Origin of the sequence: Nonomuraea longicatena (assembly GCF_039525605.1) — a bacterium.
GTDB lineage: Bacteria > Actinomycetota > Actinomycetes > Streptosporangiales > Streptosporangiaceae > Nonomuraea > Nonomuraea longicatena.
Window position 1 is genome coordinate 245,253 of sequence record NZ_BAAAHQ010000002.1, and the last position, 48,393, is coordinate 293,645.

The 48,393-nt window shown below is 69.8% G+C and carries 49 protein-coding genes, 1 tRNA gene and 1 riboswitch (1 of these 51 cut by a window edge); of the genes, 22 read left to right on the forward strand and 28 right to left on the reverse strand.

The window, feature by feature from the left end:
- The 6 genes in view from ABD120_RS04910 to ABD120_RS04935 are tightly spaced (at most 15 nt apart) and all read left to right on the forward strand, a layout consistent with a single transcriptional unit that may run on beyond the window.
- A protein-coding gene (locus ABD120_RS04910; RefSeq protein WP_343948470.1) for an ATP-NAD kinase family protein crosses the window boundary here: on the forward strand, positions 1-108 show its final stretch. The gene continues 1,044 nt to the left of window position 1, outside the view; 108 of the gene's 1,152 nt are visible here — the last part of the coding sequence; the start codon falls outside the window, past its left edge; the stop codon is at positions 106-108.
- Positions 105-845: an SDR family NAD(P)-dependent oxidoreductase gene (locus tag ABD120_RS04915; protein WP_343948471.1), complete on the forward strand. Its 741-nt coding sequence runs from the start codon at positions 105-107 to the stop codon at positions 843-845. The genes ABD120_RS04910 and ABD120_RS04915 overlap by 4 nt, the downstream gene beginning before the upstream one ends.
- Positions 846-860: 15 nt before the next feature.
- A complete protein-coding gene (locus tag ABD120_RS04920) occupies positions 861-2,150 on the forward strand; it encodes an ABC transporter substrate-binding protein (RefSeq protein WP_343948472.1) in 1,290 nt (429 codons plus the stop codon).
- On the forward strand, positions 2,150-3,073 hold the full coding sequence (locus ABD120_RS04925) for a carbohydrate ABC transporter permease (RefSeq protein WP_343948473.1): 924 nt from the start codon (positions 2,150-2,152) through the stop codon (positions 3,071-3,073). The genes ABD120_RS04920 and ABD120_RS04925 overlap by 1 nt, the downstream gene beginning before the upstream one ends.
- Before the next feature lie 8 nt (positions 3,074-3,081).
- Positions 3,082-3,903 (forward strand): carbohydrate ABC transporter permease, encoded by an 822-nt coding sequence (locus tag ABD120_RS04930; protein WP_343948474.1) that lies wholly within the window; start codon positions 3,082-3,084, stop codon positions 3,901-3,903.
- Complete coding sequence (locus ABD120_RS04935; RefSeq protein WP_343948475.1) at positions 3,903-5,420, forward strand: amylo-alpha-1,6-glucosidase; 1,518 nt, start codon at positions 3,903-3,905, stop codon at positions 5,418-5,420. Before ABD120_RS04930 ends, ABD120_RS04935 begins: the two co-directional genes overlap by 1 nt.
- Before the next feature lie 271 nt (positions 5,421-5,691).
- Here ABD120_RS04935 and ABD120_RS04940 read toward each other — a convergent pair whose 3' ends face one another.
- The 4 genes from ABD120_RS04940 to ABD120_RS04955 all read right to left on the reverse strand — a co-directional run bounded on the left by ABD120_RS04940 (position 5,692) and on the right by ABD120_RS04955 (position 10,973).
- Positions 5,692-6,351, reverse strand: coding sequence for an SRPBCC family protein (locus ABD120_RS04940; protein ID WP_343948476.1), 660 nt, complete (start codon positions 6,349-6,351; stop codon positions 5,692-5,694).
- 2 nt (positions 6,352-6,353) lie between these two features.
- Positions 6,354-7,094: a helix-turn-helix domain-containing protein gene (locus ABD120_RS04945; protein WP_343948477.1), complete on the reverse strand. Its 741-nt coding sequence runs from the start codon at positions 7,092-7,094 to the stop codon at positions 6,354-6,356.
- A gap of 737 nt (positions 7,095-7,831) precedes the next feature.
- Complete coding sequence (locus ABD120_RS04950) at positions 7,832-9,172, reverse strand: serine hydrolase (RefSeq protein WP_343948478.1); 1,341 nt, start codon at positions 9,170-9,172, stop codon at positions 7,832-7,834.
- A gap of 229 nt (positions 9,173-9,401) precedes the next feature.
- The gene (locus tag ABD120_RS04955; RefSeq protein WP_343948479.1) at positions 9,402-10,973 is read right to left on the reverse strand and encodes a serine hydrolase; all 1,572 of its coding nucleotides are present in this window, start codon (positions 10,971-10,973) and stop codon (positions 9,402-9,404) included.
- A gap of 108 nt (positions 10,974-11,081) precedes the next feature.
- On the opposite strand from ABD120_RS04955, the gene ABD120_RS04960 reads away from it, so the two are divergent.
- A complete protein-coding gene (locus tag ABD120_RS04960; protein ID WP_343948480.1) occupies positions 11,082-13,304 on the forward strand; it encodes a sensor histidine kinase in 2,223 nt (740 codons plus the stop codon).
- A complete protein-coding gene (locus tag ABD120_RS04965) occupies positions 13,297-13,965 on the forward strand; it encodes a response regulator transcription factor (protein ID WP_343948481.1) in 669 nt (222 codons plus the stop codon). Before ABD120_RS04960 ends, ABD120_RS04965 begins: the two co-directional genes overlap by 8 nt.
- Before the next feature lie 318 nt (positions 13,966-14,283).
- Here ABD120_RS04965 and ABD120_RS04970 read toward each other — a convergent pair whose 3' ends face one another.
- The 7 genes from ABD120_RS04970 to ABD120_RS05000 form a co-directional block, all read right to left on the reverse strand.
- On the reverse strand, positions 14,284-14,874 hold the full coding sequence (locus ABD120_RS04970; RefSeq protein ID WP_343948482.1) for a superoxide dismutase family protein: 591 nt from the start codon (positions 14,872-14,874) through the stop codon (positions 14,284-14,286).
- A gap of 64 nt (positions 14,875-14,938) precedes the next feature.
- A complete protein-coding gene (locus ABD120_RS04975; RefSeq protein ID WP_343948483.1) occupies positions 14,939-15,187 on the reverse strand; it encodes a 4a-hydroxytetrahydrobiopterin dehydratase in 249 nt (82 codons plus the stop codon).
- Between the two features lie 10 nt (positions 15,188-15,197).
- A complete protein-coding gene (locus tag ABD120_RS04980; protein WP_343948484.1) occupies positions 15,198-16,046 on the reverse strand; it encodes a carbohydrate ABC transporter permease in 849 nt (282 codons plus the stop codon).
- A 25-nt stretch (positions 16,047-16,071) separates the two neighbouring features.
- Positions 16,072-17,001, reverse strand: a complete 930-nt coding sequence (locus ABD120_RS04985) for a carbohydrate ABC transporter permease (RefSeq protein ID WP_343948485.1) — start codon at positions 16,999-17,001, stop codon at positions 16,072-16,074.
- Between the two features lie 67 nt (positions 17,002-17,068).
- The gene (ngcE, locus tag ABD120_RS04990) at positions 17,069-18,511 is read right to left on the reverse strand and encodes an N-acetylglucosamine/diacetylchitobiose ABC transporter substrate-binding protein (RefSeq protein ID WP_343948486.1); all 1,443 of its coding nucleotides are present in this window, start codon (positions 18,509-18,511) and stop codon (positions 17,069-17,071) included.
- Positions 18,512-18,735: 224 nt separating this feature from the next.
- The gene (locus tag ABD120_RS04995) at positions 18,736-19,953 is read right to left on the reverse strand and encodes an aminotransferase class III-fold pyridoxal phosphate-dependent enzyme (protein ID WP_343948487.1); all 1,218 of its coding nucleotides are present in this window, start codon (positions 19,951-19,953) and stop codon (positions 18,736-18,738) included.
- On the reverse strand, positions 19,950-20,888 hold the full coding sequence (locus ABD120_RS05000; protein ID WP_343948488.1) for a carbohydrate kinase family protein: 939 nt from the start codon (positions 20,886-20,888) through the stop codon (positions 19,950-19,952). Before ABD120_RS05000 ends, ABD120_RS04995 begins: the two co-directional genes overlap by 4 nt.
- Before the next feature lie 49 nt (positions 20,889-20,937).
- Here ABD120_RS05000 and ABD120_RS05005 point away from each other — a divergent pair, with 49 nt between their 5' ends.
- Positions 20,938-21,528: a TetR/AcrR family transcriptional regulator gene (locus ABD120_RS05005; RefSeq protein ID WP_343948489.1), complete on the forward strand. Its 591-nt coding sequence runs from the start codon at positions 20,938-20,940 to the stop codon at positions 21,526-21,528.
- 49 nt (positions 21,529-21,577) lie between these two features.
- Complete coding sequence (locus ABD120_RS05010) at positions 21,578-22,222, forward strand: class II aldolase/adducin family protein (protein WP_343948490.1); 645 nt, start codon at positions 21,578-21,580, stop codon at positions 22,220-22,222.
- 33 nt (positions 22,223-22,255) lie between these two features.
- On the opposite strand, the gene ABD120_RS05015 is transcribed toward ABD120_RS05010, so the two are convergent.
- The gene (locus ABD120_RS05015; protein ID WP_343948491.1) at positions 22,256-23,824 is read right to left on the reverse strand and encodes a DUF885 domain-containing protein; all 1,569 of its coding nucleotides are present in this window, start codon (positions 23,822-23,824) and stop codon (positions 22,256-22,258) included.
- A 25-nt stretch (positions 23,825-23,849) separates the two neighbouring features.
- Between ABD120_RS05015 and ABD120_RS05020 the strand changes: the two genes are divergently transcribed.
- The 3 genes from ABD120_RS05020 (at position 23,850) to ABD120_RS05030 (ending at position 26,614) form a co-directional block, all read left to right on the forward strand.
- Positions 23,850-25,094: a DUF4032 domain-containing protein gene (locus ABD120_RS05020; RefSeq protein WP_343948492.1), complete on the forward strand. Its 1,245-nt coding sequence runs from the start codon at positions 23,850-23,852 to the stop codon at positions 25,092-25,094.
- Positions 25,095-25,222: 128 nt separating this feature from the next.
- Positions 25,223-25,558 (forward strand): roadblock/LC7 domain-containing protein, encoded by a 336-nt coding sequence (locus ABD120_RS05025; RefSeq protein ID WP_343948493.1) that lies wholly within the window; start codon positions 25,223-25,225, stop codon positions 25,556-25,558.
- A gap of 3 nt (positions 25,559-25,561) precedes the next feature.
- On the forward strand, positions 25,562-26,614 hold the full coding sequence (locus tag ABD120_RS05030; protein ID WP_343948494.1) for a hypothetical protein: 1,053 nt from the start codon (positions 25,562-25,564) through the stop codon (positions 26,612-26,614).
- A 114-nt stretch (positions 26,615-26,728) separates the two neighbouring features.
- On the opposite strand, the gene ABD120_RS05035 is transcribed toward ABD120_RS05030, so the two are convergent.
- The 7 genes from ABD120_RS05035 to ABD120_RS05065 all read right to left on the reverse strand — a co-directional run bounded on the left by ABD120_RS05035 (position 26,729) and on the right by ABD120_RS05065 (position 32,058).
- Entirely contained in the window at positions 26,729-27,547 is an 819-nt protein-coding gene (locus tag ABD120_RS05035) for a hypothetical protein (protein WP_343948495.1), read from the reverse strand.
- Between the two features lie 203 nt (positions 27,548-27,750).
- Positions 27,751-27,886, reverse strand: a riboswitch (cyclic di-AMP (ydaO/yuaA leader).
- Between the two features lie 165 nt (positions 27,887-28,051).
- Positions 28,052-28,249 (reverse strand): DUF5302 domain-containing protein, encoded by a 198-nt coding sequence (locus ABD120_RS05040; protein WP_343948496.1) that lies wholly within the window; start codon positions 28,247-28,249, stop codon positions 28,052-28,054.
- Positions 28,250-28,322: 73 nt separating this feature from the next.
- Positions 28,323-29,183, reverse strand: coding sequence for an aldo/keto reductase (locus tag ABD120_RS05045; protein WP_343948497.1), 861 nt, complete (start codon positions 29,181-29,183; stop codon positions 28,323-28,325).
- Positions 29,180-29,950, reverse strand: coding sequence for a class I SAM-dependent methyltransferase family protein (locus tag ABD120_RS05050; protein ID WP_343948498.1), 771 nt, complete (start codon positions 29,948-29,950; stop codon positions 29,180-29,182). The genes ABD120_RS05045 and ABD120_RS05050 overlap by 4 nt, the downstream gene beginning before the upstream one ends.
- Positions 29,947-30,639, reverse strand: coding sequence for a lysophospholipid acyltransferase family protein (locus ABD120_RS05055; RefSeq protein ID WP_343948499.1), 693 nt, complete (start codon positions 30,637-30,639; stop codon positions 29,947-29,949). Before ABD120_RS05055 ends, ABD120_RS05050 begins: the two co-directional genes overlap by 4 nt.
- 43 nt (positions 30,640-30,682) lie before the next feature.
- Complete coding sequence (locus ABD120_RS05060) at positions 30,683-31,489, reverse strand: phosphatidate cytidylyltransferase (protein ID WP_343948500.1); 807 nt, start codon at positions 31,487-31,489, stop codon at positions 30,683-30,685.
- Complete coding sequence (locus ABD120_RS05065; protein WP_343948501.1) at positions 31,486-32,058, reverse strand: CDP-alcohol phosphatidyltransferase family protein; 573 nt, start codon at positions 32,056-32,058, stop codon at positions 31,486-31,488. Before ABD120_RS05065 ends, ABD120_RS05060 begins: the two co-directional genes overlap by 4 nt.
- A 144-nt stretch (positions 32,059-32,202) precedes the next feature.
- On the opposite strand from ABD120_RS05065, the gene ABD120_RS05070 reads away from it, so the two are divergent.
- Positions 32,203-33,183, forward strand: coding sequence for a rod shape-determining protein (locus tag ABD120_RS05070; protein WP_343948502.1), 981 nt, complete (start codon positions 32,203-32,205; stop codon positions 33,181-33,183).
- A 43-nt stretch (positions 33,184-33,226) separates the two neighbouring features.
- On the opposite strand, the gene ABD120_RS05075 is transcribed toward ABD120_RS05070, so the two are convergent.
- The 7 genes from ABD120_RS05075 to ABD120_RS05105 form a co-directional block, all read right to left on the reverse strand.
- Positions 33,227-34,120, reverse strand: a complete 894-nt coding sequence (locus ABD120_RS05075) for a 2'-5' RNA ligase family protein (protein WP_343948503.1) — start codon at positions 34,118-34,120, stop codon at positions 33,227-33,229.
- A gap of 187 nt (positions 34,121-34,307) precedes the next feature.
- Positions 34,308-35,369: a hypothetical protein gene (locus ABD120_RS05080; protein ID WP_343948504.1), complete on the reverse strand. Its 1,062-nt coding sequence runs from the start codon at positions 35,367-35,369 to the stop codon at positions 34,308-34,310.
- A gap of 257 nt (positions 35,370-35,626) precedes the next feature.
- Positions 35,627-37,138, reverse strand: coding sequence for a glycosyl hydrolase family 18 protein (locus ABD120_RS05085; protein WP_343948505.1), 1,512 nt, complete (start codon positions 37,136-37,138; stop codon positions 35,627-35,629).
- A 161-nt stretch (positions 37,139-37,299) separates the two neighbouring features.
- Complete coding sequence (locus tag ABD120_RS05090) at positions 37,300-37,893, reverse strand: hypothetical protein (RefSeq protein ID WP_425563923.1); 594 nt, start codon at positions 37,891-37,893, stop codon at positions 37,300-37,302.
- Entirely contained in the window at positions 37,890-39,263 is a 1,374-nt protein-coding gene (locus ABD120_RS05095; protein WP_343948506.1) for a selenium-binding protein SBP56-related protein, read from the reverse strand. The genes ABD120_RS05090 and ABD120_RS05095 overlap by 4 nt, the downstream gene beginning before the upstream one ends.
- A gap of 301 nt (positions 39,264-39,564) precedes the next feature.
- Positions 39,565-39,840 (reverse strand): DUF5615 family PIN-like protein, encoded by a 276-nt coding sequence (locus tag ABD120_RS05100; RefSeq protein WP_343948507.1) that lies wholly within the window; start codon positions 39,838-39,840, stop codon positions 39,565-39,567.
- The gene (locus ABD120_RS05105; RefSeq protein ID WP_343948508.1) at positions 39,837-40,016 is read right to left on the reverse strand and encodes a DUF433 domain-containing protein; all 180 of its coding nucleotides are present in this window, start codon (positions 40,014-40,016) and stop codon (positions 39,837-39,839) included. The genes ABD120_RS05100 and ABD120_RS05105 overlap by 4 nt, the downstream gene beginning before the upstream one ends.
- A 421-nt stretch (positions 40,017-40,437) precedes the next feature.
- On the opposite strand from ABD120_RS05105, the gene ABD120_RS05110 reads away from it, so the two are divergent.
- From ABD120_RS05110 to ABD120_RS05125, 4 genes are read left to right on the forward strand one after another with little or no spacing between them, the layout of a single operon-like run.
- The gene (locus ABD120_RS05110) at positions 40,438-41,175 is read left to right on the forward strand and encodes an ABC transporter ATP-binding protein (RefSeq protein WP_343948509.1); all 738 of its coding nucleotides are present in this window, start codon (positions 40,438-40,440) and stop codon (positions 41,173-41,175) included.
- The gene (locus tag ABD120_RS05115; RefSeq protein ID WP_343948510.1) at positions 41,172-41,978 is read left to right on the forward strand and encodes an ABC transporter permease; all 807 of its coding nucleotides are present in this window, start codon (positions 41,172-41,174) and stop codon (positions 41,976-41,978) included. Before ABD120_RS05110 ends, ABD120_RS05115 begins: the two co-directional genes overlap by 4 nt.
- Before the next feature lie 30 nt (positions 41,979-42,008).
- A complete protein-coding gene (locus tag ABD120_RS05120; protein ID WP_343948511.1) occupies positions 42,009-43,136 on the forward strand; it encodes a substrate-binding domain-containing protein in 1,128 nt (375 codons plus the stop codon).
- A gap of 12 nt (positions 43,137-43,148) precedes the next feature.
- On the forward strand, positions 43,149-44,549 hold the full coding sequence (locus ABD120_RS05125) for an amidohydrolase family protein (protein WP_343948512.1): 1,401 nt from the start codon (positions 43,149-43,151) through the stop codon (positions 44,547-44,549).
- Between the two features lie 448 nt (positions 44,550-44,997).
- Here the strand turns inward: ABD120_RS05125 and ABD120_RS05130 are convergent.
- Positions 44,998-46,241, reverse strand: a protein-coding gene (locus ABD120_RS05130; RefSeq protein WP_343948513.1) for an IS3 family transposase whose coding sequence is annotated in 2 segments (ribosomal slippage) — positions 44,998-45,959 and positions 45,959-46,241 — 1,245 coding nt in all. Because the reading frame shifts where the segments join, the coding sequence is not laid out codon by codon here.
- Positions 46,242-46,405: 164 nt separating this feature from the next.
- Here ABD120_RS05130 and ABD120_RS05135 point away from each other — a divergent pair.
- The 4 genes from ABD120_RS05135 to ABD120_RS05150 all read left to right on the forward strand — a co-directional run bounded on the left by ABD120_RS05135 (position 46,406) and on the right by ABD120_RS05150 (position 48,083).
- Positions 46,406-46,771 (forward strand): hypothetical protein, encoded by a 366-nt coding sequence (locus tag ABD120_RS05135; RefSeq protein ID WP_343948514.1) that lies wholly within the window; start codon positions 46,406-46,408, stop codon positions 46,769-46,771.
- Entirely contained in the window at positions 46,768-47,022 is a 255-nt protein-coding gene (locus tag ABD120_RS05140) for a hypothetical protein (RefSeq protein ID WP_343948515.1), read from the forward strand. Before ABD120_RS05135 ends, ABD120_RS05140 begins: the two co-directional genes overlap by 4 nt.
- Positions 47,019-47,309 (forward strand): hypothetical protein, encoded by a 291-nt coding sequence (locus ABD120_RS05145; protein ID WP_343948516.1) that lies wholly within the window; start codon positions 47,019-47,021, stop codon positions 47,307-47,309. The genes ABD120_RS05140 and ABD120_RS05145 overlap by 4 nt, the downstream gene beginning before the upstream one ends.
- 405 nt (positions 47,310-47,714) lie before the next feature.
- Entirely contained in the window at positions 47,715-48,083 is a 369-nt protein-coding gene (locus tag ABD120_RS05150; RefSeq protein ID WP_343948517.1) for a tyrosine-type recombinase/integrase, read from the forward strand.
- A 31-nt stretch (positions 48,084-48,114) separates the two neighbouring features.
- On the opposite strand, the gene ABD120_RS05155 is transcribed toward ABD120_RS05150, so the two are convergent.
- Positions 48,115-48,187, reverse strand: a tRNA-Lys gene (locus tag ABD120_RS05155).
- Positions 48,188-48,393 lie beyond the last annotated feature (206 nt).

The following is a 48,393-nucleotide window of genomic DNA, read 5'->3' on the forward strand; positions in this document are numbered from 1 at the left end:
GACGAGGAGACAGACACCAAGCTCAGCGGACATGTCCGGGTAATCACCGGTTACCGCGAAAGCACGATTTATCGGATTTGTCCGGCAAGTAAGGAGTTCTCATCATGAGCACGCTCGACGGCAAGGTCGCGATCGTCACGGGCGGTGCCTCCGGCATCGGCCGCGCGACCGCGCTCCTGTTCGCCCGGGAGGGCGCGAAGGTCGTCGTCGCCGACCTCGACGGGGCCGGGGCCGAGGCCGTGGCCGAGGCGGCGGGGGGCGTCGCCGTACAGGCCGACGTGTCCGACCCCGCCGACTGCGAGCGCATCGTCAGGACCGCCACCGAGACCTACGGCGGCCTGCACGTGCTGTTCAACAACGCCGGGATCATCCGCCGCACCACCGCCCTCGACATCGACGTCGAGGAGTGGGACCGGGTGATGGCCGTCAACGTGCGCTCGGTGTTCCTGATGTGCAAGTACGCGATCCCCGCCATGTCCGGGGGCGGCTCGATCGTCAACACCGGCTCCGGCTGGGGACTGAAGGGCGGTGGCAACGCCCTGTCCTACTGCGCGTCCAAGGCGGCCGTCGTGAACATGACGCGGGCGCTGGCCATCGACCACGCCAAGGCCGGCATCCGCGTCAACTCCGTCAACCCCGGCGACACGGACACGCCGATGCTCCGCGAGGAGGCCAAGCAGCTCAACGAGGACTGGGCCGCGTTCGAGAAGGACGCCGCCGACCGTCCCATGGGCCGCTCGGGAACGCCTGACGAGATCGCCCAGGCCGTTCTCTTCCTGGCGAGCGACGCCGCCAGCTACATCACCGGATCAGCCCTCGTCGTCGACGGCGGCGGGCTCGCATAACTGGAGGTACCCCCCATGAAACGCGCGATTATCGCGATATCCCTGCTGGCAGTGGCCACGGCCGCGTGCAGCGGCGGGGGCGGCGCCCCCGGAGTGACCGGCTCCAAGGCGGAGTCCGGCGGGCCGGTGACGATCCGGTGGTCGGCCTGGGGCTCGGCCGAGGACATGAAGAACTACCAGCCGCTGGTCAAGGAGTTCGAGGCCAGGCACCCGAACATCAAGCTCAAGCTGGAGCCGGTGGCCAAGTACGAGGACTACCACCCCAAGCTGCTCACCCAGCTCACCAGCAAGACCGCGCCGGACGTCTTCTTCGTGGGCGACGACAACATCGGCAAGTTCGTCTCCGCCGGTGTCCTCACCCCGCTCAACGACAAGCTCGCGAGCGCCGAGTCCAAGAGCAAGCCGGAGGAGTTCTTCGAGGGCGTGTACGGCGGCGCCAAGAAGGACGGCCAGGTCTTCGGCGTCCCCAACGACGTCAACCCCGAGGTGCTCTGGTTCGACAAGCAGGCGCTGAAGGACGCCGGGATCACCGAGAACCCGGCCGAGCTCTACGCCTCGGGCCAGTGGACCATGGCCAAATACCTGGAGATGGGCGACAAGCTCGTCAAATCCGGCAAGTCCGGCTCGCTGTTCTGGAACTGGTACGGCACGACGTACAGCATGATCCACGGCTTCGGCGGCAAGGCGTGGGACGGCGGCAAGTTCACCGCGACCACCGACGCGAAGGCCCGTGAGGCCCTGCAGACGCTCGCCAAGGGCTACAAGGACAAGACCTTCGTCTCCATCGACACGCTCCCGGCCAGCAACGGCGGCAACACCCAGTTCCTCAAGCACAAGGCGGGCTTCTACGCCGGAGGCCGCTGGGTGATCGACATCCTCAAGAAGGGCGGCGACCGCGCGAACTACGACATCGTGCCCTTCCCCTCCCCCGACGGCAAGCCGATGTCCGGTGCCGTGGCCGCCTCCTACCTGGCGATCAACAAGGACACCCCGCACGCCAAGGAGGCTTTCGCCTTCCTGACCGAGTTCGTCGGCAAGGACGGCCAGCTCGCCCGCATGAAGGGCGGCGGCGCGGTGCCGTCGATCAAGGGCGCCGAGTCGATCGTGCTCGACGGCTACCCCGAGCACGCGCAGACCTTCATCGACGTGCGCGACAACGGCTTCGCGAACTACCCGGAAGAGGTCGCCGTTCCCGGACTCACCGCCGACATCAACGAGCACCTGCTGAAGGTGTGGAGCGGCAAGGTCGGCTTCGACGAGGGCATGACCGAGCTGCAGAAGCTCGTCGAAGGCAAGCTCGGCTAGTGGCCACGCTCACTCGCCGAAAGACCGTCCCGGCCTCCGGCCAGAAGGTCAGGAACCGGGACGGTCTTTGGGCAGCGCTCTTCCTCGGGCCGCAGGTGCTGGGGCTGGTCCTGTTCCTGCTGGTGCCGCTCGGGTTCGCCCTGGTGCTGTCGTTCATGAACTGGGATCCGCTCGGCGAGAAATCCTGGGTCGGCCTGGCCAACTTCGCGGCCCAGCTCGGCGACCCGCTGTTCCTGCGGGCCGTGTGGAACACCGTCAAGATCGCGCTGATCACCGTGCCCGTCGGACTGACGCTGGCCGTGCTCATCGCGGTCGGCCTGAACAACATCAGGGGCGGCAACTTCTACCGGGTCCTGTACTTCATGCCGGTCGTCACCAGTTCGGTGGCGGTCGCGCTGATCTGGCAGGTCATCCTGGCCAACGACGAGAGCGGCGTGCTCAACACGACGCTCCAGCGGCTGTTCGGCATCACCGGGCCCGACTGGCTCGGCGACCCCGAACTGGTGATCCTCTCGATCTCGGTCGTCACCGTCTGGTCGTCGCTCGGGATGAACGTGGTCATCTTCCTGGCCGGTCTCCAGACGATCCCGCCGCAGGTCTTCGAGGCGTCGAAGATCGACGGGGCGAGCGCCTTCAGCACTTTCCGCCGCATCACGCTCCCGCTGCTGTCGCCGACGATCTTCTTCTCCACCGTCGTCGCGCTGATCAGCTCGCTCCAGGCGTTCGACCTGATCTACGTCCTGGTCGACCCCAAGGACAACGAGGGCGCGCAGACGATCGTCTACCGGCTCTACGACCTCGGGTTCCAGGACTTCAAGTGGGGCATGAGCAGCGCCGCGTCGATCCTGCTGCTGGTGCTGACGCTGATCGTCACCCTCGTCCAGTTCACGGCGCAGAAGCGCTTCGTCCACTACGACTCCTAGGACCGCCCATGCGAACCAGGCAGGTCGCCCTGCACGTCTCGCTGACCGTCGGCGGGCTCCTCATGCTGTTCCCGTTCGTCTGGATGCTGCTGACCTCCTTCAAGGGCACGCACCAGATGCTCAACAACCCGCTCGACTGGCTGCCCAACCCGTGGGTTCCCGGCAACTACGCCCAGGTCCTCGGCGAGAGCACGATCGCGGGAGCGTACTGGAACAGCTTCTACATCGCAGTGCTGAACGTCGCGCTGACGCTGGTCACCTCGGCCATGGCCGCCTACGCCTTCGCGCGGATCCGCTTCAGGGGCTCCGGCGTGCTGTTCGTGGTGTTCCTGGCCACCCAGATGGTGCCGCCGCAGGTGACGGTCGCCCCGCTCTACCTGATGCTGGCGCAGATCGGCTGGGTGGACTCCCACCTGTCGCTGATCGTGCCGACGATCGTCAACCCGTTCGCGGTGTTCCTGCTGCGCCAGTTCATCCGGGCGGTGCCCGTGGAACTGGAGGAGGCCGCCAGGATCGACGGCGCCAACCGCTGGACGACCTTCTGGCGGGTCGTCCTGCCCAACATCAGGCCCGGGATGGGCGCGCTGGGCATCATCGCCTTCCTCGCCTCCTGGAACTCCTACTTCACCCCACTGATCTTCCTGAACACCCCCGAACTGTTCACCGTCCCGCTGCTGCTGGCCACCTACGCCAAGCAGTTCGGCGCGATCGACTACGGCCTGATCCTGGCCGCCTCGTCGATCTCGGTGGTGCCCACGCTGATCGCCTTCCTGATCGGCCAACGGAAGATCATCAACTCGATGGCCGCCTCCGGCCTTGGAGGACGCTGATGCTCGACCTACGCGAACGCCCCTTCACCGACCGGGGCTCCCGCCTGCTGGTGATGGCGGCGGACGACGGCTCCCTGTGGGTGGCCCGCGCCCTGTACGAGACCCGCCTCAGTGACACGACCGTCCTGTCGGGCCTGCGGGTCTTCAGGGGCGAGGAGGAACTGAGGGTACGGCGGGCGCTGCCGTCCCGGATCGAGTTCGACGGCGGGGTCGTGCTCGCCTTCGCCGACGCCGAGACCCTCGTCCTCACCGGGTCCGCCGCCCGCGCCGTATGGGACCAGGGCGAGGCCGCCGTCGACGGCGCGTACACGCTCGTGGGCGAGGGCCACCACCCCGACGCCCCCGAGCGGGCGGCCGCCCGCTGGGACGCCTGGTTCGCCCGCCTGCCCGACGTGCGCGAAGACCTGCGCGAACGCGCCGAGATGGCCTGGTGGACGCTGGCGGTCAACCTCGTCGACATCAGGGGCCGCGAGTCGCTGATCCCCTCCAAGTACGGCTATGTCGGCCTATGGAACTGGGACTCCTACTTCCACGCCATCGCCCTCAGGCACGCCGACCCCGACCTCGCCAGGGAGCAGATCCGCATCCTCCTCGACAACCAGCGCGAGGACGGGCTCATCCCCGACGTCGTCCACGACCACGGGGTGCTCGGCGAGACCACCGACCTGCCGCGCTCCGACCTCGCCCGGCTCGCCCAGCACGTGGGCGGCCCGCCGGTCCGCGAGGCCGTACCCGTCACCAAGCCGCCGCTCACCGCGTGGGCGGTCTGGAAGATCCACGAGGCCGCGCCCGACACCGGCTTCCTGGAAGAGGTCTACGACCGTCTCGTCCGCTCCCAGGAGTGGTGGTTCCGGTACTCCGACCCCGACGGCGACGGCCTGGCCGAATACCTCCACCCGTACTCCTCCGGCCTGGACGACAGCCCCATCTGGGACCACGGGCCCCGGGCCGAGCCACCCGACCTCAACGCCTACCTGGCGCTGCAGTACGACCGGCTGGCCGACATCGCACAGGCCATCGGCAGGCCCGGCGAGCAGTGGCGCGAGCGGGCGCAGGCCCTCACCGACCTGATGGTCTCCCGCCGCTGGACCGGCGTCCGCTTCACCACCCCGACGGCCTCCGTGCGCACGCCGCTCGACCTGATGCCGCTGTTCACCGGACGGCTTCCGGCCGAGGTCGCCGACCAGCTGGCGAGCGATCTGCGCTCGCCGAGCTTCTGGGGTGAGCGGCCGGTGCCGACGGTCGCCTTCGACGATCCGCTGCACGATCCGGATGCCATGTGGCGCGGGCCGGTGTGGCTCAACGTCAACTATCTGCTCATCGACGGGCTGCGTCGCTCGGGGTACGGCGCGACCGCCGACGAACTGACCAAGCGGACACTCGCCATGGTCCGCGACGGCGGCGGCCTGTATGAGTACTGGAACCCCGTGACCGGGGCCAAGGCCACGCGGGCGACGTCCGGCTTCGGCTGGTCGGCCGCCCTCTTCCTGGACCTGGCGATCACCGCGTCATCCTGACCGAGACCTCCTTCCCGGACCAGGGCGCCCCTTCGCTGACGATCCAGACCGGGGCGCCTTTCAGCCGACATCCCTCCGGACCATGGCGCCTCTTCCCTGAGCATCCGGACCAGGGCGTTCCTTCACTGTCCCCTCCAGACCGGGGCCGTCTTCGGCCGGTGTCCCGGACACGTGGCTCTGCCCGAGTGGATCTGGCGGCGACGCGCCTGCTCCTCCTGAGTGGAGCGGGCGCGTCGCCCCGAACACCCAACCAGAGCCCGACCCATTGACCCTACGGAATGATCTCGGGGTTCTTGACGACTGCCTGCCAGCGGTGTGCCCACCGCTCCTGCAGTGCGGCGAAGGCGTCGTCATCGAGACCGTAGGCCGTGACGATCACGTTGACCGGGGCGGAGTCGGGGTCAGCGGGGTCGGCCCCGACCGATACGAGATGACCTTCGGGGGTGACGATGCTTGCCGCGTGCCACGGCATGCCCGGCCGGACGAGTTCGGCGACCTGGGCTCCGGTCGCCTCGCCTGCCAGGTACACCGTACGGCGGCGCCCGGTCGGGTTGGTCTCCAGGTAGAAGCGAAGCTGCTCCAGGTAGAACCGCCAGCCGTCGGCCACCCCGCCGTAGAGTTCCGCCCAGTTGGCGCCCTCCACGTCCGGCACGACCAACCGGACGATCGTGCGCTCGCCGTCGGCGGTCAAGGTCAGCTCGGTATCGTCGTCGAAGGCGACACGCTCGCGCCCATGAAGCTCCGAGCCGTCCACCATCGAGCGGATCTCCTCGGCGAGCCCCGCATCGGGCCGGGCGGGGCCGCTGTGGTCGGCGTCGTAGTCGTATCCGAACCACTCGTGCAGCCCCTCGGCGGTGCTGACCGCACGCCAGACCGCATCCTGAGGCGCGTCGAGGGTCAGTTCGACGATGGGACGCTTGTTGCCGTCCATGGTCATTCCTCCGGTTCTTGAGTGTCGGTGGCAGCTGCTTCTTGAGTCTCGGCGGCAGCCGCATCTCGGGTGCCGGTGGCAGCCACATCTCGGGTGCCGGAGCCAGCCACATCTCGGGTGCCGGAGCCAGCCACATCTCGGGTGCCGGAGCCAGCCACATCTCGGGTGCCGGAGCCAGCCACATCTCGGGTGCCGGAGCCAGCCACAGGATGGCCGCCGATGATGAGCCGGTAGCGGCGGGAAGCGGCCGGGGAGTCATACGAGGCGGCCAGGTCGGCGACACGGGCCGCAAGGTCGGTGGCGAACCGGCTGATGTCGGCCGGTTCGGTGAAGCCGACTTCGGTCTCGATGGTGAAGGTGACCAGCCGTTTGCCCTCCTCGGCCGCGAGTTCACGCAGTTCGGCCACCTCACTGAAGGTGCGAGCGGTCACGGCCAGCAACGTGTCAGCGGCGAACCGGTCCTGCTCCGCTGGGGACAGGGTGCCGATGACCTCAGGCGCCACCACCACGGTGCGCGCGGTCGCGCGCACCACCCGCTCTTGGCGTCCACGTCGCTGCCGCAACTCGACCAGTTCCACCAGCCCGGCTTTCTCCAGCTCACGCAGGTGATAGTTGATCCGCTGCCGACTCTCCCCCAACTTGGCGGCGACGGTCGTCGCCGAGGCCGGCTCACACAGTTCCTCCAGCACGCGTCGACGCAATGGAGACAGCGACCCGTGCACCACATCGACGTCAGCGCTCATAGGGCTACACTAAGTATTGAAAAATTATCTTGTCAATTAGAAGCAGCGGAAGTATCTGATTCCGAGTACGTGGCATCGGGCTACGAGCAAGAGGGCGACCACCTCAGCGGACGCCCTCCCACACAGCGTGGACGTTCCGGCGATTGCCGACGGCGACGGACCGAAGTGCACCTCGATCCGGTGGCTCACGACGCGGCGTCCCTGGGCTGGCGCCCCAGCCGAGCAGCCCGCGATGAGCGCTCGGGCTGCTCGGCCATAGCTGAGCGCCCCAGCCGCTCGGCCCAGAACAAGCGCTCCAGCCGCTCGGGCCGTCCGCGCTGTTCATGCCGTTCGCGCCGTTCATGCCGCTCGGGCCGTCCGGCGGGTCCGGGCCGCTCGGGCCGTCCGACCGCTCACGCCGCTCACGCCGTTCATGCCGCTCGGGCCGCTCGGGCCGCTTGGGCCGCTTGGGCCGTTCGCGCCGTCCGGACCGATGAACTCATCCGTCCAAGCGCGCCACGGTGACCAGAGCCCGCCCTCGCCACTGCGAGCCTCCACCACCGGAAACCGACACTCACCCGCCAGCCCAACCACACCACCGAACCAAGAACCAACCACCCCCGAATCAACAACAAACCCGGCTCCGACCCGAGCACAGCGCCGAACCAACAACCAACCCCCAGCCCGAGCGCAGCAGAGGGCACCCCCACCGATGAGCAGCCCTCACCAGCCCCCGAACGATTGGTGAGGGCTGGCGATCAGCTCATCAGTTTGAATGCGCCGCTAGAGAGGGCGATGAGTTCGTCCTGGTCCTTGACCACGTCGAACGGCTTCTTCTTGTCCACCGCCATGGTCGTGACGAACCGGACCTTGCCGTCCGCGCCCTTCACCGAGTAGCCGAAGTCCAGCAGGCCAGGCTCGGAGCCACCCTTGTACCACGCTCCGGGGACGCCTCCGCTGTTGCGGGCCATCGCCTTCTCCACGGCGGGGTCCGCCATCGCGCGCAGTTCGGCGTGCGCCCGGCAGATGTCGGCGGGCGAGGCGAACCACTCGATCGTGGACAGCTCACGCGGCGCGGTCCACACCTTGAACGACGACCTCGGGATCTTGGCGATCGTGTCGGCCAGGAACGCGCGCTTGCCCTTCACACTGAGCTTCTTGTACTGGTCGGCCAGCTTCGGATACGCGTGCTCGCTCTTCAGCAGGAACATCTCCCGGATCGACAGCATCGGCGTGTTGCCCTTCACCGGTGCGCCCCACGATCGGGCGGTGCGCTCGACGTTCTTCCGCCCGGCCTTGTGCAGCAGCAGGTCGGTGCCGGTGTTGTCGCTGATGGAGATCATCAGCTCGGCCGCCTCCCTGACGGTCACCTTGCTGTTGTCGGGACGCATCTGCAGGATGCCGCTGGGGAAGCTCTTCAGCTCGGGCGTGATGGTCAGTTCGGTGTCCCACGAGTAGTCACCGGCGCGGATCTGCTTGGCGACCGTACCGAGGATGTATAGCTTGAACATCGACCCCAGCGGGCGGACCTTGCGGTGTTCGACCCCCCGCACGGGGCGGCAGGTACGCCCGTCGATCTCGGCCGCGAGGAACCCGGCGTCCGTGGTCACCTTGCCCAGGCGCCGCTCCAGGTCCTTCCAGTCGCGGGGGGCGGGCGGCGGGGGCTTGACCTCGGAGAACCCCAAGATCTCGATCTTGCCGTCGGGGTCGAGGTCGAGGACCAACCACCACTTCTTGCCTGCCAGCGTGGCGGCGGCGCCGAGCCGGTCAGGCGCCTGGTCGTGGACGGCGGTGAGCTTCAGCCCGGCGAACGCCTTGAAGACCTCGTTGAACTGGGCGGCCGAGAGGTACTCCAGGTATCCGGCCGAAATGTGCTCCTTGACCTCGGCCTCGGGGATCGGCGCGCGGGACATCGCGTCGAGCAGCCACTTCAGCTTGGCGCCCGCAGGGGTGGCGGGTATGTCCGCCCCGGGCGTGACCGCCTTGCCGGCGGCCGAGGTGGGCGCGCTGTCGGCGACGGCCGCGCCCGGGATCAGGATTCCGCCCGAGGCGAGGAGTGCGGCGGAAAGGGAGAGGATCTTCGTGCGTCGGTTGTGCATGCCGTCCAGCCAATCGGGTCGCGGTTGCCGCGCCCACCCGGACGGCCGTACACCACTATGCGGTCAACCGCATGAATCCGACCGCACCCACCCCACACACCCCAACTCCAGCAGTCGCGCCCACCCCGACGGCCGCACACCACTACGCGGCCAACCACATGAATCCGACCGCACCCACCCCACACACCCCAACTCCAGCAGTCGCGGCCACCCCGACGGCCGTACACCACTATGCGGTTGACCTCATGAGTTCAACCGCACCCGCCGCAAGCGCCCCCAACTCGGGCCCCATCGTGTCCTCCGGCAGAAGATTGTCGTGGTCGGCGGCCATCAATGTGACGAAGCGGACCTTGCCGTCGTCGTCCTTCACCGAATAGCCGACGTCGAGCAGGCCGGGCTCGGAACCGCCTTTGTACCAGGCCCCCGGGATCCCGGCGGATGCGATCGACATGGCCTTCTCCACGGCGGGGTCCGCCATCGCGCGCAGTTCGGCGTGCGCCCGGCAGATGTCGGCGGGCGAGGCGAACCACTCGATCGCGGACAGCTCACGCGGCCCCGGCCAATGGCCGAACGACGACAGCGGGATCTTGCCCACGGTGTCGGCCAGGAACGCGCGCTTGCCCTTCACGCTCAGCTTCTTGTACTGGTCGGCCAGTTGCGGATAGGCGTGCTCGCTCTTCAGCATGAACAGCTCGCGCGTGCTCAGCATCGGGACGTTGCCCTTGACCGGTGCGCCCCAGGCCAGGACGGTGCGTTCGACCGCCTTCCGCCCGGCCTTGTGCAGCAGCAGGTCGGTGCCGATGTTGTCGCTGATGGAGATCATCAGCTCGGCCGCCTCCCTGACACTGACCCTGCTGCCGTCCGGCCGCGCGCCCAGGCCGCCGACCTGGAGGCTCCTGAGCTCGGGGGTGATGGTCAGCTCGGTGTCCCAGGAGTAGCGGCCCGCGCGGATCTGTCTGGCGACCGTACCGAGGATGTAGAGCTTGAACATCGACCCCAGCGGGCGGGCCGTGCGCGGCTCGACGCCCCGCACGGGGCGGCAGGTGCGCCCGTCGATCTCGGCGGCGACGAAGCCCACCTCGGGGGCGATCGCCGCCAGTCGCCGCTCCAGCTCGGGCCAGTCGCCCGGCGGCCGGGGCGGCGGCACGATCTCTCTGAAGAGGAGCTGGCTGATCCTCCCGGTGGCGTCCACGTACACCGCCACGCGCCAGTTCTTGCCGCCGGAGGTCGCGCGGGCGTGCACAGAAGCGGGCTCGGTGGCGGACACGGCGGTCAGCTTGAGGTCGGCGAAGGCCACGAAGACCTCGTTGAACTGCGCTGGCGTGATGTGGCTGAGGTACTCGGCAGTGATCCGCTCCCGGATCTCGGCCTCGGGGACCGGGGCTCTGCGCAGCGCGTCGACCAGCCACCTGAGCTGGTCACCCGCTGGAGTGGCGGGAATCTCCACCGCAGCGCTCGCAGACAGCGCGGGCTCGGCCGCAGTGCTCCTGGATAGGGCGGGCCCTGCCACCATGCCCGCGAACGGGGCAGTCTCTGCCACCACGCTCGCGGACGAGGCGGGCTCTGCCGCAGCGCTCGCGGACAGCGCGGGCTCCGCCACATTCCTTCTGGATAGGGCGGGCCCCGCCACCATGCCCGCGAACGGGGCAGGCTTCACCACAGCGTTCGCGAACGGGGCGGGCTCCACCGCTGTGCTCGCGGACGAGGTCGGCTCTGCCGCAGCAGGGCCGGCGCCGACGGCGCCGCCCAGGGTCAGCGTGGCGGCTGTGGCGAGGGAGACCGAACGCAGTCGCTTGTCCATGTGGACAGCCAACCTCGCGCCCGTGCGCGAGCCCACCCGGGTGACCGTACGACGATGTACGGTCAACCGCATAGACCGCGCCCGCCCCGTTCAGCAGGATGAACACCTATGAAAGTCGTCGCAGGCGCGCTGGCGCTGCTCGCCTCGGCGGGCTTGGTCACCAGTGCCCTGCTGGAGGGCCTCGGCCCGTCTCAGTGGCTGCTCCTCGCCCTCGGCACGCCCCCGCTCGCGCTCGGTCTGCTGATCGCGCGCAGACGGCCCGAGCTCGGGTACGGCTGGCTGCTCCTGGCCGTCGCCTGCACCTTCGGCCTCGGCGCTCTCGGTCTCGGCCTGCACGGGCAGGGCGCGATCCTGGCGGGGCAGGCCCTCAGCTCGCTGCTGGCGGTCTTCTACGGCCTCTTGTGGGTGTTCCTGCCCCTGCTGTTCCCCGACGGTCACCTACCCTCCTCCCGCTGGCGCCCGGTCGCCTGGGCGGGCGCGCTCGGCATCGCCGTCCACTGGGCGGGAACGGTGTTCATACCGGTGGGCGTCGTCCAGGCGGAAGTCCGCCCGCCCTCCTTCGCCGGTTGGCCGCCGCCCGCCATGATCGCCAACGCCCTCGGGCAGTTCGTCGTCTACGCCGTCAGCATGATCGTCTTCTGCGGGCTGCTGGTGCGGTGGCGGCGGGCGCAGGAACGCGAGCGCCGTCAGCTCCGCTGGCTGGCCGTCGGCGGGCTGGCCAACATGGTGGGGATGATCGCCACCACGATCGGCGCGGCGGGCGACCCGAGCGTGTTCGCCATGGGCGTCCTCCTCGCCGTCGGCTCCCTGCCCGCCGCCATCGCCGTCGCCCTGGTCCGGCACCGCCTGCTCGACCTGCGCGTCGGGGTCAGAGGATCCCGGCTGTCACTGATCTTCGACCTGCGCCCGACCGTGACCGAGCTGCTGTCCGACCTGTCCCCCGAGTTGCAGCGCGCCGGACCGGGTGAGCAACTCGCCGGACTGGCCGAGGCCGTACGGGCGGGGCTCGACGTCCGCTGGGCGGCGGTGACCACGGCAACCGGCGAGACCTTCACCGCAGGCACACGCGGCGGTGTGATGTCCGCTTCGGGCACCCGAAGCGGCAGAACCGCCTCGGGCACACACGACGGCGAAACGGTTACCTCACGCGCATCCGACGGCGACACGTGCGCTCCAGGCTCACGCCGTGGTGAGGTGTCCGCCCCCGACGCACGCCGCAGCGAGACGGCCACCTCAGCCAGGAGCCGCCGCGAGACAGCCACCCCACGTACACGTGCCGACCCGACCCTCGCTTTGAACCCACACCATGACCCACAACACTCCTCCAGCACACATGACGGCAAGGCGGCCACTCCGGGTACACACGGCGACGACACATACGCCCCGGGCGCAGGCCACAGGCAGATGTTCGCCCCCGACACACGCCGCAGCGATACGGCCACCTCACGTACACACGACGGCAAAGCGGCCACTCGGGGCACACACGACGGCGACACATACGCTTCGGGTGCAGGCCGCAGGGAGGTGTCCGCCCCCGACACATACCGCGGTGAGACGGCCGCTCCTGGCATACGCGGCGCCGAGCCTGCGGCCACGCTGGTCGTCGCAGGGGGGCTCGGTCAGCTTGCCTGTGGTCCTAAGATCGCGGGGCGGTTCACCTCGGAGGACCGGCGGCTGTTGCGGGCGTTCGCCGTACCCGTCGGGCTGGCCATCCAGAGCGCGGCGCTGGCGGGGCGGCTCGTCAACGCGCAGGAGGCGGAGCGGCGCAGGCTGGAACGTGACATCCACGACGGTGTCCAGCAGCAGTTGGTCGCGCTCATCGCCGGGCTGGAACTCGCGCGGGCCTCGGGCGACGGGCAGGCGCTGCTGCCGCCGCTGCGCGAACAGGCGCAGCGGACGCTCGACGACCTGCGTGAACTGGCCGCCGGGATCCACCCGTCCGTACTCGGCCAGGGCGGGCTGGTCGAGGCCGTCGAGTCGCGCTGCTCGCGGCTACCGGTGGCGACCACCGTACTCGCCGACCCCGGCCTGCGGGCCACGCGGTTCGCCGACGAGGTCGAGGGCGCGCTGTACTTCACCGTCAGCGAGGCGGTGACCAACGCGCTGAAGCACGCGGGTGCGGGCAGGATGGAGGTGCGGCTGTCGCGCGGCGACGGCCGGTTGCGGGCCGAGGTTCGCGACGACGGACGTGGATTCGACGAGACGGCGGTCGCGCGACGCGGGCTCGCCGCGCTGGCCGATCGGCTGAGCGCGCTCGGCGGCGACCTGAAGGTCACGAGTACCGTCGAAGAAGGGACAACAGTGGAGGCATGGGTACCCGCGCATGGTTGAAACGCTGCGGACGGTCGTCGCCGACGACCACTACCTGGTCCGCGAGGGCACCAGGCGGCTGCTGGAGACCACGGGGCGCGTGGACGTGGTCGCCGCCGTCGGCGACGCCGACGAACTGCTCGACGCGGTGCGCAGGTTCGCCCCTGACGTGGTGATCACCGATATCCGGATGCCCGGCGGCGATTGGCGGCCGGGGTTCGAGGGCATCGACGCCGCCCACCGCATCAAGGCCGACCACCCCGGGGTCGGGGTGGTGGTGCTGTCGCAGTTCGGCGACGCGTTGTATGCCTTCGAGCTGTTCAAGAAGGGCACAGAGGGTTTCGCCTACCTGCTGAAAGATCGCGTCGGCGACCTAGATGAGCTGCTGGCCGCCCTCTCCGTCGTGGCCGAGGGCGGCTCGGTGATCGACCCCAAAGTGGTCGAGGGGCTGATGTCGCTGCGGGCGGTGCGCGGCGGCACCGAGGCGCTGACCGAGCGCGAGCGCGCGGTACTTCGCGAGATGGCGCGCGGCCGTTCCAACCCGGCGATCGGCCGGGAACTGCACCTGTCGCTGTCGTCGGTGGAGAAGAACGTCAACGCCATCTTCTCCAAGCTCGGGCTGGAGAACACCGGCGACATCAACCGCAGGGTCGCGGCGGTGCTCGCCTATCTGGAGGGCTGACAGGTACCTGGAGAGAGGTACCTGGAGAGGTGACGGGGCGCCCCTCGGGGCGATCGTACCCGCGTCTCACCGCAGGGTCGTGGCGGTGCGCACCTGCCCGGAGGCTGATGCGGGGCCGTGCGGGTGGCACTGGCCAGCTGGGCCCGTCCGGGAACCGCTGGCGTCGTGCACAGGCTCATACAGGTGGCCCTCAAGTCAGCCGTGCCCGCGTTCACCGCAGAGGACCGCAGCGGCGCGCACCTGCGCGGAGGGTTAATGCGGGGGCCTGCGGGCGGCACTGCGGCCAGCTGCACCTGGCCGTGTCGGTGTCGGTGTCGGTTAGCGCAGGGTCATGCAGGTGACTCTCGGGCCGGCTGTGCCCGCGTTGGGGCCCGCCGAGGTGGTGCGCTGGGCGTGGATGACCAGTGAGCGCGGCAGCCGGTTGGGATCGAGCGACCAGGCGTTGCGGGCGGTCGCGCGGCCGGAGCCGGACTCGTCGGTGGTCAGGTCGAGCCAGACCTCGTTGGCGGCGGTCGCGCCGTGGCTGGCCGGGTCGTGGTGGTGCTGCTGGTAGTGGGGACCCGCAGCGTCGGGATCGGCGGCGCACGGCTTGGTGTGCAGGTGCGCGCCGTACGCGCGATCGGGCAGGAACCCTTCGACGACCAGCGAGGACACCGTCTTGCCGCCCTGCGACTCAACCGTCAGGCTGGCCTGGGCGCCCTCGGGTGCGAGCTTATGGTCGTAGACGATCGCGGCCGGGCCCTTCTTCGTGAACTCGCCGCCGCCCGACAGGGCGACCACGTGGGCGGCCTGGCCGGCGTGCCCGGCGACCGCCTCGCCCGGCCTCGGGCTGGGGCCGGCGCCGGGACTGGTGCCCCCGCTACAGGCGGTGAGTATGAGGACAGCGGGTACGGTGACTACCCAGCGCATAGCGACTCCCAGAGCGGCGGCCATCGGTACTGACGGCCGCCCACTCTATCGAGTCACCATACGATCACGCCCCGTGTTCGGTCGCGATTGTGTCGATGACCGCCGCGAGCCGGTGGTCGAGTTCGGTCACCCCGCCCTGGTCGTGGGTGGTCAGGCTGAAGCTCAGCGTCCGCCACCGGATGTCGATGTCGGGATGGTGGTTCATCTCCTCAGCCCGCACCGCCACGTCGTCGACGATGCGGATGGCCGTCGGGAAGTCCGGCGCCTCGATCGTGCGCCGGAGCACCTGCCCGTCCTGTGTCCATGCGCTCATACCACCCACGCTACTTCAGCGCTCCGGCCCCGAGACCCGACTGGATCTGGCGCTGGAAGATGATGTAGATGACCAGGACCGGGATGATGGCCATGTTCAGCGCGGCGAACAGCGCCGGCCAGTCGGCCTCGTAGCCCGCGATCGTGGAGATGTCCGCGATGCCCTGGGTGATGACCCATTTGCTGCGGTCCCCCGGGATCAGGGCCAGCGGCAGTAGGTACTGGTTCCACTGTCCGAGCACGTTGAAGATGGTGATGCTGATCATGCCGGGTTTCGCCATGGGCAGCATGACCTGGAAGAAGGTCCGCGTGTGCGAGGCGCCGTCGATCAGCGCGGCCTCGGCCACCGCCTCCGGGAGCGTACGGAAGAACGCCGCCAGGAAGAACACCGTGAACGGCAGCGAGTACGCGATGTAGACGATGATGAGACCGGTGTGCGTGCCCAGCAGGCCGAACTGCTTGACCACGAAGAACAGCGGGCCGACCGCCAGGAAGATCGGGAAGGCCATGCCGGAGACGAACAGCAGGTAGATCAGGCGCTGGCCGACGAACTTGTACCTGGCCAGCACGTAGGCCGCCATCGAGCCGAACAGCATCGTCCCCGCCGTACTGAAGACCACGACGATGACGGTGTTGATCATGTACTGCCCGACGTTGGCCTTGTCCCAGGCCCGCGCCCAGTTGTCCCAGCGCAGCGCGCCGGGCAGTTGCAGCGCGTTGCCGAAGATCTCGGAGTTGCTCTTGAACGCGGCCAGGAACGTCCACAGCAACGGCAGGATGATCAGCAGCGCCCAGACGACGAGCGCGACATGCGACAGCGCCCTGAAGGGGTTCGACTTCTCCTTGGGCCGAGCCCTCACCTTTGGATTGTCCTTGATGTGCATGTCAGAGCTCGACCTTCTCACGGCGGGAGACCCGCAGGGTCAGCACCGCGAAGGTGATGGTCAGGAAGAACAGCGCGACACCCATGGCCGAGGCGTAGCCGACCTTGGAGTAGTTGAAGGCGTTCTTGAAGATCTCCACCGGTAGTACGGAGGTCGCGTTGTCCGGCCCGCCCGCGTCCATCGTGAGTACGGTCACCAGCGCGAACCCGTCGAAGGCGGCGATGCCGAGATAGACCCAGCCGACCTGGATCGTGTCCCAGAGCAGCGGCAGCGTGATCGAGAAGAACAGCCGGACCCGCCCCGCCCCGTCGAGCGACGCGGCCTCGAAGTAGTCCTTCGGGATGGCCGCCATGCCCGCCGAGAACAGCACCACGTAGAAGCCGACGGCCTGCCAGACCATGACGGCGATCAGTGACCACAGCGCGAGGCTCGGTTCGGTCATCCAGCCGACCGGTTCCAGCCCCAGGCCGATCAGCACGCCGTTGATGACGCCGCTCTCGTCCGGGCGGTAGATGGCCCGCCACAGCACACCCACGATCGCGACGGCCAGCACCTGCGGAGCGAAGAAGACGATCTTGTAGAAGGTCGAGCCCACGACGCCGGTCATCCCGGCGCCCCGCGAGCCTCCGCCCACGTTCAGCAGGAACGCGAAGACGAGCGCGATCGCGATCGTCACGAGCGGGAGCACCAGCAGGAGGACCCCGTGGTTGCGGACGGCGCTCCAGAAGACGGAGTCGCCCAGCAGGCGGGTGAAGTTCTCGAATCCGATGTACGTCGGCGATGCCTGATAGCCGTTCCAGCTCGTCAGCGAGAGCTGGAACGCCTGAATGTACGGACTGATCACGAAGACCAGGTAGAGGGTGACGGGCACGACGAGGAATCCCCCGACGAACCCGTACTTTCGCAGCCGCTGGCTTCTCAACGCGCTCACCGGGCTTCGTTCCCCGCGCGGAGCGGCGGCCCGCTCCGCACGTTGCCTCGGTTCACCCTTCATCGGTCTAGGAGTTCCTTGACTGCTTGGCGACGGAGGAGTCGGCCTTGACGTCGTCGGCCTTCTTCTGGATCTTGTCGAGGTACTCGTCGACGGACATGCGGCCGGCCATGAGGGTGTTCTGCTGCTGCCAGGCGTAGTCGAACAGCGGCTTGTACCAGCCCTCGAACCGGGCGTCGGTGATGATGTCGGTGCCCGCGGCGTCCTGGGCCTTGGCGGCGCTGACCAGGCCGGGGGGCAGGTCGACGCCCTCGGCGCCGCCGTTCACGATGGTGAGGTTCTTGGTCTTGGCCGTGAAGTCCTTCGCGCCCTCCTTGGAGAGCATGATGCGGAGGTATTCGAGGCCGCCCTGCACGTTCTTGCCCTTGGCGCCGACGAAGAAGTTCTCGCCGACACCGACCTGGATGGCACCGTACGGCATGACGTCGCCGGCGGTGACGTTCGGGAAGGGCGCGATCGCGTACTCGAAGTCGGCGGGCTTGTCCTTCATCATCTCGTTCTCAAGCCAGGAGCCGCAGGGGTAGAACAGCACCTTGTTCTGCAGGTGCTTGACCTGGACCTGGGTGTGGTCGAGACCGAGGTAGGACTTGTCGCTGTACTTGAGCTGCACGTTCAGCCAGGCCTCGACGGCCGCCTTGACGGCCGGGCTCTTCCAGGCGTTGTCGACCAGGTTGTCGATGTCGATGATGACCTGGTTGCCGCCGATCTTCGCGGCTGTGTAGAGCATGTTCCAGAGCTGGTAGTACGGGCCCTTCTGGCCGGGGAAGGCGAAGAGGTGGATGCCCTCCTTCTTCGCGGTCTCGCCGAGCGCGAGGAACTCCTCCCAGGTCTGGGGCAGCTTCCACCCCTTGGTGGCGAAGAGCTTGGCGTTGTACCACAGGCCCCGGTGGGAGACGGTGTAGTTGAGGACCAGGTCCTTGCCATTGAGCTTGGCGTTCTCGATGGCGGCCGGGGTGATGGTGTCGCGGATCTTCTTGTTGGGGTCGTCGACGGAGGGGGCGTCCCACAGCGGGGTCAGGTCGGCGAGGTGGCCCTCGTTGGCCAGGGCGGCGAGGTCGAGCGACTCGGGGCCGGAGTTGTTGACCACGTCGGGAGCGTCGCCGGCGAGGAAGCGCGGGCGCAGCTGGGTGCCGATCTGCTGCGTGCCGGTGTGCTTGATCGTGACGCCCGGGTACGCCTTGGTGTAGAGCGGCTCATGGCCGTCCTTGGCGTAGCTGTCGGTGTAGCCGCCGCTGAAGATGACGACTTCGAGGGGCTTCTTGGCGTCCACACCGAAGGGGTTCTTCGGGCTGACGGCGCCCGCGGCGGCGGTCGTGGGGGCGGCGGAGGGGGTGTTGCCACCGCCGGTGGCGCAGGCAGCAAGCAGGCTCGCCCCAGGGCCGACGGCGAAGGCGGTGATGCCGACACGACGCAGCAGCTGACGTCGGGTGATCTCTTCCGGGTGGGACATCCGGACGCTCCTGAGAGTCGTTCAATTAGGAAAGTTTCCTAAAGGTTTTGCCCGAACGTACGAACACCGCCCGATGCCCGTCAAGAGGACGCAACCGACCCGTAACCTTCGACCTGCTGAGAGCGCCCCGAAAAGGGACATCAGCCGCCATCGGAGCCCTCGGGGAACGCCAGCATGACCGACCGGGGACGTGCGGGGCAAGACCCCCCCACTACACCCATAAATCAGGAAAAATGCCTCTTCGTGGCGGAAAAGGCGCTATCGGTGCCATCCAGGGCGAGAGCGATGTCCTCCGCCGTGTGCGCCGCCGAGAGGAACCAGTTGTGCCACGGGTGGAGATAGACGCCGTTGCGCAGGCACTCGGTCGTCCAGTGCATCGCGACCGAGAGGTCGGCGTCGCCGTCGAAGCTGAGCCATGGGATCGTCACCGGGCCGGTCTGGTTGACCGTGAAGCCGTGCGATTCGGCCTGGGCGTACAGGCCCGCCCGGAGCCGGGCGCCCGCCCGTTCCATGGCCGTGATGGCGTCGGTGTCGCGCAGGGTCTCGATCGTGGCCTTCGCCGCCGCCATCGCGACCCCGGAGAACCAGAACGAACCGGTCGAGTACAGCGTCTGGGCGGCGCCGCGCAACGCGTCCGTACCGGTCACGGCGGCGATCGGATAGCCGTTGGCCATCGCCTTCGACCACGCGGTCAGGTCGGGACGGACGCCGTACTGCTCCCACGAGCCCCGCAGGTCCACCCGGAACCCGGCCCGTACGTCGTCGATCACCAGGGCCGAGCCGATTCGGTCGGCCAGCCTTCTGGCGCCTCGGGCGAACTCGGGCTCGGCGAGCTCCTGGTCCTCGAACGAGTCGTGCTTGAACGGGGTGACGATGATCGCCGCCACCTCCCCGTCGAGGGCGGCCGCGGCCTCCTCCAGGCCGGTCAGCGAGTTGTAGGCGAACTCGGCCAGGTCGGCGCGCTCGTTCGGGGTGGTTCCGGCGAGCGACGGGGTGCACCAGGGGTCGGCGCCGTGGTAAGCGCCGTGCGCCATCAGCACCTTGGTACGGCCGGTCGCGGCTCTGGCCACCATCAGGGCCTGGGTGGTGGCGTCGGTGCCGTTCTTGGAGAACATGACCCAGTCGGCGCTCGGGACGGTGTCGACGAGCAGTTCGGCCAGCTCGACCATGACCGGGCCGGGGCCGTTGAGGCAGTCGCCCTTGGCGGCCTGCCGGGCGGCGGCCTCCTCGACCCTGGGGTGGCGGTGGCCGAGGACCACCGGGCCCCAGCTGCACATGAAGTCGAGGTACTCGCGGCCGTCCACGTCCCATTGGCGGCAGCCTCGGGCGCGTTCGAAGAACTGGGGGTAGCCGGGGGCGAAGATGGCGGCGTTCAGGTGACCGTACATGCCGCCTGGAATGACTTTTCCGGCGCGCTCCCGAAGTTCGCGGTCTGTCGTCACACGTCCTCCAGTCGGAAACCTCGCAGGAGGGACAGGGTGGAGGGGAGGTCGGTGAGGCCGAAGTCCGAGCCCAGGCCGCCCGCCACGCGCGCCGCCGCCGCCGTGCCCCAGCGGGCGGCGGTGAGCAGGTCCCGCTCGTGCAGGAGGCCGGTGATGAATCCTGCGCAGTAGGCGTCGCCGCAGCCGGTGGTGTCGTTGACCTCGACCTTCAGGGCCGGGATCGACTCCTCGCCCGACGGGGTGACGACCAAGCTCCCCGCCGCGCCCCGTGTCACCAGGACCGCGCGCGGCCCGTCGGCCAGCAGGGACGCCGCGGCCGCCCGGACGTCGGCGGCGCCCGTCATCAGCAGGGCCTGCGACTCGTTGGGCAGGACGTAGTCGACGTGCGGCAGGAACGCCCTGGCGGGCCCTAACAGGTCGGGCAGTTCGGACAGCAGGTCCATGGTGACGACGGTGCCCTCCGCCCTGATCGAGTCGAGGAGGGCGAAGAAGGCGGGGTCGCCGAGACCGAAGGTGACGTCGACGCCGCCGAGGTGGACCGCTCGGGCCTCGCGCAGCAGGTCCGCGTCGAGGTCGGCGGGGGTGAGCGTGAGGTTGGCGCCGGGCGTGTGGAAGCTCGGGCGCCCGCCGTCCGGGCTGATCGGCAGAATCGAGGCCGAGGCACGGTCACCCGCCCGCCGCCGCACCCGGCTGACGTCGACGCCGTGCCTGGCCATGACCATGAGGAGGAAGTCGCCGAGCTCGTCCGAGCCGACGGCGCCGAGCGAGGCCACCGGGTTGCCCAGTTTCACCAGGTCCACGGCGGTGCCCGCGGCGGAACCCGCGGCGGTGAGCCGGATCTCGTCGACGAGCACGGTGCCCTGCCCTGCGGGCAGGTGCTCGACGGGCCTGGCCAGGACGTCGACGATGTGTACGCCGACTGTGACGACCGTCATACCCCGCTAGTAGACAGACGTCCGACTAAAAAGTCAATAGAATGCGATCATGCCGAAGATCGTTGACCACGACGAACGCCGACGGGACGTCCTCACCGCCGCGACCCGGGTGATCGTCCGCGACGGCATCGACGCCGCCACCACCCGGGCCATCGCCAAGGAGGCCGGACTGTCCAACGGCGTCCTGTCCCACTACTTCGCCGACAAGGACGAGATCCTGCTGTCGGCGCTGCGGCGCTCGCACGAACGCATCAGGCAGCGGCTCATCAGCAAGGTCGAGGGCGCCTCCGGGCTGGTGGCGCTGCGTACGGTCCTGCTCGACAACCTGCCGCTGGACGACGAGCGCGCCGAGGAGACCAGGCTGGAGATCAGCTTCTGGAGCCGGAGTCTCGCGGCCGACGCGCTGGCCGAGGTGCAGCGGGCGGAGGCCGGGGAGTTGCGCGCCGCCGTACACGGGCTGCTGGTCCGGGCGCGAACGGACGGAGAGGTACGGCCGGACGCCGACCTCGACGACGCGACCGAGACCCTGCTCGCGCTGGTCGACGGGCTCAGCCTGCACCTGGTCCTGTATCCGGACCGGCTGACGCGCGCCTCCGTCGAACGCCTGATGCTCGCCGCCCTGTCCACACTGACCGCCTGAGCAGGGGTGGCCGCTGGGTTGTGTCCTGAGTGGGCTAGATTGCCCGGGTATGAGGATGGCCGAGCTCAGACGTGAGCTGTGCGCGTACGGCAGACGGGCCGTCGACCAGGGCCTGGTCATCGGGACCTCGGGCAACCTGAGCGTCCGCGACGGCGAGCTGGTCGCGGTGACGCCGTCGGGCGGCGCCCTCGACCGGCTCACCCCCGACATGTGCCCCGTCGTGGACATCGAGGGATACCTGGTGGAAGGCGACCATCCGCCATCCTCCGAGACCCCGATGCACCTGGCCGTCTACGCGAGCACGAACGCCGAGGCGATCGTGCACACCCACTCGGTGTTCGGGACCGTGGTGGCGAGCACGATGAGCGAACTCCCGCCGGTCCACTACAACGCGCTGATCCTCGGCGGCGTGGTCAAGGTCGCCGAATACGCCACGTACGGCACGCCGGAGCTGGCCGCCAACGTCCGCGCCGCCATGGCCGGCAAGCGGGCGGTGCTGATGGCCAACCACGGCGGCGTGACGATCGGGGCGTCGCTGGAGCAGGCGTTCGAGGCCACCCGGCTGCTGGAGTGGCTGTGCGAGGTGTACGTGCGCGCGCTGTCGATCGGCCGGCCGGCCATCCTGACGGAGGCGCAGCTCGCCGCCGTCGTCGACCGCACGCTGAACTCGCCGCCCTTCCCCCGCCGCCCGTGACCGGCCGCCCGGGAGTCACGACCCTGCGTCGGCCTACCCCAGCACCGCCTTCTCCGCCAGCCCCAGCGGCAGCCCGCCCGAGCCCGCCAGCGTGTCGTGGAAGGTCTTCAGCGGCCCGTCGTACGCCTGCCTGATCCGCTCGATCTCCAGCGCCCCCGTCAGGTACGACGGGGCCTGCGTGGGCCACGCGCAGTAGCGGTTGACCTCGCCCTGAGCGGTGCCCGGCGACAGCGACGCCCGCGTGGACATGAACTCCTCGGCCTGCTCGATCGTCATGTCCTCGCAGTGCAGCGCGGTGTCGACGACGATCCGCGCCGCCCGGAAGATCCGGCAGTCCAGGTGGGCCAGTTCGGTCGCGGGTGTGTCGAAGTACCCCTGCTCGTGCAGCAGCTTCTCGACGTACAGGGCCCACCCTTCGGTGAAGTACGGCGTGCGGAAGACCTTGCGCACCGTGCGGGGGTTCCCGGCGATGTGCGACAGATGCCAGTGATGACCGGGGTACGCCTCGTGCACGGCGATGGACGGCATCTGGGCGCGCGAATTGGTGCGCAGGCGCTGCCGTACCTGCTCTGGGGTGAAGCCGTCCGGCGTGTAGGGGACGAAGAAGATGCCGGTGCGCGAGCTGCCGAGCGGCGGCGGCGCGAGGTAGTGGGCGACCGACAGCACCGGCCGCGCGTACTCCGCCGACGGCTGGACCAGGCACTCCTCCCCGTCGGGGAAGGTGACGAGGTCGCGTTCGCGGACGAACTCGCGGGCGCGCAGCGTCTCCGCCTCGTACTCGGCGCGCATGTCGGCGAGGGTGGCCGGGTGGTCGTCCATGAGGGACTCCATGGCGGCCCGCCAGTCGTGTGTGCCGTCGACGCGGGTGGCGACCTCGCGCATGCGCCCGTCGAGGTCCGCCCACGCCTTCTGGCCCTTGGCGTGCAGGTCGGCGGCGCCGTACCCGAGAAGTTCGCGTTCGCGCAGCAGGCGTGAATAGAGCTCCTCCCCCATGCGCCAGCTCCCGCCGCAGGTGAAGCCCTCCAGGAAGGCGACCAGCCCGTCGAAGGCCGCGGCGGCCGGTACGGCGGCGGCCGCGAGCTTGGCCCGCAGCCCGTCGTCCTCGACCAGGCCGGGGATCGTCACGGTCAGCAGGTGGCGGCCGGTGCGCGCCTGACCGAGCCCGCGCTGGACGAGCAGCGGCGAGGCGATCGTCGGGTCGAGGTTGGCGCGGCAGGCGGCGAGCACGCCGGGGACCTCGGCGAGCTTGGCGACAGCGGCGGAGACGAGTTCGGGTTCGGGCTTGAGCCGCTGCTGGAAGGGGGTGTTGAGGGCGGTGAACACCGGCGACAGATAGAAGGCGGGGTCGCGCCGCCACGTCGGCCACTGCGCCATCGCGACCGAGCCGCGCAGGTGGGACAGCACGAGGTCGCGGTCGACGGCGTCGTCGGGGGTCGGGGCCTGCGACTGCGACAGGCGGGCGATCCAGCGTCGCTCCTCCTGCTCGACGGCCTGCAGGTGGGCGGCGGAGAAGTCGCCGAGAGTGTGGTCGTAGCCGTCGGCGCCGAGGTACGCGGCGACGATCGGGTGGCTCTGGAAGTGCCAGGCGAGAAACTCATCCACAAGGCCGCACCATATCCTGGCAAACATGCCCCTTCAGATCACCGGCGCGCTGGGTGACCCCGACCTGATCAGGCTCCCTTGGGAGACTCCGCTCGCCGAGTGGCCGCAGCACCATCTCGTGGACCTGCCGCGCGGCATCTCACGGCACGTGGTGCGCTTCGCGCGCCTGTCGGGGAAGGTCTACGCGATCAAGGAGATCAGCGAGAGGTACGCCCGGCGGGAGTACCAGCTGCTGTGGGACCTGACCCGGCTCGACGCGCCCTCGGTCGAGCCGGTGGCGTACGTGACCGGCCGCGACGAGGGCCTCGACGCCGCGCTCATCACCCGCCATCTGCAGTTCTCGCTGCCCTATCGCGCGGTGATGTCGGGCACGCTGCGGCCGGAGACGCTGACGCGGCTGCTCGACGCGCTGGCCGTGCTGCTGGTCCGGCTGCACCTGAACGGCTTCTACTGGGGGGACTGCTCGCTGTCCAACACGCTGTTCCGCCGGGACGCCGGGGCGTTCGCCGCCTATCTGGTGGACGCCGAGACCGGCGAGCTGCACCCGATGATCAGCGACGGCCAGCGGCTGGCCGACATCGAGACGGCGCACGTCAACATCTTCGGCGAGATGCTCGACCTGGAGGCGGGCGGCCTGCTGCACCCGTCGATCGATCCGATGGAGACGGCCGAGGACATCGTCAACCGCTATCACCGGCTCTGGGAGGAGATCACCCAGAGTGAGATCATCGAAGAGGTCGACTGGCACAAGGTGGAGCAGCGCATCCGCAGGCTCAACCTGCTGGGCTTCGACGTGGCGGAGATGATGGTGCGCCGCAAGGTCGGCACCGGGCGGCTGATCGTGCGGCCGAAGGTGGTCGACTCGGGCCACCACCAGCGGCGTCTGCTCAGGCTGACCGGTCTGGACGTCGAGGAGAACCAGGCCAGGCGGCTGCTGAACGACCTCGACGGGTTCCGGGTGGCCACAGGGCTGCGGCACGAGGACGAGGCGATCGTGGCGCACCGGTGGCTGGCGGAGGTGTTCCAGCCGACGATAGAGGCGGTGCCGGTGCCGATGCGGCGCAAACTGGAGCCCGCGCAGATCTTCCACGAGGTGCTGGACCACCGCTGGTTCCTGTCGGAGGAGGCGGGCTGCGACGTCGGGCTGGAGAAGGCGGTGCGGTCATACGTGGAGCAGGTACTCGTCCACAAGCCCGACGAGTCCGCGCTACTGCCCGAGTCGGACGCCGGACTTGACTCCGCCGCTGCGCCTGAGTCCGAAGCTGTGTAGGAAAGCTCAACCTCGGGTGGAGATTTCTCCTCCGCTGGCGGACTTTTTTCCACGCGGGCCTCTGCAGGGCGCTCCCGCCGTCCTAGGCTGCCCCAGTGCTCGCACTAGATGACTGCTTGCTCAGGGTAATGGACATCCCTGGCGCGCTGGACGCCCTGGTGGTCGACCACCTCAGCGGAACGGTGTTCGCGGCGAGCGGTGCCGCCGACCTCGAAGGCTCCGCGCCCGCGCTCCGCGAGTCACTGCGCGCCACGATGGACGCGCTGGCCCAGTCGTCTCCCACCGGCGCCGCCCGCGTCGAGGACCTCATCGTGGTGACGGACGTCGGCTACCACCTGATGCGGCCGGTCGAGATGCCCTTCGCCGGGCCGCTCGTCTTCTATGTGCGGCTCGACCTCGCCCAGGGGGACCTCACCCGGGCCAGGGACAGCCTGCGCGAGATCACCGGCCGGATGAGCGGCTGAGCGATGGCCGCCATCCAGACTCTGCTGACCGGGCTGGCGCGCGAACGGGCATCCGGGTCGATCAGCCTCGCGGGCACGGGCAAGGCGTACCTGGACGGCGGTCGCGTGACGTTCCTCGAAAGCGACGGGACGCCCTCGCTTGAGGACATGCTGACGGCCAGAGGCCGCACGATCGACGGACTGACCCGGGCCGAGCTGCAGTTCTGTGTGGTGGGGACGGTGCTCGACGCGGCCGGTTTCCTGCTTTCCGCCGAACTTTCCGCCCGGCCGAGGTTCCGCCCGGGTGAGCGGCACCCGTACGGTGAGGTGTGGGCCTTCGAGGTCGCCTGGCTGATCCGCGAGTGCGCGCGAAGGAGAAGCGAGTTGGCGCAGACCTGGCCATCGACGGAGCTCGACGGCGTGCCCGTCACGCCCGCGCACCGGCCGCCGGGACAGCGGGTCACGGTGGGGGAGCTCGAATGGGAGATCCTGATCCACGCGGACGGGGTCGCCACACCGGCGGACCTGGCGGTCCGGCTCGGGCAGCCGGTCTACACGGTGCTGCTCACCGTGCGCCGGATGGCCGCCCTGGGCCTGCTCACCCGCCCGGAACCCGCCTCCGGCCCACAGCCCCCTCCCGAAGAACCCCACCGGTCCAAGAAGACGGCCGCGTCCAGAATGCCGGACGTGGCCGAGACGGTGGACGGGGCCGACGTCTCGGACGTGGCCGAGGTGGTGGGCGAGGCCGATATCTCGGACGTGGTCGAGATGGTGGACGTGGTCGAGGTGGCGGACGCCTCGGCTGCCGGCGCGACGGCGCTCGCCGGCCTGGGCGAAGAAGCCCCCGCTGACCTGGCGAGCCGTACCGGTGGGCGGGAAACGGCGCCTTCCGAGGCCGCGGCCCGCGCCGACGCGGGTGGGGCGGCCACCGCCGGGCGGGGCAGGCCACCGTACGGGGAGTTGCCGAGGCGGGGCAGGAGTGCCCGGCGGGAAGGGCCGCACGTGCCCCGCGCCAACCCCATGCGGGATCCCGAGGTGCTGGCGGCCGTCAAGCAGGGCCTGGAACGGCTGCGCTGACGAGTCCCCCGGAAACGGCGGAAGCGGGCGTCCCCCGACCGGTGAGGTCTGGGGACGCCCGCTTCACGCAGACGGGTGGACAGCCCTTTTGTACGTGCTTTCGAGTGCGTCAGGTCAGCGCTGGAAGACCTTGCGCAGGCGGTCGCGGCCGATGAACAGTCCGCCGCCGAGCAGGGCCAGCCCGCCGATGACGGCGAGGGCGGCGACGCCGGTCGGACGGCTCTCGTCAGCGGTGCTGGCCGCCGCGAGCTGCGCGGACGCGTTCTCAGCCGACGCGGCCTTCGGGCTCTTGGCGCCGGGGGTGGAGCTGGGCCGCTCGGCGACCACGGCGGGAGCGTTCTTCTCCGCGGCGTCCTGCGACGGCTTCTCGGCCGGCTTCTCGGCGGCGATCACCGGCGGCTTGGCCGGGTTGTGGTCCTTGCGACCCCAGGCGCCGGTGGCGAAGGCGACCGGGTGGTTCTTCTTGCCGACGCCGGGTCCCCACTTGGTGATGACGTAGTCCACCTTGATGTGACCCTGGCCGCCGACGCCGTCGACGGTCAGCGAGCGCGAGTTGAAGGTGCCGCCGGTGAGGTCGGCGAAGGTCTTGGCGTCGAGGTCGAGCATGATGCCCCTGTTGGAGGGGATGCCGGGGCCTCGGTCGCCGACGAAGAAGGGCATCTTCTTGCCCTTGTAGACGACGTAGCCCTCGGTGAGCAGCGGCCAGCTCGGGCTGGCGGCCAGACCCTTCTGCATGGGCTTGCCGCTGGCGGGCATGCCGGTGTCGCCGTTGCGGCCGGAGCCGTCGTCCCAGTAGTAGGAGGCGGTGGTGGAGCCGTGCAGGAGGGTCTGCTTGTCGGTGAAGTGGTCGTCGGCCGACGCGGGCGCCCCGGCGCCGACGGTGACGGCACCGGCAAGGGCGGCGGTGGAGACGAACATGGCAAAGCTACGCATGCCGAAGCGGCGAGACATAAAGCAAAGTCCTTCGTACGGGGTCAGGGATGGCGCTCGTCATCGGCGCGTAGCCGGGCAAAAGGCCGAACGGTCGCTACGCGGGAGCGCTAGGGGGGGTGGTGATCCTTGAGGAAGGGGCCGCTCAGTAGGCGGCGGGTGAAGCTACGCGGGTGAGGGGTACGTCGCGGCAGTGCATGAGATAGCTGTCCTCTCCATCTCGCCTACCGGGTTAGCTGACGGGTTCGGGCGTGGAGGTGCCCTACCGACGGTTCGTCGGATTCACCCCAAGGAACGTGGTTCCCCGGTTCCCGCCGGAGCGGGATTCGGCGCCAGCCGGTCGGCCTTCTTGGTGAAGGGCCAGGTCACCAGCTGGTAACGCTATGGACTGTATGCCTCAAACCCGACAAATGCAAAGCAAACGCCATGAAACGGGCGAAGATCTACCTAATAAGGTCAAGAGAAAGGGGGGTACGGTAAGCCGTACCCCCCGGAAATATCGCGGTTTCAGCCGCTCTTGCGTCGGAACGATCGCTTGTTGGCAGCGGGGCCATGTGCGCCGTGGATCTTCGAGTGATCCGAGCCCCTGCCACCCGCGCCCGCGTCGGCATTCTGGTTCCGCTTACGGTCCAGTGCCTCCCGGAACTTGCGCTTCATCTCGTCCTCGGGAGTTTCGCTGACTTCGGGCTCCGGTGATTCCGCCATGAGGACCTCCTGGTGTTTGGGACGCCCCCAGCTTCGCATGTGTGCTCGCGCGACGCGAAACCGGACGCCCGCCTCAGCCCAGCCTGGCCAGCTCGGACTCCGTCAGGTCGAGGTCGGCCGCCGCCACGCAGTCCAGGATGCTCGACGGACGGCTGGCGCCCGGGATCGGGATCATCACCGGGCTCCTGGCCAGCTCCCAGGCGATGCACACCCGCTGCGGCGACACCCCGCGCTCGGCCGCCACCTCGGCGAAGACCGCGTGCCTGCCGCCCAGCTCGCCCGCCTCCGACATGCCGCCGAGCGGCGACCACGGCAGGAACGCGAGCCCCAGGTCGGCGCAGACGTCCACCTCCGGCTCACTGCTGCGGAAGCGCGGCGAGTACTCGTTCTGCACACTCGCCAGCCGTCCGCCGAGAATCCGCTGTGCCGTCCTGATCTGCTCCGGATCGGCGTTGGAGATTCCGGCCATCCGGATCTTCCCGGCGTCGAGCAGATCGCGCAGCGCCCCGATCGTCTCCTCGTACGGCACCGCCGGGTCGGGCCGATGGTGCTGGTAGAGGCCGATGGCCTCGACGCCCAACGCCTTCAGCGACGCCTCGCAGGCCCGGACCAGGTATTCGGGCCTGCCGTCGACCTCCCAGCCCCCGCCGCCTTCCACGCGGGTGTGACCCCCCTTGGTCGCCACCAGCACCCGGTCGCCGTCACCGCCCCAGGAGGCCAGCGCCTTGGCGACCAGCCGTTCGTTGTGCCCCACGTCGGTATGGCTGGGGGTGTAGGCGTCGGCGGTGTCGATCAGGGTCACCCCGGCGTCGAGCGCCGCGTGGACGGTCCTGATCGACTGGGCCTCGTCAGGCATGTGGCCCCGCACCGACATAGGCATGGCGCCCAGCCCGACGGCGCTCACAGCGGTCGTTCCGATGACTCGAGTCCTCATCCCTTCATCATGGCCGTGGTGACCGTGAACAGGCCGACTCTTTCGCGGCGACTCACCGCGTCGCCGTACCCGGCCGCGAGGGCCCAGGCGTGCAGTTGCTCGGCCTGGCGGCACTTCATCACCCACAACTCGCCGTCGCGGTTGGGCAGCACGTTGGCGATGAACTCCAGTTGCGGGTGCTGCGTCTGCGTGGTGAACACCAGCACGCCGTCGGGGGCGAGCAGGTCGCGCAGCCGTACGAAGGACTCGCGGATCGTGTCGTCGTCCAGGATCAGTTCGTACAGGCCGGACACCACGACGATGTCGGCGGGACGGCCCAGCGGGGCCGGGTCGAAGGCGTCGCCCCGCTCGAAGCGGACGTTGGTGAGACCGCGCGCGGCCGCCCGCCGCCGTCCGAGCTCAAGCCCCGCGGGGGCGAGGTCGCGGCAGACGACCTCGACGTCGGGCTGCTCCCTGGCGACGTCGAGCAGGTAACGTCCGGGCCCGGCCGCGACGTCCAGGATGAGCGCGCGGCCCGCTCTGGCGGAGATCTCTTCCCTGAGTACGTCGCCGAGGAGGTCGCGGCGGGCTCGGATGGCTCGCCAGCCGACGGCGTTCAGGTAGACGCGGTCGATGAGCCTGCCGATGAGCAGGGCGCCGTGGGAGCGGTCGGCGTAGACGTAGTCGAGCATGGTGCCGCTGTCGAAGCCGTGCCGGTAGCCGATGCGGATGCCCCGGCTGAGCCGGCCGACGGTACGCAGCAGGAGCCGCATCAACCACCACTTCATGACATTTCCTCTTTCTGAAGGCTTTGGAGGGATGGGGACCGCCGGACGTCCGCCGTGCCTGGTTCTCTGGTTGCTGAAAGCGCTGAACGGATGTGCACCGCAGTTTCGGGGGTGGGATCGAGGGGCGGGTGGGGAGCCGTCAGCAGGGTGTGGGCGGCTCGCAGGTCTTGGACGGGGGCGAAGAAGCGGACGCGCACGCGGGCGCGGCGCAGCCGGCCGTGGACGGGCAGCACCTGGCCGGTCCCACGGAGGAGCACCGGGACGATCGGCACGTCCGCCGCCTCCGCCAGCCGGGCGGCGCCGGTGCGGAACTCGGCGACCCGGCCGTCGCGCGAACGGGTGCCCTCCGGGTAGACGACCAGGACCCGGCCCTGCTCCAGCAGCCTGACGGCGGCCGCCAGGTCGGCCGAGCCGCCGCCGCCTCGCCGTACCGGGAAGCCTGAGACCAGGGTGCGGCAGACGAACGAGCGCAGCGGACCGGCGAACCAGTAGTCCGCGGCTGCGGCCACGCGCGGCCGCAGCCGGGCGGGCAACGCGGCGAGAAGCGCGGCCGTGTCGGCGTGCGAGCTGTGATTGGCCACCAGCACACACGGACCCTCCGGAACCGGACCCTCGACCTCCAGACCGCCACTGCACGCGAACGCCGCGCGCCACAACGCCCGCCTGGCGATCGCGCCGACCCACCTCACCGATGTCCCCCCGTTCCGGTCGGACGCCCGCGCGTGGCCGGGTTCATGCGAACACCGCCATGACGGCCAGGGCCACGAGCAGCGAGTCCAGGCGGTCGAGGAGCCCGCCGAAGCCCGGCAGCCAGGTTCCGGCGTCCTTGACGCCCGCGCCGCGCTTGAACATCGACTCCAGCAGGTCGCCCAGCGGCGCCCCGACCGCGACGGCCAGCGCCGTGGCGGGGGTGAGGGCACCCAGAGCCCCCAGTACGGCGAGGCCGCCGACCGCGCCGCCCACGACGCCGCCCCAGGTCTTGGCGGGCGACAGCGGCGACAACGCCGGCCCTTTGATCAGCTTGCCGCCGCACCAGGCGGACACGTCGGCCAGCGCGACCGCCAGACAGACCGCGAAGGCCGTCGGCGGTGCCAGCACGACCAGCATGCTCAGCGGCGCCAGCCACAGCAGGCCGAACACCGCGTACGCGGCCCGCTTCCCCCCGTCGGCTGCGTCCCCGCGCACCACGGGAACGAGCACCAGCACGAGCAGCACCAGGGCCGCTCCTTCGGCGAGCACGGGCACGCCTCGATGGAAAGCCAGGGTGAGCGGGAGGGCGGCGACCGCCACGGCCAGGACGCCGGTCTCCGGGCGGCGCAGCCGTGCCAGGCGGCCGTACTCGGCCGCGCAGACCACGCCCAGCCCGGCGGCGAGCAGCGCGGCGCCGTACGGCCCCGCCAGCAGCGCCAGCGTGACCACGGGAGCGGCCACCGCCCACGTCAGCCAGCGCAGCACCAGTTCCCGCCGCCGCGACGCCCACACCGCCAGCCCACTGGCTCCCAGAGCGCCCGCCAGGTAGGGGACCGCCTCGACGATCATGAGACCTCCCGGCGGACGACGGCCAGCCGTACCAGCGCCGTGATCACCGACCCCGCCGCGAGCACCACGAGCCAGAGCGCCCAGCCGGTGAGGGCGAGGAGAACGACCAGCACGCAGCGCTCGGTCTTGCCGAACGGCCCGCTCTGCGGGCGGCGGGCCCCGGCGGCGGCGCCCGCGAGCGCGACCCACGACGGCAGCGTGGCCGCCAGCGCCGCCCCGGCCACCAGCGCGGCGTCGGCGACGGCGAGGCATCCGGCGAGGACGGCGAGTTCGGCCAGCCGGTCCCCCACCTCGTTGGTCACCGAGCCGAAGCGGGTGGCGCGGCCGCTCTCGCGGGCCACGCCGCCGTCGAGGTTCGCGCAGGCCAGCCGGGCGGCCAGCAGCACCGCGACGGCGAGGGCGGCGACCACCCCGGTCCGTACGGTGGCCAGCACCGCGCCCGCCGAGGCGGCGAACGCGACCCCGGCGGCCGTGATGACCGACGGGGGGACGTCATGGGCGACGAGCCGGGCCCGGATGCCGCCGAGGCGGGCGGCGTACCAGGGCTTGAGGACGTACAAGCCGTTCATGGGGCCAAGCGTGCCGCCCACCACAGTGCCGACACATGGGGTGAATGACGCAATCGCCCCTAGGTACCACTACTCACGTCAAGACCAGCCGAACTCTTGAGATTGTGGTGAAACTTCGCAGGAAAGGACATTTCCATGAACCCCATGCGCATTCTTGGTCATGATCTGGCACTGGACCTCGGCGCGGCGAGCACCCAGATCTACGTGAGAAAGCGCGGAATCGTCCTCAACGAACCCTCTCTCGTGCTGCGCGACGAATCCACCGGCGAGGTCGTCGGATTCGGCGCGGAGGAACCCCGCACGGCCGACTCGGTGGCGGTGTGCCCCGTCAGTCGCGGCGTCCCCACCGACCACGAACTCACCCGGCGGCTCATCCGCCACTTCCTGCGCAAGGTGCACGGGCACTCCTTCTCCCGCCCCCGGATGGTCATCGCGCTGCCCGCCGACAGCACCGGCCTTGCCCGCGACGTCCTGCGCGACATGGCCTTCGAGGCGGAGGCCAGGCAGGTCTACCTCGTGCAACACGGCCTGGCCGCCGCCCTGGGCGCCGGGGTGCAGCTCGGCGACCCGACCGCACACATGATCGTCGATCTCGGCTGCGACACGACCCGGATCGCCGTCGTGTCCCGAGGCTCCGTCGTCCGGGCCGTGACCGTCCACGCGGGCGGCAGGGACGTCAACCGCGCGCTGATCGCACAGGTCAGGCACGAGCACCACCAGGTCATCGGGGAACACGACGCCGAACAGGCCAAACAGCGCGTCGGCACGGCTTGGAAGCCGTCGCGGGCGCGGGCGACCGTACGGGGGACCGATCCGGAGACCAAAGGAGAGAGCGTCCTCCTGGTGACGGCCGAGGAGGTCTACCGCGCCACGCGTGCCCTCGTGAACACCGTCGTACGGGCCGCGACGCGGCTCATCGAGGAGTGCTCGCCCGAGACCGCCGAGGACGTGACCGACCACGGCGCGACCCTCACCGGCGGCGGCGCGCTCATGCACGGGCTGCCCGACCGGCTGCACGCCGAACTCGGCATCCCGGTCCAGCGCGCGGAGCGCCCGGTCGAGGCGGTCGCCCTGGGGCTCGGCCGATGTGTGGACGACTTCAGCCTGATCCGCAAGGACCGCTGACCTCCCGGATCACCCGAAGCGGTCGGCTTCTGCCTGACCCGGGTCACCAGCGGTCGAGGAGGCGGAACCGTTCGGCGACCACCGGCGTGTCGTCGTCGATCAGCGGACGCTCCCCCAGCGCCGCCACCATGCCGGGGCTAGTCCAGAACGCCACGTGCGCCGCCCGCCACTCGGCCGTGTCGGCGAAGCCCTCGCCCTCGTCGCGGGCGAAGCGGTCATCGACGTCGCGCAGCGGGACCACCCGCACCTCGGAGGTCTCCAGCAACGCGATCCGCCGACCGGCCGAGTCGACCAGCACGCTCCACTCCCCCGCCGACGGCAGCGGCTCGCCCTCCTTCTCGTACTCCAGCAGGAGGCTGCTCGTCGCCGTCTTCTCCCCGCTCAGAATCGCGGCCACCAGCCGGTCGCGCAGCTCGCCCGGGAAACCGAACTCGGCCTCCGGGGGCCTGCCCAGCGGGAAGTACGCAGTGTCGCGCCAGCTCCGCCCGTCGAAGGCCGACAGCGTCACCCCGCCCACCCGCCAGGTCACCGGCAGCCCTGTCAGGCCGTCCTCGACCTCGTCGAGCGCCGACGTGGCGACCGTCAGGTGGGGGACGTCGCCCGGATGGGCGTTCCGGTACGGCGGAGCCTCCGGCCACCGCGCCGCCACGGCGTCGGTGAGCTCCCGGAGCGGCCCGTCCGGCTCCGGCGCCAGGTAGAGCAGCCCGGGGAGGCGGGCGGTGCGCTCGAAGCGGAGGTCGAACGGCTCGTGCTCGGCGAACAACCGCCGCAGCTCGTCCACGTCGACACGGTCGGGCGGCAGGAACGGGTAGAGGACGGTGACGTGCGGCGGCACACCGTAGGCGGCCGAAGGGTCATGGGCGGCCCGCCACCGCCCGACGACCGGCTCCGCCGCCGGAATCCGCACGGTCAGCGCCGTGTCGCCTGTTCGGTACATACGTGGCAGTCTCCCATCGGCTGTTCGGTGAATGCGCGGCAGTTTCCATCGAGCCGCCTGGTGGACACCGGTAGGTCCCGCCCGAGCGCCGATACGCCGCTCGCCGCCCGGATCCTCGTCACCACCGGCAGCCGGCACGCCCTCTCTCATGCGGCCGGGCCGACTCGCCGTACGGTCATGAGAGCGATCAGGCGGGTGTGAGGGTGAAGGGGACGCTCGCCCGGGTGACGCCGTTGACGACGACCTCCAGGACGCGCGGGCCGGGCGGCTCCGAGCGGGTGGTGACCGGCCGGAAGGAATGGGCCTTGGACAGGGTGAAGGACTGGCCGCCGGACTCGGCGGTGCGCTCGCCCAGGTGGAAGACGCGGCGGGAGCCGTCACGCCGTACCGCGTAGCGCAGCACCAGCGGCCCCGGCGCGTCGGCGGCCAGTGTGACGGTGAAACGCAGCGACTCCCCCACCGCCACGGACGGCGAGGCCAGGTCGAGCGCCCGCACCGACCCCGCGCCGGGAGTGGCGCCCACGAGCACCAGCGCCTGCGGGTCACCCGCCCGCAGCAGGCCCCTGACCGCGTGGCGCAGCACCTGCTCCACGTGCGACCCGCCCTGCTCGCGCCAGGCCGCCAGCAGCGCGACGGCCTGGCCTGGATGGTCTTTGGCCAGGTCGTTGACGTGGTTGGCGACCGAGCGGCGGACATAGGCGCTGGGGTCGTCGTGGAGCAGGGAGAGGATCGGCACCGTGGGCCCGAAGGACATGAGCCAGGGCACCCGGGCCGCCCACGGCAGGCGGGGGCGGCTGCCTTCGGAGGCCAGCCGCCGCAGGTGCTCGTCCGGCGACAGGGCCCAGTCGTACATGATCGCCAGCGCGTCGGGGCCGTGGCGGTCGAGGAAGGGCCGGACGGCGAACTCGCCGGTGGCGTGCGGAGTGAGGACGGCGAGCGCGGCCATGGACTCCCGCAGGTGGTCGAGCCCGTGGACGGCGATGTAGTCGGTGGCGGGCCACCCGCTCCACAGGTCGAGCTTCACCGCGCGCGCCGCCTCGGTGAGCGCGGCGGCCGTCTCCAGGAACGGCGCCCCGGCCAGCGCCGAGGCGACGTGTCTCACCCGCTCCTTGAGCTTCAGGCCGGGCAGCGGCCCGGCGGCGCGGCGGACGAAGGCGTCGGCGTCGAAGCCCGGCCACACCTGGGCGAGCCCGTGGGCGAGGGCCTGGACGGAGCCGGCGTTGACGAGTTCCTTGAGCGGTTGGGCCACCCCTGAAGAGTGCCAGCCGCCACCGACAGGAATCGCCATGAGGGGCGCCGGATGTGTTCGGCCGTCTGGATTCGTCGATTCACCGCGCCGTACTGCGGGGCCGGCCGGGCAGGTGGGCGCCGACGGCGCCGTACGGGCGGGCCGGCCGTGGGCGCTCCCGCCGACCCGGTGATGCCGGACGGCGGGAGCGTACGGGAGACGCCGGCGGGGCACGCGCCGCCTACGGCTGGTCGCGGTCGGCGGGCGGCCCCTTGATCTCAGCGCCCCTGAAGGGCCTTGACGTTGTCGCCGAACGTCCAGTTGCGCGACCCGTCCCAGTTGAAGGACCAGGTCATGAGGCCCTTCAACTGGCCGTTGAAGCTGTTCCACGCCTGGGCGACCAGCGGCGGCGGCATGTATCCGCCGCCCGCGCCCTGCTGGGCGGGCAGGCCGGGCGCCTGCTTGTCGTACGGAACCCGGATGGTGGTGCCCTGGATGACCAGGCCGGTGTTGAGGCAGGTGGTCTGGGCGACGAAGCCCTGCACGGTGCCCGCCTGGTAGGAGTCGCCGGAGCAGCCGTACATGCTGCCGTTGTAGTACTGCATGTTCAGCCACCACAGGCGGCCGTTGTCGAGGTACTTCTTGATGATGGGCAGGTAGGAACCCCAGATCGAGCCGTAGACCACGCTGCCGCCGGTGACGTAGGCGGTCTCCGGCGCCATCGTGAGCCCGAACCCGGCCGGCATCTGGGCGAGGACACCGTCGATGATGCGGATGAGGTTGGCCTGCGAGGTCGAGAGCTGGTTGATGTTGCCGCTGCCGGTGAGACCGGTCTCGATGTCGATGTCGATGCCGTCGAAGTTGTAGCGCTTGAGGATCGGCACCACGGTCGCGACGAACCGGTCGGCGACGGCGGCGGAGCTGAGGTCGATGCCCGCCGCCGCACCGCCGATGGACATGAGGATGGTGGCCCCCATCCCCTTGGCCTCGCACATCTCGGCCGGGGTGGAGACCTTCACGGTGTTGTCCATGCCGTCCTCCCACAGCACGGTGCCGTCGGAGCGGATCACCGGGAACGCGGCGTTGATCACGTTGTAGCCGTGGTCGCGCAGGCGCCGGTCGTTGATCGGGGTCCAGCCGAACGGCGGGTGCACGCCGTTGACGGAGCCGTCCCAGTTCTCCCAGTAGCCCTGGAGGATCTTCCCGGCCGGCTTGCCCTTCAGCGGGCAGGTGACGTCCGTCGGAGGCGTGGGGCTGACGGTCGGGCTGACCGTCACGGTGGGCGTCGGGATCGGGGACGGCGGGGTTCCGGGGCCGTCGAAGCTGACGTCGTCGGCGTGGTAGGTGCCCTGGCCGTACCAGCCGTGCAGGTAGACCGTCACGCTCGTCTGGCCGGCCGCACTGGTGAAGGGCACGGTGAGCTGCGTGTACGCCGAAGGCGACGACGTCCAGGTGGATCCGCCGCCGGTGACGCCGAGGTGGGCGTAGCCGCGTACCCAGGCGGTCAGCGTGTAGGCGCTGCCCGGCTGGACGGTGACGGTCTGGGAGCAGCGGGCGATGTCGGAGCCGCTCGCGGCGCCCGCGAGGGCCTGCCCGCCCGAGCGGACCGGGGTGGCGACGACGGAGCCGAGGTTGCCCGTGCAGGTCCACGGGGACAGGGTGCCGGACTCGAAGCCGGGGTTGGCGAGCAGGTTGGCGGCGCTGGCCGAGGTCTGGGTGACGATCACACCCAGGGCCGCGAGGAGGACGGACAGGAACGCTAACAGGAGCGGGCGCGGTGTTCGCGTCATGAGGACAACCCTTCTGGGGCGCGACATTTGGGGGGTGCGCGTGTCCTCATTATTGTTAAGAAACCTATCAATTGTCTACGGCGCCGCAGGTCGAGGCGTGGTTGGCGTGAACACCGTCCCTGTGGCACCGCGCCGGTCACGGCGGAGCCAGGGTCAGGCCGTCACAGGTGGGTGGCCAGGGTGAACACCCCCGCTCCCACGAGTGCGAAGGCCCAGATCCGGTCCATGTTCACCCACGCCCAGCGCAGCACCTTCAGCCCGACGAACTCGTACACGACCAGCGCCACCACCGCCGAGGCGACCAGCATCGCCAGCGTGTGCAGCAGCGTCACCATGAGACCCGGCGAGCCGTGCTGGTGCCCGCCGTCCTGCGGCACCAGCGCCGGCAGCACCATCAGCCCGGCGCCGTGCGCCGACGACATCAGGAACGACCACGCGGCCAGTTGCGGCAGCGACACCCGCATCCCCACCCAGCGGAAGTGCCGCCGCGACAGCAGTCGCCACAACCCGAACCCGACCAGCAGCACCCCGCAGCCGATCGCGAACGCCGTACCGCCGACCAGCGACCCGGTCGCCTCCGCGGCCAGCGCCACCAGGCCCACCGAGGCCAGGTGGCCCAGCGCGATCACCGGCAGCGACTGCAGCACCAGGTCGCGGTTGCGCTCCTGGAGTCCCCGGGCGACCGCGAAGAGCCAGCCCATCGCCGGATTCAGCCCGTGGAAGGCGCCCAGGAGCAGGATGGCGGCCAGGCTCACGGGTAGCAGTAGGAGTCGGACGAGGCGTCGCCGCCCTGGAGCCTGATCTGGTGCGGACGCAGCCCTCTGAAGTCGTCGCCGTGCGGGAAGAAGGCGGTGTCGAAGGTGAAGCCCGCCGTGTCGATCTTCGCCGCCCAGGCGCCCACGCCGTCCGGGTAGAACTGGTCGTCCCAGGAGCCGTAGAGGGAGTTCGTGAGGTAGACGCGGCTGCCGTCGCGGCTGACCTCGACCATCTGCGGGCCGCCCGACAGCGGCAGACCCGGCCGCGCCGGGTGCTCGCCCCGGCCGACGATGCCGCCGATGCGCAGCGAGCCGGTCTCCACCGGCTTGAACGGGTCGGAGACGTCGAACTGCTTGATCTCGCCGGTGCCCCAGGCCGAGACGTACAACTGCTGGTCGTCCACGGACAGCGCGATGTCGGTGACCAGCGGCGGGACCGCGCCGAACGGCTTCAGCACGTCGGGCAGCGCCTCCGGCGGGGCGGGCTCGGCCGGGATGTCGATCACCTTGCGCACCGCCCAGCGGCCGCCCTCCTCATGCCAGAGCCAGACCGAGGCCGACAGGTCCTCCACGCTGGTGACGACGCCGACGAAGCCGTACTTGCGGGTCGGGTCGTGGGCCGGGCGCAGTTCCAGGGGCATCTGGTACTGGTCGCCGAGATCGACCTCCTGGAGGTGCCTGCGGCGGCGCAGGTCCCAGAAGTGGAGGCGGTGACCGTACTTGCGGCCGAGCAGCAGTTCGCCGACGACGCCGTTCTCGATCATCGACGGGGTGCCCCACTCGGAGGTCACGAGCACGTCGTGGTTGATGTGCCACCAGAAGTCGTAGGCCAGGTACTGCGGGCCCCTGTCCACCTCCCAGCGGCCGAGGACCTCGAAACTCGTGTGGTCGAGGACGGCGATGCCGCCCGGCCCCTCCTCGCCGTACCCGCCGAGCGCGGAGACGTACAGACCCTCCGGTCCGCAGTGCACCGTGTGGGGGCGCGAGTACCCCGCCCGCTTGCCCAGTTCATCGGCCTCGATGACCTTGACCAGCTCGGGACTGACCCGGTCCTTGGTGTCGTAGACGTAGATCCGCGACGAGCGCAGGCCGGGGACGATCAGGTAGCGACGCTCGACGTGGGGGTGCGGCGCATAGGGGCACAGCGCGCTACTGCACGCGTTCCAACCGAAATGATGGAGTTCGTCCCCCGTGTACGGCAGATCCGTCCAGCCGATCACCTCGCCGGTGGCGGTGTCGAGCACGGCGAGGGCATCCGGCCGCTCCCCCGCCCGGTCGAAGGCGGCCACGTAGGCCCGCGTCTCGGCGGGCGCCGACGCGGCGTCCCTGGGTGAGGGATAGAACGTGGGGTCTGGCGTCCAGAGCGTCATACCCTTCAACTGAGCCGATATTTCCTTCAAAGTCAATAGGTAATATCGGAAAACCTCTGGCAACCTCTCCCGAGTACTCCCCAGCCACAGGGGCTCGCACACGTGAGCCGATTCCGCACGGCCCTGACTCCCGGCCACGGCCCCGTGCGGTGCAAGCGCTACCGCAAGTCGGCCGACGCCCCCGAGTTGCGCGACTTCCTCGGCGAAACTGCCGGGGGCCCGCCGCAGCCCTCGGGTCGCGATCCCCCTGAACCGTCCGTGTCCCAGACCTCCCTCCGGGAACGACTCGTACCCGCGCAGGCTATGAAGCCGCAGACCAGAACTTGGGCGGATACTCGATCCGATGCAGACCAGACGCGGCGATCGCGGCCACTTCCCGAGGTCGCTGCATCTGACGTCCGTCATTGGTGAGGACGACGTGGAACCCCTCGGCTGCAGCACGCGGATACAAGGCCTCATCCCGCGTGCCCGACCAACCCGGAAGGTCCAGCAGGTGGACGATGTCGTGGCTCAGCACAAAGCTCGTCAAGACCTGATGCAGAGGGCGGGGCACATTCTCGTCCAGCAGCAGCCTCACGCCGCTCCCTGGGGGCGTTCGTAACTGTCGACGTAATCGGCGAAGTCGGCGGCGTCCAGCGCAGCGCCTGCTGAGACGCTCGGGTAGTACTCCGCTACCCGCTCAGCCGGAACGCCGTCCCGCAGCAGCGCCACAATCTCGTCATACGGCACCCGGGTGCCTTCGATCACCGGCATCCCGCCTCGGATGGCCGGGTCGACCGTGACATGATCCCGTGGACGCAGCAGGTCCGGAGCAGCGATCGCCGCCCGGTTACCCGCATGTCAGCGAAGACGAACAAGACGGTGAATTGGGTCATGACCCATGTTACCCGCAGGAACCGTCTCCGGTATCGGCACGGGACAGCGTCTGGCACGCGTTATCGCCGAGGTGGGGTCGTCTCTGCGGCGAGCAGGCGGGCGACGGCATCGACTGCCTGCAGCAACCGCGCTGAGGGTTGCGAGGTCTATCCCGCGCCGTGCTCTGGTGGCGCTTAGCGCAGTCTCCGGGCTCTCGGCAAGGTGCCGTCGCGGCGACAACATTGTGGCCTTGTGGGTAGCCCGTCGCGCGCGGCATCGTCGTCGTCATGGGATTGGATCATGCGAAGCGCGGGCCGAGTTGAAGGGGACGGGGCCGCTGCTCTCGTTCACCGAGGCGACCCGGCGGTTCGGGTCCGTCCGGGCGCTCGACCCCGTGACGCTGGCGGTCGGGCGGGGCGAGTTCGTGTCGGTCATCGGGCCGTCGGGGTGCGGGAAGTCCACGCTCCTGCGGCTCGCGTCCGGGCTGGACCAGGCGTCCTCCGGTGCGGTCCGGACCGCGACGGACGAGGTGGCCTACGTCTTCCAGGACGCCACCCTGATGCCGTGGCGGACCGTCCGGCGCAATGTGGAACTGCTCGGCGAGTTGTCCGGGGCCGGCCGCGAGGACGTCAGGCGGCGCGCGCAGGCGGCGCTGGAGGCCGTGGGGCTCGCCGACTTCGCCGGGCACCTGCCCAGGCAACTGTCCGGCGGCATGCGGATGCGAGCGAGTCTCGCGCGGGCCCTGGTCATGGAACCCGTGCTGTTCCTGTTCGACGAGCCGTTCGGAGCCCTGGACGAGATCACCAGGACCCGGCTGAACCTGCAGCTCATGGACCTGTTCGTGGAGCGCGGTTTCGGCGCGCTGTTCGTCACCCACTCCGTCGAGGAGTCGGTGTTCCTGTCCGGCCGGGTCGTCGTGATGTCGGCCAGGCCGGGACGGATCACCGCCGAGTTCACCGTCCCGTTCGCCTTCCCGCGCCCGGCGGAGCTGCGCTACACGGCGGAGTTCGCCGACCTGGCGGGAAAGGTGGCAGGCGCGCTGGAGGAGGCGTCGTGAACAGGCTGGTCCGGGCGCTGCCCCCGCTCGGCGTGTTCGCCCTGATCATCGCCGGCTGGTACGCCGTCAGCCACCTGGTGCTGGCCGAGGACCGCAGGTTCCTGCTGCCGCCTCCCGACGAGGTCGTCACCGAAGGGTTCCTCGACGACAGTGTGCGGGCGGACATCCTGACGGCGAGCTGGGAGACGCTGAAGGCGGCGCTCATCGGCCTGGCCGTCGCGTTCGTCCTCGGCTCGCTGCTCGCGGTGCTCATGGCGCGGGCGCGCTGGATCGAGCGCTCGCTCTACCCGTGGGTGGTGTTCCTCCAGACGATCCCGATCCTCGCGATCGTCCCGGTCATCGGCTTCTGGTTCGGCTACGAGCTGACGGCCCGGGTCGTCGTCTGCGTCATCATCTCGATCTTCCCGCTGGTCATCAACCCGCTCCAGGGCCTGCTCGGCACCGACCGTGGCCTGCACGACCTGCTCACCCTCGCGCGGGCCACACCGCTGACCCGGCTGCTGAAACTCCAGATACCGGCCGCGCTGCCGCAGGTGTTCGTCGGGCTCCAGACGGCGGCGGGGCTGTCGATCGTCGGCGCGGTCGTCGGCGACTTCTTCTTCGGCAGAGGCGCCATCGGGCTCGGCCTCCTGCTGTCGCGCTACAGCGGACGGCTTCAGTCGGCCGAGATGCTGGCGACGGTCTTCGCCGCGGCCCTCCTCGGGGTCGCCGTCTTCTGGCTCTTCGGCGCCCTGGGCCGCAGGGTCGTCGGCCGCTGGTCCGAGGCGTGGGGCGCGGGCGACCGGGCGGCCCGTGACTCCTGACCGACTCCCCCGACCACGTAAGGACGAGCCATGTTCAGTCGCGTCACGGCCCTCGCTGTCTCTCTCACCCTTGTCGCCGCGTGCGGGGGCGTGGAGCGTACCGATTCGGCGGCCCGCTCCGGAGTCCTGTCCGGCGTGTGCCCCGCGACCGTCGCCATCCAGACGGACTGGGAGCCGGAGGCCGAGCACGGCGGCCTCTACCGGCTGCTCGGCGCCGACTACACCGCCGACGTCGCGGCCAAGTCGGTCAAGGGGCCGCTCCTGGCCTCCGGGACGGACACCGGAGTGGACGTCGAGATCCGCATCGGCGGCGCCTCCGTCGGCTACCAGACCGCCCCGCCCCTGCTCTACCAGGACAAGAGCCTCCTTCTCGGCTACGGGCGCGTGTCCGAGCACCTGGTGACCCAGAAGGCGACTCCCGTCGTGTCGGTCTTCGCCCAACTGGAGAAGAGCCCGTACGCCGTCTACTGGGATCCGGCCACCTACCCCGCCGCCAGGACGATCGCCGACCTCAAGAAGGACAAGGTCAAGATCCTTTTCGGTGCGGAGGCCACCGTCTGGCAGGAGTACCTCGTCGGCGCCGGCCTCGTCGACAAGTCCCAGGTGGACCAGAGCGACTCCCCCAAGCCGGCGACGTTCGTGGCGGAAGGCGGCAAGGTCGCGGAGACGGGCTTCATCACCGCCGAGCCGTACATGTACGAGGTCGAGACCGAAGCCTGGGGCAAGCCCGTCGTCGGACAGCTCATCCACGACACCGGCTTCCCGGAGTACTTCCAGTCGGTGGTCGTGCGCGAAGAGGACGTCACCAAGGAGAAGGACTGCCTCGCGAAGCTGGTCCCGATCCTCCAGCGGGCCCAGGTCGACTACGTCACCGACCCCGCCGCCACCGACAAACTGATCATCGACCTCGTCGACAGGTACCGGACGAGCTGGACGTACACGCCGGGTCAGGCCGAGGCCGCCGTCAAGGCGCAGGTCGAGCTGGGCCTGGTCGGCAACGGCGACGACGCCACCCTCGGGAACTACGACCTCAAGCGCGTCCAGACTCTCATCGACCTGATCGGCAAGTACGCGCCGGACGCCGACATCGCCGGCATCACCCCCGGCGACCTCGTCACCAACGACTTCATCGACCCCAGCATCGGCCTCGAACGCTGACAGGAGGATTCCGTGCAGAACGCCACCGGACTACCGCGTGAGGAGGTCCTGGTCCGGGCCGCGTGGGTCCTCACGGTCGGGCCCCAGGGCGAGGTCGAGGACGGCGCCGCCCACGTGCGCGACGGCCGCGTCGTCGAGGTGGGACCGTACCGCGAGCTGCGCGCCCGGCTGCCCGGCCTGCCGGTCGAGGGCGACGGGACGGGCCTGCTCATCCCCGGCCTGGTCAACGCGCACACGCACCTGTCGGAGGCGCTCGCCACCGGCATGGGCTCCGAGCTGACGCTGTTCGAGTGGGGCGAGCGGATCGTCGGGCCGCTCGGCTCCGCGCTGACCGCCGAGGACGCCCGCGAGGGCACCCGGCTGCGCGCGATCGAGATGCTGCTGTCCGGCGTGACGACGGTCAACGACATGTTCGTCCACTGCAATCCCGACGACACGGCCAGCGTCGGCGTCGTCGCGGGGCTGGAGGAGGCGGGCCTGCGCGGCGTCGTGTCCTTCGGCGCCGAAGACGCCGCGACTCCCGGAGCGTCGCCCTGGGCGGACGTCGAGCGGGTCATGGCCGAACAGCACGCCCTGGCCAAGGCGTGCGCGGCCGCCGACCTCGTCTCCTTCAGGTACGGCATCGGCACCCTGCTCGGGCAGAGCGACGCCCTGCTGGAGGCGGGCGCCGCCGCCTGCGAGGACCGGGGCTGGGCCGTACACACCCATCTCGCCGAGGTCCGCGAGGAACTCGTGGCCGCCGCCCAGCGCTGGGGCCGCAGGACCGTCCCGCACGCGTTCGCCCTCGGCCTGTTCGACCGGCCGCTCATCGCCGGGCACGGCGTGTGGGTCACCGAGGCCGACATCGAGCTCCTCACCGCCCACGGCGTCGCGATCGCGCACAACCCGGTCGCCAACATGATCCTCGGCTCCGGCGTGTGCCCGGTGCCCCGGCTGCGCTCGGCCGGGATCGCCGTCGGCATCGGCACCGACGGGGCCGCCTCCAACGACGGCCAGGACATGCTCCAGGCCGTCAAGACCACGGCCCTGCTGCAGAAGGTCCACGCCCTCGACCCTTCGGTCATCGACGCCGCGACGGTCCTGCGGATGGCCACCCTGGACGGCGCCCGCGCCCTCGGCCTCGATCACCTGGTCGGTTCCCTGGAGCCCGGCAAACGCGCCGACCTCGTGCTCCTCCAGGACTCCGTGTGCGTGTCGGTCCTGCACGACCCCTGCGGCCAGCTCGTCTACGGCGCGTCGCCGCGCGCCGTCCGCTCGGTCTGGGTGGACGGCCGCCGGGTCGTCGCCGACCACACCTGCACCACGATCGACGAGGCCACCCAGATCGACCGCGGCCGCGCCTTGGCCGCCCGCCTGGCCGTGGCCTCCGGCCTGCACAGCTCGGGCCTCTCCCGGCTACGGCCCGCCCACTGAGCACCCGAGAACGCGAACAGCGCACCCGTGAGAACCACGGATGCGCTGTTCGATCGCGTTGTGCGCCGCCAGGGACTCGAACCCCGGACCCGCTGATATGAGATCAAGGATCCGGAGCAATGTCAGTTGCTCCGGGTTTGTGGCGTTTGAGCAGGTAGACAGGGCTATGGCAGGGTCACACATTGTCCGTTGTTCACGGCCGATCAGGGTCGTTTCTCCCCCTTCGGCTGACGGGGGGTTGACTGCGAACGACTCAAAACCCTAGGTCAGACAGGTGTCCCAAAGCGGGCTCCGCACTCGATCTCGGTTGCTACCGGAGCACTCCGACAGTGTGCTGGCCCAACTTCATCGAGCCCCTTGACGCTGCTTCCTGGCGGGCTCAAGATCAGAGCGACCATGCAACTTGAGCACCATCGAAGTATGAACCGCCCCGGCTTTGATGGAGACCTCAGCGGTTGACTGCTAGGGCTTCGTTGGACTGGTGTTGAGCGTAGTAGATCGCCTCGAACTCGTCGGGCGGGAGGTGTCCGATGGCTGAGTGCAGGCGAGTGGTGTTGAACCAGGCCACCCATTCGGCGGTGGCCAGTTCCACGTCGGCCAGGCTTCGCCACGGGCCGCGGGGCTTGATCAGTTCGGTCTTGTAGAGGCCGATCTGCGATTCCGTCAGGGCGTTGTCGAGCGCGTCGCCGACCGTGCCGATGGAAGCATCGATGCCAGCCGCCAGCAGATGGGCGGTGAACCGGAAAGACGTGTATTGACTGCCCGCGTCCGAGTGATGAATCAGTCCCGGCCTGACCGGATGGCCGGTGCGCTCGCGCCGCCACAGGGCCATGTCCAGGGCGTCCAGCACGAGCGTGGTGTGCTTGGTCAGCGAGGCGGCCCAGCCGACGATCGCCCGGGAGTAGACGTCAACGACGAACGCGACGTAGACGACGCCGCACCAGGCGGCCACATGGGTGAAGTCGGCCACCCAGGCAGCGTTCGGCCCCTCCGTGGTGAAGTCGCGCCGCAGCCGGTCGGCCGCCCGCTCATGCGCAGGGTCGGCCGTCGTGGTGCGGACCTTCTTACCTCGCCGGGCGCCTTGCAGGCCGAGCGTGCGCATGCGTCGCTCGACGGTGCGGCGGGCCACCCGATGCCCTTCTCGTAGGAGCTGCTGCCAGACCTTGCGGGCGCCGTAGACGCCGTAGTTGGCGGCGTGGATGCGCCGGATGTGGGCATCCAGCTCGGCGTCGCGCACCGCACGCGGCGACGGCGGGCGATTCTTTGCGGCGTAGTAAGTGCTGGTGGAGACAGGGTAACCGTGTTCGGTCAGGACACGGCAGATCGGCTCGACACCGAACACGTCGGCGTGCTGGTCGATGAAGGTCACGAGTGCGTGTGTGGCCGGTCGAGCTCGGCCGCGAAGAAAGCCGAGGCGGCCTTCAGGATCTCGTTGGCGCGGCGCAGTTCGGCGTTCTCCCGGCGCAGCCGCTTCAGCTCGGTCGACTCGTCCGTGGTGCGGCCGGGCCGGCTGCCTTCGTCGATCTGCGCCTGGCGGACCCAGGTGCGCAGTGTCTCGGCGGTGCCGATGCCGAGTTTGGTCGCGACCGCGTTGATCGTGGCCCACTCGGTCGGGTAGTTCGGCCGCACCTCGGCGACCATCCGCACCGCTCTCCTGCGCAACTCATCGGGGTAGGGAGACTTGCCTGGCATGGACTCGATCCTCTCAAGAGATCAAGTCTCCACCGAACCCGGGGCGATTTATTAGCAGGTTCGGCGGTCTATGGAGCAGGCGCATTGGCAATCATCAACCAACGCGCGAGCATCTTGGAGCAACAATATGGACCTGAGAACCTGACGGTTTCTACCGTCAGGGCATGACGGGAGCACACACCACACGAACCCCCGACCAGGCGTCGGAGGCAGGGGCCGCTTTGGAGCGGCTTCACCAGCACCTGGTCGCCGAATGGATCAGCCCCAAGCTGATCCAACAGACCACAGGCGAGTCCCAACCGACAGCCGAGACGGCCTTCCAGTCCCCGACGCTGGTGGTCTACAGGGATGCCGGTTGGCGCGTGGCCACGGTCGGAGTCGGGCGGCGCTCCGGCATGTGCATCGTGGATCTGGCCCAGGTCGGCCCGTACAACGAGCCGAAGCCGGATCTGAGGGCGCTCGTGCCTCCCGCGATGCCGCATCGCGTGGTGCGGCTGGTCGCCCACGCGTGCGGGGTGGGGGCGCCATGACCGTCGCTGAGTTGGACGCGTTGTGCGCCTGGCATAACTGGCTGCTCATCATCGGTGTGATCGGGGTCGCCGTCGTGCGCAAGCCGTACACGCAGGACATGTACGGCAAGGGCCTGCTCTACGGATTCGTGGACCACGACCCGCAGACGCTCGCCGACAAGATCTCCGAGCAGTTCGAGATCCAAGCCTCGCTGAGCGCCCGGCCCTGTGACAGACCGGGCGCCATCCGGGGAAGGGGACAGCGCCGGTGAGCGGCGAGCCCACGATCCCCGTCACCTGGATCGGATCGGAGTTCGCGCAGAAGACCCTGCGTGTGGACGGGATCGAGCATGGTTACGCGGGCGGGCAGCGGGTGTTCTCGATCCAGAACCGGCCGCTCGGTACCTTCCTGCACACCTACCTTCCCCGGCCGGACGGCAGGCCGTTCCCGCGTGAGGAGTTCACCGGCCCGGAGAAGGCCAAGGGCCGGGCGGCGGTCATCTTGCAGGGGTTCCTCATCCACCTTCTCGCCCCCGATACGGCGCGGAAGGTCTCCTAGACGGCCCCCGGCTCAGGGCACGGATGCAGCCCTCCGTATCGGCCACAGGCGTCTTGGCTGTGGGCTGCTTCCTTCCCGTCACCCCGTGGCCCTGGGTCGGGGGCGTACGGTTCACGGCCGGTAGAGCCCTCCGGCCGTGGCCCACGTCGGGCCGTCCGCGCCCGACGACAAGGGAGGGCAGACAGATGGAGTTGTACAACCTGGATCTCGGTGACCTGAAGTTCCGCCGCGTGTGCGGCGGTAACAACAACGAGGACGGCGAAGGCGAGTCCTGCGTGGAGATCGCCCCGATACCGGGCGTTCCGAACGCCGTCGCCCGACGACAAGATCGGGCGCACCCCGTGCCGGGACATCGAACTCCCCGCCAGCGTCCGCAAGGAAGTCGAGCCCTTTGAGACCGACGAAGTGACCTCGATCGCTAAAGCCGTCCCCGCCCGTTTCAAGGCCATGGTCATCATGGCCGCAGGCACCGGCATGCGCTGGTCAGAACTAGCCGGACTCACCGTAGACCGCGTGGACTTCCTACGCCGCGTGGTGAAGGTGGACCGCCAGTCAGCCCGCGACCGGAAGGACGGGCTGTTCATCCCGCCCAAAACCAAAGCCAGCAACCGCACCATCCCGCTACCGAGGCTGGTGATCGACGCACTGGCCGTGCATATTGCCGCCTACGGCATCAGCGACCCCGAAGGACTGATCTTCACCTCAGCCCAGGGCAAGCCGCTCAACTACCAGAACTGGAGGCCCCGAAAACACGAAAACGGCCTAGTTTCCTAGACCGTTCGTGCAGGTCAGAGACCATTATCGGTGCGCCGCCAGGGACTCGAACCCGGGACCCGCTGATTAAGAGTCAGCGGGTCTTGGTGTTGCCCTGTCCGCGCGAGTGCCGGGGAGTCCGTGTACGGTCTGGGTTGTCCGCGACTCCGCTGATTTCTGTGCTGCCCAGTCCGCCCCGGTGCTGGTCCGTACTCTGACGTACGAGCACCCACCGAGCGCCCGCCCGAAATACATGTCCGTAAACATGAGGTGCCCAGCAGATTCCGGACAGTCGGCTACATAAGCTGACAGAAGTCTGGAAGAGGTAGGT

What these genes read in the sequence shown, in the direction of transcription:
- ABD120_RS04915 (WP_343948471.1), top strand. Translation starts at nt 105, where the DNA reads ATGAGCACGCTCGACGGCAAGGTCGCGATCGTCACGGGCGGTGCCTCC.
- ABD120_RS04920 (WP_343948472.1), top strand. Translation starts at nt 861, where the DNA reads ATGAAACGCGCGATTATCGCGATATCCCTGCTGGCAGTGGCCACGGCC.
- ABD120_RS04930 (WP_343948474.1), top strand. Translation starts at nt 3,082, where the DNA reads ATGCGAACCAGGCAGGTCGCCCTGCACGTCTCGCTGACCGTCGGCGGG.
- ABD120_RS04935 (WP_343948475.1), top strand. Translation starts at nt 3,903, where the DNA reads ATGCTCGACCTACGCGAACGCCCCTTCACCGACCGGGGCTCCCGCCTG.
- ABD120_RS04940 (WP_343948476.1), bottom strand. Translation starts at nt 6,351, where the DNA reads ATGGACGGCAACAAGCGTCCCATCGTCGAACTGACCCTCGACGCGCCT.
- ABD120_RS04945 (WP_343948477.1), bottom strand. Translation starts at nt 7,094, where the DNA reads ATGAGCGCTGACGTCGATGTGGTGCACGGGTCGCTGTCTCCATTGCGT.
- ABD120_RS04950 (WP_343948478.1), bottom strand. Translation starts at nt 9,172, where the DNA reads ATGCACAACCGACGCACGAAGATCCTCTCCCTTTCCGCCGCACTCCTC.
- ABD120_RS04955 (WP_343948479.1), bottom strand. Translation starts at nt 10,973, where the DNA reads ATGGACAAGCGACTGCGTTCGGTCTCCCTCGCCACAGCCGCCACGCTG.
- ABD120_RS04960 (WP_343948480.1), top strand. Translation starts at nt 11,082, where the DNA reads ATGAAAGTCGTCGCAGGCGCGCTGGCGCTGCTCGCCTCGGCGGGCTTG.
- ABD120_RS04965 (WP_343948481.1), top strand. Translation starts at nt 13,297, where the DNA reads ATGGTTGAAACGCTGCGGACGGTCGTCGCCGACGACCACTACCTGGTC.
- ABD120_RS04970 (WP_343948482.1), bottom strand. Translation starts at nt 14,874, where the DNA reads ATGCGCTGGGTAGTCACCGTACCCGCTGTCCTCATACTCACCGCCTGT.
- ABD120_RS04975 (WP_343948483.1), bottom strand. Translation starts at nt 15,187, where the DNA reads ATGAGCGCATGGACACAGGACGGGCAGGTGCTCCGGCGCACGATCGAG.
- ngcE (WP_343948486.1), bottom strand. Translation starts at nt 18,511, where the DNA reads ATGTCCCACCCGGAAGAGATCACCCGACGTCAGCTGCTGCGTCGTGTC.
- ABD120_RS05000 (WP_343948488.1), bottom strand. Translation starts at nt 20,888, where the DNA reads ATGACGGTCGTCACAGTCGGCGTACACATCGTCGACGTCCTGGCCAGG.
- ABD120_RS05005 (WP_343948489.1), top strand. Translation starts at nt 20,938, where the DNA reads ATGCCGAAGATCGTTGACCACGACGAACGCCGACGGGACGTCCTCACC.
- ABD120_RS05010 (WP_343948490.1), top strand. Translation starts at nt 21,578, where the DNA reads ATGAGGATGGCCGAGCTCAGACGTGAGCTGTGCGCGTACGGCAGACGG.
- ABD120_RS05020 (WP_343948492.1), top strand. Translation starts at nt 23,850, where the DNA reads ATGCCCCTTCAGATCACCGGCGCGCTGGGTGACCCCGACCTGATCAGG.
- ABD120_RS05025 (WP_343948493.1), top strand. Translation starts at nt 25,223, where the DNA reads ATGGACATCCCTGGCGCGCTGGACGCCCTGGTGGTCGACCACCTCAGC.
- ABD120_RS05030 (WP_343948494.1), top strand. Translation starts at nt 25,562, where the DNA reads ATGGCCGCCATCCAGACTCTGCTGACCGGGCTGGCGCGCGAACGGGCA.
- ABD120_RS05035 (WP_343948495.1), bottom strand. Translation starts at nt 27,547, where the DNA reads ATGCGTAGCTTTGCCATGTTCGTCTCCACCGCCGCCCTTGCCGGTGCC.
- ABD120_RS05040 (WP_343948496.1), bottom strand. Translation starts at nt 28,249, where the DNA reads ATGGCGGAATCACCGGAGCCCGAAGTCAGCGAAACTCCCGAGGACGAG.
- ABD120_RS05045 (WP_343948497.1), bottom strand. Translation starts at nt 29,183, where the DNA reads ATGAGGACTCGAGTCATCGGAACGACCGCTGTGAGCGCCGTCGGGCTG.
- ABD120_RS05050 (WP_343948498.1), bottom strand. Translation starts at nt 29,950, where the DNA reads ATGAAGTGGTGGTTGATGCGGCTCCTGCTGCGTACCGTCGGCCGGCTC.
- ABD120_RS05060 (WP_343948500.1), bottom strand. Translation starts at nt 31,489, where the DNA reads ATGATCGTCGAGGCGGTCCCCTACCTGGCGGGCGCTCTGGGAGCCAGT.
- ABD120_RS05065 (WP_343948501.1), bottom strand. Translation starts at nt 32,058, where the DNA reads ATGAACGGCTTGTACGTCCTCAAGCCCTGGTACGCCGCCCGCCTCGGC.
- ABD120_RS05070 (WP_343948502.1), top strand. Translation starts at nt 32,203, where the DNA reads ATGCGCATTCTTGGTCATGATCTGGCACTGGACCTCGGCGCGGCGAGC.
- ABD120_RS05075 (WP_343948503.1), bottom strand. Translation starts at nt 34,120, where the DNA reads ATGTACCGAACAGGCGACACGGCGCTGACCGTGCGGATTCCGGCGGCG.
- ABD120_RS05085 (WP_343948505.1), bottom strand. Translation starts at nt 37,138, where the DNA reads ATGACGCGAACACCGCGCCCGCTCCTGTTAGCGTTCCTGTCCGTCCTC.
- ABD120_RS05095 (WP_343948506.1), bottom strand. Translation starts at nt 39,263, where the DNA reads ATGACGCTCTGGACGCCAGACCCCACGTTCTATCCCTCACCCAGGGAC.
- ABD120_RS05105 (WP_343948508.1), bottom strand. Translation starts at nt 40,016, where the DNA reads ATGCCGGTGATCGAAGGCACCCGGGTGCCGTATGACGAGATTGTGGCG.
- ABD120_RS05120 (WP_343948511.1), top strand. Translation starts at nt 42,009, where the DNA reads ATGTTCAGTCGCGTCACGGCCCTCGCTGTCTCTCTCACCCTTGTCGCC.
- ABD120_RS05135 (WP_343948514.1), top strand. Translation starts at nt 46,406, where the DNA reads ATGACGGGAGCACACACCACACGAACCCCCGACCAGGCGTCGGAGGCA.
- ABD120_RS05140 (WP_343948515.1), top strand. Translation starts at nt 46,768, where the DNA reads ATGACCGTCGCTGAGTTGGACGCGTTGTGCGCCTGGCATAACTGGCTG.